The organism is Streptomyces subrutilus (assembly GCF_008704535.1).
In the GTDB taxonomy this organism is placed as follows: Bacteria; Actinomycetota; Actinomycetes; order Streptomycetales; family Streptomycetaceae; genus Streptomyces; species Streptomyces subrutilus.
On the sequence record NZ_CP023701.1, the window covers coordinates 6,904,023 to 6,960,007 of the forward strand.

Sequence of the window (55,985 nt, forward strand, 5' to 3'; positions counted from 1 at the left end):
GGCGCCGGACGTGGCCCGGGACGTCGAGCTCGCCGAGAGCGTCTCGATGGCGGTCATGCTCGTCCTGGAGACGCTGTCACCGAACGAACGCGTCGTGTTCGTGCTGCGCGAGGTCTTCGACGTCGGCTACGAGGAGATCGCCGCCGCGATCGACAAGTCGCCCGCGGCCGTGCGCCAGATCGCGCACCGCGCCCGCCGGCACGTCGACGCCCGCCGACCGCGCGAGGTGGTCACCGCGGGCGAGGGCAGGGCGGTGGTGGAATCGTTCCGGCGGGCGCTCGACGGCGGCGGCCTCCAGGGCCTCCTGGACGTGCTCGCGCCCGAGGTGGTCCTGGTGAGCGACGGCGGCGGCATCAGGCAGGCCGCGGTCCGGCCCGTCAGGGGCGCCGACAAGGTGGCCCGGTTCATGGCGGGCGGCCTCGGCAAGAACCGGCTCCCGCTCACCGTCGGCCTCACCGCCGTCAACGGCAGCCCGGCGCTCGTCGTGCACCTGGCCGGCGAGCTGGACGGCGTCATGGCGGTCCGCGTCGAGGGCTCCCGCATCGTGGGCCTCTACTACGTCCGCAACCCGGAGAAGCTCTCCCGCGTCACGTCCGAGACCCCGTTGACCCTGCGCTGAGGCGCGTACCGGGCCGTCCGCCGGCCGTGCAGGAGGAGGGCGGCGCCGCTGCCCATGGGCGGGCGCGGCCCGTCACGCCGGTCGGGAAGGGCGGGCGACCTCCCAGGCCGCCTCGATCATCCGGAAGATCTCGTCCACCGCGGCCTGCGGATCCGCCGCCTCGCGGGCCAGCGCATAGGCGTCGATCACGAACCGGGCGATCGTCCGGCTCGCGGTCGGGGTCTGTGACAGTGCGGGGTCGTCGGTGATGGCCGTTGCGAGCGCCTCCGCGTGGCGCACCAGCATCGACTCCTCGTACGCCCGCAGGGCGGGCGATTCGTCGATCATGCCCCAGACCGGGGCGGCGCTGTCCGCCGTGCAGTGCTGCACCAGGGCCAGGATCTCGTGATGGAGCGCGGGGACGAGCGGGTCGTGCGGGGCACGGCCGGTGACGGCCCGGGTGAGGCGTTGCCCGAAGTCTTCGTCCTGCTCGAACACCAGGGCCTCTTTGGAGGCGAAGTGGGCGAAGAGCGTGGTCACGGCCACGTCGGCCTCGGCGGCCACCTCGCGGATGCCCACCGCGTCGTACCCGCGCTCCAGGAAGAGCCGCAGGGCGGCGTCGGCGATCTTCTGGCGGGTCGCGGCCTTCTTGCGCTCACGGCGTCCGGACGGCACGGTCATGCGCTGACACTAGCAGCTGCGAAAGCGAACCTGCTGCGAAAAGCTAACGGTTAGTGTTACGGTCCGGCGCATGAAGAGAATCAGCTTCGCCGAGTTCGGCGGTCCGGACGTCCTGCGCCTCGTCGAGGCCGAGGAACCCCACGCGGGCCCCGGCCGGATACGCATCGCCGTGCGGGCGGCGGGCGTGAACCCCGTCGACTGGCGGGTCCGCGAAGGGCAGGTCCTGACGGCCCACCCGATCGAACTGCCCGCCGGAGTCGGACTGGACGCCGCCGGGGTGGTGGACGAGGTCGGCGAGGGCGTCGAAGGGGTGGAGATCGGCGACCGGGTGTTCGGCGAAGGCTCCGGCACCTACGCCGAATCCGCCGTGCTGTCGGCGTGGGCCCGCATGCCCGACGGCCTGACGTTCGAAGAGGCCGCCGGGTATCCCTCCGTGGTGGAGACCGCGCTGCGCGTCATCCGCGAGGTCGGTGTGCGGCCCGGACAGACGCTGCTGGTCAGCGGTGCGTCGGGGGGAGTCGGATCGGCGGTGCTGCAGATCGCCCGCGACCGCGGCGTCACGGTGATCGCCGTCGCGGGCGCGGCGAACCAGGACTACCTGTGGGGCCTGGGCGCCCTGGCCACGACCTACGGCGAGGGCTGGGTCGAGCGGGTGCGGGGGCTCGGCCCTGTCGACGCGGCCCTCGATCTGGCGGGCTCGGGCGTGATCCGCGAGCTCGTCGAACTGACCGGGGACCCGCAGAAGGTGATCTCCATCGCCGATCTCGATGCGCCGAAGCTCGGCGTCCGGTTCTCCGGAACGGCCGGGAGCGTCCCGGACGCGCTCGCCGAGGCCGTCGGCCTCATCGCCCGGGGGAAGCTCCACATTCCGGTCGAGAAGTCGTACCCGCTCGCCGAGGCCGCGACGGCCCACGCCGACAGCCGGGCCGGTCACGCGCGCGGCCGCCGGGTCATCGTCGTCTGAGCCGTTCCTCCCCGGGCGGGCGGGCCCCCGGGGAGGGGGTGCGGGCGCGGGCGGGTCGTCGGGCGAGGCCGAACCGCCGGGTTCGTGTCATGTCCCGGTCGCGCGTTGAGGGCCCGCAGGTCCCCTGCCGTTCACGTGGCGATGGTCGGCTGTGCCCATCGGCGCCTGATCGTCTGCCGACAGAAACGAGGAACAGTTCATGTCCATCCCCCGTCCGTCCCGCCGTCTCATCGCCGTGTCCGCCGTGGTGGCGGCCGCCACCGCCGTGGCCGTCCCGCTCACCGCGGGTGCCACCGGGGGCAAGGAGCAGGCCCAGCACGCGGTCCAGGGCGGGAAGGCGAAGAACGTCATCCTGCTGATCGGCGACGGCATGGGCGACTCGGAGATCACCCTCGCCCGCGACTACACGGTGGGTGCGGCGGGCCGGCTCAACATGGACCGGTTCCCCCTGACCGGCGCGTACACGACGTACGCGGTGCACGCGGACGGCACCCCGGACTACGTCACCGACTCGGCCGCCAGCGGCTCCGGCTGGGCGACCGGCCGCAAGACGGTCAACGGGCGGATCTCCAAGACCCCGGACACCGACAAGGCGCTGCCGACGATCCTTGAGCTGGCCCAGAAGAACGGGTACGCGACGGGCAGCGTGACCACCGCGGAGCTCACCGACGCCACCCCGGCCGTTCTCGCCTCGCACGTGACCGACCGCGGCTGCCAGGGGCCCGCCGACATGGCCAACTGCCCCACCGACACGATCGCCAAGGGCGGCCCGGGCTCCATCGCCGAGCAGAGCGTCAACCACAAGGTCGACGTGCTCCTGGGCGGCGGCAAGCAGCGCTTCGACCAGAAGATCACCCAGGGGCCGTACGCGGGGCTGACCGTGACCGAGCAGGCCAAGAAGCTCGGCTACCAGGTCGTCACGGACGAGAAGTCGCTGAACACCGTCCGGGCCGGGGCCCCGGTGCTCGGCCTCTTCGCGCCGGGCAACGTGGCGACCGAGTGGACCGGCCAGGCCGCGGCCGTGGGCGGAACCGCCCCGCAGCGCTGCGTCACCGGCAACCCGGCCCGCCCCGCCGGCACCCCGGCCCTGGACGCGCAGGCCGCCAAGGCGATCGCGCTGCTGGAGGCCAAGAAGCCGAGGAAGAGCGACAAGGGCTTCTTCCTCCAGATCGAGGGCGCTTCCATCGACAAGCGCGACCACGCGGCCGACCCGTGCGGCCAGATCGGCGAGACCGCCGCCTTCGACCGTGCGGTGAAGGTGGCCCGCGACTACGCCGCCAAGCACCCCGACACCCTGGTCGTCACCACCGCCGACCACGGCCACACCAGCCAGATCGTCCCGCTGGAAGCCACCCCGCCCGGCATGACCTCCACCCTCGTCACCAACGAGGGCCAGCAGCTGAAGGTCAACTACTCCAGCAACACGCCCGGCCAGTCCCAGGAGCACACCGGTACCGAGGTCCGCATCGCGGCCCAGGGCCCGCAGGCCTACCGGGTCCTGGGCGTCACCGACCAGACCGACCTGTTCACCACGATCCGCGAGGCACTGCGCCTGCGCTGACCCTCCCCGCGCGAACCGACGCCACCCCCGGGCCTGCGGCCCGGGGGTGGCGTCGTGTTCTCCGGTCTGAGACGCGGCCGGCGGAAGGGCTCGCCTCGGGAGAGGGAGCCCTTCCGCCGGCCCGCCGGAATCAGTGCTTGTCGTGCTTGCCGCGCAGGGAGTCCTTGGCGTCGGCCACGGACTCCTTCGCCTTGCCCTTGGCCTGGTCCATCTTCCCCTCGGCCTTCATCCGGTCGTTTCCGGTGGCCTTGCCGGCCGCCTCCTTCGCCTTGCCCTTGACCTTGTCCATGCCGCCCTTGTCAGCCATGTCCTGCTCCTTGCCTGAGAAAATCGGTGACGAGGACAAACTAGGACGGATGTGACCATCCCGCTCGGCGAGAGCGGAGCGCGGGGGAGCTGCCGCGCTCGCGCCGGGCCCGGCGCGCACCGGTTCATTGCCGCCGGTAGTAGTCCGGCAGCGCCTTCAGATAGGCCGGGAGGTTGGGGTTGGCCACCAACCGGTTCATCCATTCGGGGTCCTCGTAGGTGGTCAGGGCGCTCAGGCGGGTCTCCTCGAAGGGCAGGCCGAGGCGGCAGCTCAGGACGCGTTGGATGTCCGGCGGCGTCAGCTCGCCCGGCGGCTCGCCGCCCGGGCAGCGGGCCAGTTCGGCACGGATGCGCCGCACGGACTCCGGTTTCGGGCCGACCCGGTCCAGCAGGAACCGCGGATCCATCGCCAGGGCGCGTTGCAGGCGGTCCCGGGTCTCGGTGAGGGGCATCGGCGGCAGGTCCGTCCCGGGGCAGTCGCCCGCCATGACCTTGACACGGTCACCGGGGAAGCGGGCCGCCGGTTCGACGTCCGGTGTGGCGCGGGCCCGCGCCATGACCGGCTCGTCGCCGTAGAGCATGTCTCCGGCCACGGAGACCAGCCGGACGTTCTCCTCGGTGGCCTCGATCAGGTTGCGGTACGGATCGGCGTTCCGGTCGTCCAGCACCACGAGGTCGGGCACGTAGCCCGCCGCGAGCCGGCCCGCGCGGCGGTCCCAGCCCAGCGCCCGGGCCGGGTTCCGCGTCACCGCCTGTGCCAGCTCCCGGTCGGTGAACAGCCCGTTCAGCCGGTGCTTGTTGACCAGGTCGGCGACCTTCAGCTCGCCCAGGACCGACTTGCTGCCCGAGGGCGCCCAGTCCGGGGCCAGGCTGACGTCGAGTCCGGCCGCCTTCGCGGCGGCCACGTCGGTGGTCGTTCCGTAGAGGAGGAAGTTCGACAGCGGTGACCAGACCAGCCCCGCGCCCCGCGCCGCCATGTCCCCGAGCTGGTCCGCGGTGAGACCGACGCCGTGCACGGCGACCAGCCGCGGACCCACCAGGCCGCTGCGCTCCACGGCCCGGTACTCGTCCGCCATGCGCTCTCCGGTGCCCTCGGCCAGGTGCAGGACCAGCACGCCGTCCTTCTGCGCCCGCGCCAGGTCCGCCCATTCACGGGCGTCGCGGCCCAGGTCCACCCGGCTCACGGCACGGCGCGGGCCGACGTCCGCCGTCTCGACGTTGCGGACCAGGCAACCGCGCGCACTGCTCGGCAGGCCGTCGTCCGCGCCCTGGAGGGAGGTGGTGCCCCCGGCCAGCGCCTTGTACTCGCCGTACCGGCCCAACTCCGCGGCGAGGTCGTAGTAGTCGGGACTGGCGAGGACGAACTCGGAGTAGGTGATGCGGCGGTCGTACGCGTCGTCGTAGAACCGCCACTCGTAGCGGTCCTCGTACGCCTTGCCCACCGGCATGAGGGGGTAGGCGGCGTGCGCGGGATGATTGTGCAGATCGATCAGCCCGGGATAGATGACCCCACCGCTCTCCACGACCCGCGCCGACCGCGCGCCCGCCGGCAGCGGGCTGCCCGCCCTGACGACGGCCTCGATCCGGCCGGACCTGATCCACAGGCCGGCGTCCGGCCAGACGTCCCCCGCGTCGTTCATCGTCACCACCTTGCCCCTGAGCAGCACACCGGGGTCCCGCGCGGCGGGCGGGGACGCGGCGGGGCCGAGCGTCAGCGAGGCGCTCACGGCGAGAGCGGCGAGCAGGGGCACGGCCTTGCTCCCACGGCTCCCGCCGGACCGGCCCGTGCTCACCACGGGCGGACCGGCGGCCGGAAGCCCGCGGGCGGGGGAGGGACGCGAGTGGGGTTCATCCGGTCACGGTCCCAGACGGGGCGCGGTCGGGTGCGCCGACGGGACACATTGCCTTCGGGCAAGACGAGTTGTCGCCGGAAAGAGGCGGTCCGAAAGTCGATGCCGCTGCGGAGCGAGGCGTGCGGCCGCGGCGATGACCGCCGGCCCCGAGGTGCCGACCGGCCGGTCGCCGGTCCCCGGTCGTCGGTAGTCGTCACCTGTCGTCGTCACCCGCGGTCAGCGGTGGTCACCTGCCGTGTCGTCCGCCGGCCCGGCGGGAGGGTGTCGCCGACGCATGGATTTATTCGGATTCAACCGTGAAGGAGCACTATGGGAGACAGGTGAGGACTGGAGGCATCGATGAGCCGGACCCGTTCCCGTTACGCCCCCGACCGCGGGCTGACCACGCGCATGGTGACCACCATGTTCCTGATCGGTCTGCTGTACGTGGTCCTGGTCGGCGTGCTGCTCGCAGTGCTGCGCGGCGCCTGGCCGATCGTTCTGATCTTCACCGGCGGCCTGTTCATCGCCCAGTTCTGGTTCAGCGACCGCATCGCGGCCTTCAGCATGGGCGCACGGGAGGTCACCCCGGAAGAGGCGCCGGAACTGCACGGCACCGTCGACCGGATCTGCGCCCTGGCCGACATGCCCAAGCCCCGGGTGGCGATCGCCCAGAGCGATGTCCCGAACGCCTTCGCCACCGGCCGGAGCGAGAAGACCGCCCTGGTCTGCGCCACCACCGGACTGCTCCGCAGACTGGAACCGGAGGAGCTGGAGGGCGTGCTCGCCCACGAGATGTCGCACGTCGCGCACCGTGATGTCGCCGTCATGACGATCGCCTCCTTCCTCGGCGTGCTCGCCGGCATCATCACCCGCGTCGCTCTGTGGGGAGGTCTCTCCCGCAACAGCAGGGGCAATGACCCGGTCGGCATCGCGATCATGCTGATCCCCGTGGTCAGCGCCGTCGTGTACGCCCTGAGCTTCCTGCTCACCCGGCTGCTCTCGCGCTACCGCGAGCTCTCCGCCGACCGCACCGCGGCCCTGCTCACCGGCCGCCCCTCCGCGCTCGCCTCCGCCCTCACGAAGGTGAGCGGCCAGATGGCCCGCATCCCGACCGAGGACCTGCGGAAGGCCGAGCCGTACAACGCCTTCTACTTCGTTCCCGCGTTCTCCTCCAAGGAGAGCCTCGGCCGACTGCTCTCCTCCCACCCGACCCTCGAACAGCGCCTGGACCAGCTGGCCAGGATCTCCGCCGACCTCGCCCGCCCGTAAGGATCGTCCATGGGTCTTCTCGACACCATCCTGGGCCGCACCAAACCGGTCCGCCCCGACCTCGACCAGCTCTTCGCCGTGCCCTCCGCCGCCCTCACCCTCCAGGCCGGCGCGGGCTTCGCACCCACCGGGCTCGGCTCGGTCTGTTTCGCGGGCGTCGAGGGCGGCGCCTTCGCCCGCATCCGGCAGGACGTACGCGAACTGCTCGACGCCGACACCGACCGGGGCGGCATTCCGGTGGAGTTCAGCCAGGACGCGTACGGCTACACCTGGCTGCTCGCCCGCCGGCCGACCGAGGACACGGCCACCCTGGTCAACGACCTGCACGCGGTCAACACCCTGCTGCAGGAAGGGGGCTTCGGGGCGCAGCTGCTCTGCTCCCTGATCGGCTTCCGGGACGAACGGGACCGTCCGCTGGCCCTGGTCTACCTCTACAAGCGCGGAACGTTCTATCCCTTCGCGCCGGTGCCGGGCAGTGCCGAGAAGCGGGACAACCAGCTGGAGTTGCAGGTCCGGGCGGTGCTCGGCGACGACCTCCGGATGGAACAGGACCTGGCCCGGTGGTTCCCGGTGTGGGGGGCGCCGGGGCTGTAACGGGTCGGACGGCGGGCCGTGACGTCCGGTCGTCGACCCGGCGGCGCGGCTGCTCCGTGCGGTGGCCGGATGTCGGTGTGCGGGTTGGGCTTGGTGGATCATCGAGCGCTAAGGTCCGAGTAGTTGCTCAAGTCAACCAATAGGGATCGGAATGCACGCCAACACCGAACACTTCCACAGCCACGTGGAAGGGATCCTCGACGCCCTGGACAAGGATCCGGGCCATGAGGCACTGGTGCACGGGGACCGGCGGCTGAGCGCCGGCGACCTGCGCGGCCTCGTCTACGCCACGGCCCGGGCGCTGCGCTCCCAAGGGGTGGAGCGCGGTCAGACGATCACCCTGCTCTCCGGCAACCTCCCCGAGACGATCGCGGCCCGCTACGCCGCCGGGCTGCTCGGCTGCCCGGTGAACCACCTCTACGCCGGACTTTCGGCCGACGTGCACGCCGACATCCTCCGGGACGTCGAGACCCGCGTGCTGCTCGTCGACCCGGCCCACCGCGAGCGGGCCGTCGACCTCGCCCGGCGCGCACCGCTGGACCGGGTCCTCTTCCTGGGAGGTGCCGCGGACGCGGCGGGCCCGGGCGCGGACACCGGCCCGGACCTGTCGGCGCTCGCCGCCCGGGAGTCCCGGGCTGCCATGGCGGGTGCGGCGCGCCCGCAGGACGTCTGCACCATCCGCCACACCGGCGGGACCACCGGCCACCCCAAGGCCATCTGCACGACCTTCGAGCAGCTGGCGTCGAGCCGGGCGGACCGGTACGAGGAGGGCGGGACCAGGGCCCTGGTGTGCACCACCCTCGCGCATGCGGCGGGCCTCATGGCGGACGCCGTGCTGCACGGCGGCGGCACCGTCGTCCTGCTGGACGGATTCGAGCCCGGCGCCGTGCTCGCCGCCGTCGAGCGCGAGCGCATCACCCACATGTTCCTGCTGCCGCCGCTCCTCTACCAGTTGATGGACCACCCGGCGGTCGACCGCACCGACACCTCCAGCCTGCGCCTGCTCACCTACGGCGGCTGCGCCTCCTCCCCGACCCGCCTCGCGGCGGCGGTCCGCCGCTTCGGCCCCGTCCTCTACCAGTTCTACGGCCAGAACGAAGCGGGCGGGATCAGCGTGCTGACGCCCGAGGACCACGACCCCCGTCGCCCGGAGCTGCTGCGGACCGCAGGCAGGGCCATGGAAGGCGTCGAGGTCTCCGTCCGCGACCCCGACGGACACCACCTGGCCCCCGGCGCGCACGGGGAGATCTGCGTACGGTCCCCCCACGTGATGAAGGGCTACTGGAAGCAGCCCGAGCTCACCGCGGAGGTCCTGCGGGACGGCTGGCTGCACACCGGAGACATCGGGTTCGTCGACGCGGACGGATACGTGACCATCGTGGACCGCCTCAAGGACATGATCGTCGTGGTCGGGGGCCACGTGTACACGGTGGAACTGGAAGACGTGCTGAACTCCCATCCGCAGGTCGCGCAGAGCGCGGTGTTCGCCGTCCCCGACGCCAACCTCGTGGAGCGGGTCCACGCGGTCGTCGTCCGCGCACCGGGCGGTGACGTCGGCGAGGAGGAACTGCGCGCCGTGGTGCGGGAGAGGAAGGGTGCCATGTACGAGCCCGCGGGCATCGACTTCGTCGACGCCCTGCCGCTGACCGACGCGGGCAAGCCCGACAAGAAGCTGCTGCGGAGCCGACTCCGTCGGTGACGCTCCGCTCCACCCGTGCGGGCACCCGTACGGACACGCGTCGGGCATTCTGACCGGTACCGCGCACCGGCCACGTCGCAGTCGGCCGCCCAGAGCCGGGCCGCGGTCGTGGTGTCGACGGCGTGGTTCCAGAGGGGCTCGATCCCGGGCGTGCCGCGCAGCCCGAACCGTCGCGGGCCCCCTGTCCGGCCGCCGCGCCCGCCGGCCGGGCCGCGCGACACCGGCCGACGGGTGGGAGGCGCCGTCGGCGGCGGGTGCGGCCGAGCCGGCTTCGCTCGGGGTGCGGGCATGGCTTCCATTCGGCACGTCTGGACGGGAATTTTGCGTTTCTCTCCGCGTGGCGGACCGTCTTCCGACATTCGCGAATGCCCGGCCTGATGTCCCATAAACGGCTCATTACGCAGCGTGGTGATCGTAAAGGGATGTTGGCCGTAATTTCTGGTTTGGTGGCTGAAAGGTCGACCGTCCGGGCCCCATTTGTTGATCGTTTTCTGCGATCGCGTGCGCAGAGTAGTCGGCCCCCTTCGCTTGACATCGGCAGCCCACCCCTCCCTACAGTGGTGCTGGCCGAGAATGAGAGCACCGCGAATCATCAAGGAACAGTGCGCCCTAAATTCACGTATCCCTTGCGGTGGTGCGTTCCATCGAGGGAGTTTCTTCATGTGGAGGGGAAATGGCTCATTCGCCCATCAGTATTCTGTCCCGGGTCGACTTCAATGGTCACCCGCTGACGGAAGAACTCCTGTCGAGAACGTTCCAGCAGCTCATGGACGAACACGGTTATGTACTTCTGTGCAATGTTCCCGAGGAATTCGACCCGGTCCGGTTCTGCCGGGCGCTCGGCACCTTCGTGCCGAACTACACGGGTGCCGTCGTCGGTGACGTCCGGCCGGAGCCGGGCATGGACGACGTCTACCACGCGGGCAACACCCGCCCCCTGACGCCGCATTCCGAGGGCTACGACTTCGCGTTCACCCCGCCGCGCTACATCGCGCTGTGGTGCATCACCCCGGCGTCCGGACCCGGCGGCGAGACGACCCTGATGGACACCCGGCCGCTGGTGGGCGCACTCACCGACGTCGAGCGCAAGCAGCTGCTGGAGACCGACTACGCCTGGAAGACGACGGAGGGCGTCCAGCGGCTGGGCCTGGACCTGAAGACCCGCCACCCGATCCTCGAAGACCGCGACGGCCGCGACATCGTCCGGTTCAGCTGCAACAACCTGATCCGCGACGACGACGACTTCGCGGCCGAGCTCCAGAGCCGCTGGCACGCCGCTTTCGACCGCGACCACGTCGCCGTGGAGTACCACGAACGGGACATGCTCGTCTGGGACAACTGGCGGCTGCTGCACGCCCGCAACGCGTTCAGCGACCGCAGCCGGCACCTGCGCCGCATCCAGATCGCCGGCTGACCGGCCTCACGAGGAGTCACGCATGCAACGCACCATGCTGCACAGCAAGATCCATCGAGCCACGGTCACGCAGGCGGAACTGCACTACGTCGGGTCGGTCACCATCGACCGCACCCTGATGGACGCCGCCGACCTCCTGCCCGGTGAGCAGGTCGACATCGTCGACATCGACAACGGCCGGCGCCTCACCACCTACGTCATCGAAGGCGAACGCGACAGCGGGGTGATCGGCATCAACGGGGCGGCCGCGCGGCTGATCTCCCCCGGGGACCTGGTCATCATCATCGGCTACCAGGTGGTGGCCGACGAGGAGGCCCGTACGGCCTGCCAGCACGTGGTGTTCGTCGACGAACGCAACCGCCCCCTCTCGATCGGGTCCGACCCGGCCGAGGTCCCCGACTACGCGGCCGCCGCCACGCTCGTGCGCGGGGACGTGGTGCAAGGAGCACGCCGATGACCACCACCCTGCCCCAGCCGTCCTCACGGCCGGTCTCCGACCTCCCGTGCCCGCAGGCGCTGAGCCACTACGACACGGAGTTGCGCGCCGTCCTCGCCGCCGCGGCGGACACGCCCGCACCCGCGGACGCGGCCGGCTTCGCCCCCGCCTGGGAGCTGCCCGCCCCCGGGGCCGATCTCGAACGGTTCTTCGGCCCCTCCGGCATCAGCGCCCACACGGTGGACGAGCACGGCGGCCGGAGCATCGGCCTCCTCCACCTGATGCACAACCCCCGCACCCGGACGACGAAGACCTTCGCCTCCCTGGTGATCGTGGCCCGCGCGGTGGCGCACATCAGGCGCACCGGCGAACCCGTCATGATCATCACCCCGTCCAGCGCCAACAAGGCCACCGCACTGCGCGACGCGGTGCTCCGCGCCCACGAATCCGGCCTCGCCACCCCCGAGCAGCTGCGCATCGTCTGCGTGGTCCCGTCGGCCTCCACCGACAAGCTCTGGCACTGCGGCCTGGCCGACGACGACGCGTCGCGGACGGCCCACCCGCTGGCCGTCCTGCGCACCGACGAGCCGGGCGAGGTCAAACAGCTCGCCCGGGCCGTGGTCGACCAGGAGACCGGCGCCCTGTTCGCGGACACCGGCTTCCGCCTGTGGCACTCCCTCGACCTGCGCAACTACCAGGTGGCCGATGCCGTGCGCGCCCTGTTCGAACGCGACTTCCTCCCGCCGGGAGAACGCACGCACGCGCACTCCGTCTCCAGCGCCTTCGGCCTCCTCGGCCACTTCCACGGCCAGCAGTGGCACACCGGAAAGGAGTGGCCCGAGCTGGGCGGCCAGTACTTCCTGGTGCAGCACCTGGGCACGCCGGACATGGTGGCCAGCCTCCACCACGGCCGTTTCGACCACCGCCCGGCATGGGAGTCGCGCGACGGCCTGTTCCACCAGGACCGGGACCCGCACTTCCCGCGGATCGCCCACGCCCCCGACGAGCAGCTCGACTCCACCTTCTACACGCGCTCACCGGTCACCTCGCCGCGGATGAACGAGATCATCGACCGGCAGGGCGGCGGGGGAGTGGTCGTCTCCCTCGCCGAGTGCCTTGAGCGCTATCCGCGCATCCGCCACGTACTGGCCCCGCACGGCGTACACCTGCCGGCCGACCCCCGCGAGCTGCGGGAATGGTCCCTGGTGATGGCCCTCACCGGCGTGCTCAACGGCATCGACCGCGGCCTGATCGCGACCCGGGAGGTCCTCGTCCACGGCTCCGGCTCCTACGGCACCGGAGACTTCCGCACCGCCGACGCGCGCCACCTGCGGCACGTCTCCTCCCTGGACGACCTGCGCCGGGTCGTCCGCGCGGCCGCGGCCTGAGACCGCGCGCCAGCAGCGGCATCCGTCACCACCTGCCCGGGAGTCACCTGTGTCGACCGTCCCCGCCCCGCCCCCACCGCCCGGTGCCGCCGCCCTCCCGCTCCCGCCCCGCGGGCCCGGGAGGGCGGCGGCGCCCGCGGCCGGTCCCGCCGCCGTCCGCGCCCGCCTGGCCTACGCCTGGAACAACAGCCCCGGCCCGGGCTGGCGCACCCTGCGGCGCCTGCACGACGAGGTCCCGCGCGGGGTTCCCGTCACCGTGTCCCGGGCGGAGCCGGGCCCGAGCATCGCCTACCTGGGGCTGCCCCAGGGCGAGGCGAACATCCTGCAACTCCTGGAGCACCAGCGCTCCCGGACGGGCGCAGGACCGGCCCACCGCACCCGCGGCCGGACCAGCCTGCGGCACCTCGCCGCCGGCCGCTGGCCGGACGCGGACCTCGTGGTCGTCGGCGCCCAGAGCCGGCAACTGGAACGCCTGCCGACCGCGGCCTCGCTGACCGCGCCGTTCCGCGTCCACCTCGTGGTCGACGTCCCGTCCTCCGCGGAAGCCCTCGACCGGCAGATATCGCGCCGCGAGCGCTGGGAGTTCCGGCGCAACCAGCGCGCACACCACTGGGCGCTGGAGGAGGACGCCTCGCCGGAGGCCTTCGACTTCTTCTACCGGACCATGCACGCCCCCACGATGCGCCGCCGGCACGGCGACCGCAGCCGTACGGAGAACCGGGCCACGGCCCGGCACGCCATCCTGCGCCACGGAACGCTGATGTTCGTCACGGCCGCCGGCGTCCGCGTCGCCGGAGTCCTGTGCCACTGGTCCCGCGACCGGCGCACCCTGACCACCCGTCTGCTCGGCGTCCGCGACGGCGACCAGCGGCACTACGACGAGGGCGCGTTCAAGGCCGTCTACCACCTGCTGCTGCGATGGGCCCGCGAGAACGGCGTCGAGCACGTCGACTTCTTCGGCACCGAAGCCTTCCTCGGCAAGGGCATCTTCCAGTGGAAGCGGAAGTTCGGGCCGCGCGTGGTCCTTCCCCCCAACCACTTCTCCGACAAGCGCATCCGGCTCTACGTCCGCCGCGACACGCCGCGAACCCGCGACTTCCTCGTCGCCAACCCCCTCCTCGGTCTGGACCCCGGCCCCCACGGGCCGGTCCTGGTCCCCACCTACTTCACCGACCCCACGCGGCCGCCCCGATCGGACATCAGCGCCCGCTGCCCCGGCCTCCCCGAGCCCCGCCTCGTCGACCTCGACGCCTTCCTCGCCGGAGCCGCCCCCCGCACCGGGAGCCGGACGTGAGCCCGCCCCTCGTCGCCGTCGTCGGCACCGGCGCGTTCGCTTCGGCCCTGGTCCGCGCCCTGGCCCGCCACGCCCACCCGCTACGGCTCCACGTACTGGGCCGCGACGCCGACCGGGCCCGGCACCTCGCCGACCTGGCGGGCGACCACGCCTTCCTGGCCGGCGCCCGCACCACCTGCGCCGCCGGCCCGCTCGACCCCCACGACCCGGACCGGGCCCGCCACCTGCTCGGCGCCCTGCGCCCCGACGTCCTGGTGATCGCAGGCTCGGAGCAGTCACCGGCCGAAGCGCGGACCACGCCCTCCGCCTGGACCGAGCTGCTGGCCCGGGCCGGCTTCGGCCTCACCCTGGCCCTGCAGAGCTCCGCGGCCGTGCGCCTGGCCACCGCCTGCGCCGAGGCGAGCCCCGGCACCGGCATCGTCAACGCCTGCTTCCCCGACGCCGTCAACCCCCTCCTCCACGCCCGCGGACTGCCCGTCGCCTGCGGCCTCGGCAACGTCGCCACCCTGGCCTCCGCCCTCGCCGCCCGGCTGGCCCTCCCCGACGAGCGGACCCTGCACCTGCTCGCCCACCACGCCCACCTCCACGCCCCGCCCCGGCCGGACGACGACGCCCGCGGCTGGCTCGACGGCGCCCCCCTGACGGACCTGCGCGGCCTCCTGGCCCCGGTACGCTCCCGGCCGCGCCACCACCTCAACGAGGTCGGCGCCGCCGCGGGCGCGGCCGCCGTCGCCGCACTCGCCGGAGCGGGCCCCGCCCACACCGGACACCTCCCCGGCCCCCGAGGGCTCCCCGGCGGCTACCCGGTGACGGTCGACCACCGCTCCGTGGCACTGCGCCTGCCCGAAGGCGTATCCCCGGACCGGGCCGTGGAGTGGAACCTGCGCCGCGCCGAACTCGACGGGGTGGTCGTCGGCACCGACGGCACCGTCCGCACGACACCGCGGGCCCTGGCCGCCCTGCGCGGCCACTGGCCCGACGCGCCGAGCACCTACGGGCCCCGCGACCTGGAACCCGTACGGGACCACCTGCTGCACCTGCGCGACCGCCTGCGGCGCCAACCCGCTCCGCCCCCGCCGGAAAGCGCCGCCCACCATGATCACGCGTGACCCGGCCCGCGCCCCCGCGACACCGGCGCCCCGCGCCCTTCCCGCCCGTCACCTCCGCCGAGGGCGCGACAGCGGGAGCGAGCCGACCGCACGGCGACCGCCCGCGCAGCGCACCGCCCCCGACCGCGCCGGTCGGGGCCGCGCCGCGCCGACCCGCGGCCGGGTCCGGCCGTCCCGTCGCACACGACCCCGAAGGAGCCCCGCATGACCATGGCCGAGCAGTACCTCATGGGCGCCGCCACCAGCGAGCTGGACCGGATGCTCTACCAGGGCGAGATGTTCCGGCCGGAAGCCGAACGCCTCCTCGACCGCTGCGGACCCGGCCCCGGGGCGCGCGCCGCCGACGTCGGCTGCGGCCCGCTCGGCATTCTGGACCTGCTCTCGGAACGCGTGGGACCCGGTGGCGAGGTGGTCGGCCTGGACGTACAGCCCGAGATGCTCCGGCTCGCCCGCAGCCTCGTCGCCGAGCGCCGACTGGACAACGTCCGGCTGGTCGAGGGCGACGCCGCCGACACCGCGGAGGACAAGGGCGGCTTCGACTTCGTCCACACCCGGTTGGTCCTGATGAACGTGCCGCACTCCGGCGCCGTGCTGTCGGCCATGGTCGCCCTGGCCCGTCCCGGCGGCACGATCGCCGTCCAGGACGTCGACTGGGTCACCCGCGTGTGCGACCCCCCGCACCCCGCGTGGACGGCGCTCGTCGACCTCGTCACCGAGCTGTGGCGCCTCAACGGCATGGACGTCCACCTCGGCCGCCGCCTGCCGGGCCTGCTCCGCGCGGCCGGGCTCGTCGACATCGGCGTGGACGCCGGCATCCGCGTCTTCCAACAGGGCCACCCCTACCACACCCTCCTCGCGGACCGGGCCGAACTGTGCCGCGCGGCCCTCGTCGAACGCGGGCTGACCGGACACGCCGAACTGGACCGGCTGACCGGCGAGCTGCGCGCCCACCTCGCGCAGCCCGACACCGTCGTCGTCCACCCCGTCCTCTTCCAGGCGTGGGGCCGCCTGCCCGGCGACCGGGGACGGGCGGCCCACCGGCCGGGGCACTGATTCCGCCGACGCCGGGCGGGATACGCATGACGGAGCGGCCGTGACCCGCCCGGCGACGGGGCCGGCCGCGGGGGCGCAGCGATCGGACAGAGGACACGGCATGGACAAGCGACACATCGTGCGACGGCTCCTGACCGGCCAGGGGGTGAACGGCTTCGGAGACGGCCTGTGGTTCAGCATCTGGGCGATCTACCTCACCCAGATCCGGCACATCCCGGCCGGGAACATGGGGCTGGCCATGGGCATCGGCGGACTCGTCGGGCTGCTCGCCGCCGTCCCCATCGGAGTGATGGCCGAACGCCGCGGCCCGCGCGAAGTCCTGTGCACGGTCATCGTCCTGCGCGGCCTGGCGATGGTCGCCTACGTCTTCGTCGGCGGATTCTGGTCCCTGCTCCTGGTGACCACGTTGTTCTCCGCCGTGCAGAGCTCCGGCGTCGGCGTGCGCGTCACCCTGGTCTACGGGCTCATGCCACCGGACGACCGGGTCAAGGTGCTGGCGCAGGGCCGCGTCGTCCAGCACATCGCCTACGCCGCCGGCGCGGGCGGCGCCATCCTGGTCCTGGCCAGCAAGGACCCGGCGGTCTTCGTCGCCGCCGTCCTGGTCGACGCCCTCGCCCTCCTCGTGACCGCGGCCCTGACGCTGCTCGTCCCCTCCGTCCCGCCGGTACCGAGGGAACGGCAGCGCTCGGGCACCCAGGCACTGCGCGACCTGCCCTACGTGGCGATCATGGGCACCACCGCACTGCTCTCCCTGTGCTGGGCGCTGCTCGCCACCGGGCTCCCGTTGTGGATCGCGCAGGACACCCGCGCGCCGCTGTGGACGGCCGGGCTGGCGGTGGTGGTGAGCTCCGTGGCCATCGCCGTGTTCCAAGTACGCGTCAGTCAGCGGTCGGTGGGCGTCCGGCAGGCCGTCCGGGCGAGCAGGGTCTCGGCGCTGGCGCTGGCGGTCTGCTGCCTGGTCTTCGCCTCCGTCGCATGGGCCGGCTCCCCGCTCCTGGCGACCTGCGTGATCATGCTGGGCATGGGCGCGCACGTGGTGGGCGAGCTCTACTACGTGTCGGCCCGGTGGGGGCTGTCCCTCGGGCTCATGGCCAAGCACGCGGAGGGGCAGTACCAGGGCGTCACGGCCAGTACCGAGGCGGCCGTCGTCGCCATGGGCCCCGCCCTGGTCACCGCGTTGGTCACCGGCCTGAGCCAGGCCGGCTGGGCGGTCCTGGCGGGCCTGTTCCTCCTGTCCGCGGCCCCGGCGGGCGTCCTCGCCCGCCGGGCGTCCCGCGACGGCTTCCGCGCCGGAGCCGCCGACCACCCCTCCGCGCTGAACGTCGGGACGTGACGCGGACGCGGTACCGGACCGCAACGGCGGCCGCAGGACGACGAGGGGGTGTCGCGGGCCGGGGAGGGGGGCCGGGCGGGCCGGTGTCAGGCCAGCAGGGCGGCGGCCTCCGCCCGGGCGCGCGCCAGCCAGCCGGCGCGTTGCCCGGTGTCCGAGTCGGTGACGGTGCGGAAGACGGTCCGCCGTACGTCCGATATGCCGACGTACGGCAGCACGCATGCCGCCCAGATGCGCTGCAGCGGGTCCCCGAACTCGTTCTCCTCGCGGTCGAGCGGCGTGTCGGAGGTGTTCAGGACGAGGGCCCGGCCCGCCGTGAGCAACCCCGCCGGCTCGCCCTCCGGGCTCCCGAGTTTGTAGGCGACACCGGGCGCCAGTACGCGCTGTACCCAGCCCGTCAGGACGGCGGGCGGCATGCCCCACCAGTTCGGGTGGACGAACACCAGGACGTCGAGTGCGGCCAGCTCCGCGCGGTACAGCTCCACCTGCGCGTCGTGCGCCGGAGCAGCCGACTCGACCGTTCCCGTCTCCGCCGCCGCCAGCATCGGATCGAACCCCTCGGCGTAGAGGTCGTGTGCCGACACCTCGGCCCCCCGCGACCGCAGTTCGTCCACGACGGCCTCGAACACCGCGTGGTTGAAACTGCCCGGCCGCGGATGGGCGAGGTACACCCCTGCACGCATGCTTCCTCCAGTTGATTCGCAGGTCCCCTGCCTACCATCCGTCGTACGGGACGGCCCCACCTTTTTCCGGGTCACGCTCCCGCCCCGCCGCGGTCCGCGAGGGCACCGCCGGCGCCCGCGGGGCGCGTCGGAGGAGGTGGCCCGGCGGCGGCGGCGTGGGCGTGGGCGTGGGCGTGGGCCAGAATGGCCGTCCGATCGTCCACGTGGGAGAGGGGGCCGGATGAAGCAGCAGGTGGGGGTAGTGCCGGACCAAGGCGATGGCGTGCGGGTGATCGTGTGCGTCGGGGAGTTCGACCAGGACACCCTGGGCCCCCTGCGCGAGGCCGGGGCCGCGGCAGTCGCAGACCCGTCCATCCGGCGGACCGTCCTCGACGTCAGCCGCGCCGCCTTCGCGGACTCCGCCATGCTCAACCAGATGCTCCGCCTGCTGCGCCACGGCCGCCTGGTCCTGGCCGGCCCGCTGCCCGGCAGCCTCGCCCGCACCTGGGAAGTGACCGAGGCGGACCGGCTGTTCCCGACGGCCGACGGCGTCGACGCCGCCCGCGCCCTGTGATCACGCAGGCGGCACCCGGACCGGTCACTTCGGCAGGCCGCGCGCTGGTGGGCAGGGCCCGGTAGTGGGAGAACGCGCAGCGCAGGGCCTCGCTCCCGGTGTACGCGTGAACGAAGGCCGCACGGATGTCGTCGGGCACGCCTCGCCCGAGCGTCCCCGCGTCGGGGAACCAGCCGAGGTACGGGGCCTCGTTGCCGGCCGGGCCGTGGGGTGCGCGGCGATCTGTTGGATCCCCGGTGCCCGACGCGGCAGTGGCCGGACAGCATCGGTACGAAGGGGACGTCCATGGCGGTCAAGACGCTCGCCGATGCCGCACCGGACGAGGTGCGCTTCGCGGAGCCGAGACGCCGGATGCCCGGCGTCTCGCAGAAGAAGCTGTCCGTGACGTTGCGAGGCCTGACCCGCGACGGTACCTACCCGGCGGACGGCGTCACCGCCGTGCGGGACACCAGGACCGCCGCGGTGTCGTCGTCCGGGCCGTGGGCGCTGTAACGGTGCAGGTCTTCGCCGAGCAGGACCAGGAGATCGCCGTCCGCGACGTCTGCCCACTCCGTCATGCGGTCGGCGAGGGGGTAGAACTCACCGCTCGCGTTGCGCGTCTCGCTGACCCCGTCGGTGTACATGAGCACCCGGTCGCCCACGCGGAAGGGGACCTCCTCCACCACGTGCTCCTCCTCGACCGGCACCGGAAGGTGGACGGGCGGCGACGGCCGGCGGAAGGCGAGGCAGCGGGTGGCGGCCCGGTCCTGGTGGACCGGCGGGGGGTGACCGCAGCTCAGCAGCCGCATCACCGGCAGGCCGTCGGGGACCTCGGCCAGCAGGACGGTGGCGAACCGGTCCGCGTCGTCGATGCCGACCCGCAGGGCGTGGTGCCGCATGCTCGTCTCCAACTTGCGCGCGATGGAGGGCAGGTCGGGTTCGACGTACGCGGACTCCCGGAACGAGCCCAGGAGCACGGCCGCGCACTCGACCGCCCCCAGCCCCTTGCCCTGCACGTCCCCGATCATCAGGCGTACGCCGCCGGCCACGTGGAGCGCCTTGTAGAAGTCTCCCCCCATGTGGGCGCCGGCCACCGACGTCTCGTAGAGCAGGTGCAGGTCGACGCAGCCCAGGTGTTCCGGCAGGGGGTGCTGCAGGGCGCGCTGCGCCACGTCGGCGACCTCCTGTACGTGCTGCAGCTCGCGCTCGCGGTCCAGGCGGACGCTGCTGGTCCACGCGGCCACCAGGGAGATCGCCCCCACCAGCACCGCGCCCGCCACGGCGGCCGTACCGAGCGGCACGCCGCGATGGACCTCCAGCGCCGTCAGGGCGAGGACCGCCACCGCTCCGAAGCCCAGGGTCCCCCATACGCCCCACGACACGGCGGCGAGCCCCGGGACCACGTAGAGCAGTGCCCCGTAACGGTCCTGACGCGGGGTGAGGAAGTCGGCGGTGGCCGCCGCCAGCATCACGATGCCGGGGAGCGCCCGCACGAGGCGGTAGCGGGCGCCCGTCGGCAGAAGCATCTCCATCCGGAAGATCATCCGGGATGGCGTTCCATCCGCGGGATCGGCTCGCCGCCCGGGCAGGCCCGGATCCGGGCCGGGCCCCGGTCGCGCCGGCCCCGCTCCGTCGTGTCAGCCGGGACTACGTGACCGTTCGGCCGTCGTGGTCCGGCTCGTGGACGGCGATAGCCCGGGAGGGGCAGACACCGGCGGCCATCCGCGCGGCCGCACGCCGGGTGGGGTGCGGTTCGGCGTGCAGCAGGACCACCAGGCCGTCGTCGGGATCCTGGTCGAAGACGTCGGGAGCGGTCATGACGCACATGCCGGCGCCTATGCAGCGCCCGCGGTCGGCTCTCACGTACGCCGTGCTCACCTCTCGTCCCAGGTGACCGGGAGGCGCTTCACGCCGAAGATGTCCGCGGTCTCCGGGCGCAGTTCGACCTCCTCGGCCGGCACGGCCAGGCGCAGGGTGGGGAAGCGGTCGACCAGTGCGCGGAACGCGACCCGCATCTCGACCCGGGCCAGCTGCTGTCCCAGGCACTGGTGGATGCCGTGGCTGAAGGCCAGGTGTCCGGCGGCCTGCCTGCGGAGGTCGAGCGCGTGCGGGTCGGCGAACCGGTCGGGGTCGCGGTTGGCGGTGTGGTACGAGAGGAGGACGGTCGTACCCGCCGTGACGATCCGGCCACCCAGCTCGACGTCTTCCAGCGCCGTCCGGTGGAACGTCTTGGCGACGCTCAGGTACCGCAGCAGCTCTTCCACGGCCCCGTCGGTGAGTGCGGGATCGCCGCGCAGCGCCGCGAGCTGCTCCGGATTGCGCAACAGCGCGAAGGTGCCGAGGGACAGCATGTTCGCGGTGGTGTCGAATCCGGCCGCCAGGAGGATCAGGCTGATCCCCTTCAGCTCCTCGTCCGTCAGATCGCTGTCGGTGAGTTCGCTCAGGACGTCGTCGGTGGGCCTGGCGCGCTTCGCGGCCACCAGCTGTGCGAGGTATTCCTGGGTCGCGGTGTAGGCCGCGATCAGCTCCTCGTCACTGACCTCCCCGCCCATGAACGCGTCGATCTGCTCCTGGAAGGACGCCCGGTCCTCGTACGGCACGCCCAGGATCTCGCAGATCACGATGGTGGGGATGGGCTTGGCGAACGCGGTCACCAGGTCCGTCGGCGGACCGGCCTCTTCCATGGCGTCCAGACAGCCGGCGGTGATCTGCTCGATCCGCTCGGTGAGCATCCGCATCCGCCGCACGGTGAACTTGCCCACCAGGGGCCTCCGGTAGCGGCTGTGCTCCGGCTCGTCCATGAGGAGGAACTCGCCGGGCGGCGCCGGGGGAAGCTCGAAGTCGACGACGTTCAAGAGGTCCTTGCGCGAGCTGAACCGGGGATCCGCGAGGACGGACCGCACCATCTCGTATCCGGTGATCACCCACCCCGGCTTTCCGCCGGGGTGGGTGTAGCTGCTGATGGGCCCGTGCCGACGGGCGTCGATCAGTTCGACCGGCGGGTCGAAGGGGCAGCCGCCCCCGCGCTTCGCCGGCCACGTCGTGACGGTGTGTACGGACTCGCTCATGACGGCCCCTCCCCATTTCGCGATATGACGCGTTCGTCAGAGCTCGAACGCTACGTTGCATTCACCATTTCGTCAATTAGTTGAGCTTCTCATGCTCGCCGAAAAACAGGGCAATTGATGCAATGATTGAGAGTGAATGCAATGGAGCGTTGCAATGGTTGGATGCGAAGGCAATACTGACGGCATGCCAGGAGGACGGTTGACCCAGCAGGAACGACGACGCATCGCGGCCGGACTCGCCGACGGGCTCTCCTACGCCGAGATCGGCCGCCGGCTCGAACGTCCGACGTCGACGATCAGCCGGGAGGTGACGCGCAACGGCGGCCCCGGCGGCTACCGGTCCCGGTCGGCGCACGAGGCGACGGTCCGGCGGGCGCGGCGGGGTGCGGCGGCGCCCTCCCGCGCGGACGACCGGTCGCCGGGCGGCGTGGCGCAGGAGACGATCATCGATCTGGCGGTCAGGTCGGGGATGCCGAGGATGATGGCGCGCGTGCACGTCGACCTGTTGCTGTCCGAGGACGGAAGGCGCACCGCGGCCGAGCTCGTGGGCAGGTTGAAGGTCAGCCCGGCGTCCGTATCCGTGGCCGTGAACGCCCTGGTCGAGCACGGATACGTCCGGCGCGAGCGCGATCCGCAGCGACGGCGCGACGTCTACGTCGTCGACGACCAGGCCTGGTACCACTCGGTCGCGATCAGCGCGCGGCAGACGCGCGAATCGGCGCGGGCCGCGATGGCGGCGGCCGAGGTGCTCGGCCCCGACTCGCCGGTGGGGGAGCGGCTCCTGCGGGCGGGTACGTTCCTGGAGCGGGTCGTCGACGACATGAGGGAATCGGCCGACCGCTGGCGCACCCTGCTGATGTGAAGGGCCCGGAATCACCGTCCGCCCCTCCCGCGCACCGGCCGCGGGCGGGCCGACGCCCCGGGGCCCGGACGGGAGTCGTTCCGAAGGTCGGGGCCGGGGCCGGGGTCCGGTGCTCTCGGCTGGCGGCGCGCCTGGGGAAACGCTTATGCCCGGGTCGGCCCCGGGGCGCTGGTGGAGTGGGGCTCCGTGCCGTGGGGGCGTGTGACGCGGCCCCGCGGGCCGCCGCTGCCGCAGCCGACCTCCGAAGGACGTGCCCCGATGGCCATCCCCGCCCTGGACCACTCCACGACCCGCTACTCCCTCCCGCACGCCTACTGGATGGCGCGCGCGGCCGGCCTGGCCGCGCTCGACCGCGCAGGCATCGAAGAGCAGGCCCGTGCCTGGGGGTTCACGAACGTCCGCTGCGTCGAGTCGACGCACGCGATGCCGTTCCCCATCGAGGACACGCAGGCCTACGTGATGGCCAGTGACCGCATGATCGTCACCGGTTTCCGGGGCACCGAGGTGGCGAAGATCTACGACTGGCTGACCGACGTCGACACCCCACCCGTCCCCGGCCCGGCGAACAAGGGCTTCGTCCACTACGGCTTCCACCGGGCCCTGCAGTCCGTCTATCCGCAGATCCGCGACACCATCCTGGAATACCGCACCGACGGACAGAGCGTGTGGTTCACCGGCCACAGCCTGGGCGGCGCCCTCGCGATGCTGGCCGGCGCCCGCTTCCACTTCGAGGAGCCCCGCCTGCTGCCCGACGGCGTCTACACCTTCGGCCAGCCGCGCACCTGCGAACGGCTCCTCGCCGGCGCGCACAACAAGGCCTTCCGCAACCGGTGCCACCGCTTCGTCAACAACAACGACATCGTCCCGCACCTCCCGCCCGAGCCCGTCTACACCCACGTCGACACGAGCCGCTACTTCGACGCCGACGGCCGCCTCCACGACGCCATGCCGCTCGCGGCCCGGCTCCAGGACCGGGTCAAGGGGGTGCGCGCCGACCTGTTCGCTCCGGAGACCGACGCGGTCAAGGACCACCACCTCCCCAACTACCTGGCGGCCTTCGAGAAGAACCTCGCGCCCGCCGGCTGACGGCGAACGGGCGGCCCGGACGTGACCGGCGTCGTCCGGGCCGCCGGCGACGGCGCCGCGCGGGCCGGGCGGAGCGGGCGGCCGCCCGTCCTGCCCCCCGTTGGGCAACCACGCGACGTGGCAGGGCGGTTGAGGGCGGCGTGAAGCTTCTCGCCCCGACTCCTTGCCCCTTCGCGCGGACGGCCCCACACTCATCGAGTTGACAGTCGTCAACTCGGGAGGGGGTGGGTTCGTCGTGCCCGAGAACCATGACGGGGTGGGCCGGGTCCCGCACTGGGTGCGCCGCGCCGCAGCCGTGGCGGACCACCTGGCGGACGAGCTGGTGGAGGAGATGCGGACCGGGGGAACGCAGGCCCGTCACGACCTGCACCGCGGTCTCGCCCGGGGCGTACGGGCCCTGTCCCGCCCCGCACCGGCCCTGGCCGCCTTCCTCCACGACCTGGAGCATCCGCCCGCACACCTCGACCCGGACATCCTCGACCGCGGGTCCGACGCATGGTTCACCCACCCCGGCTGGGTCCACGCGATCGCGCTGTCGGCGGGCTCGCTGGTCGAGGTCTACCGCTGCCCCTCGATCGCAGCGGCTCTGGCAGCCACCGGACCGCTCCTGAACACCGCCGGCACGCGCCTGGACGCGACGGGACAGTGGGTCAACTCCGCCCTGCTCCCCGGCGCGCTGCGCCCGGGGCGGGAGGGGTACGTCGCCACCGCCCACGTGCGCCTCGTGCACGCCCGGGCCCGTACGGCCGCCCTGAACGGCGGGTACGACCCCGCCGTACACGGCCTGCCCGTCAACCAGGCCGACCTCCTGCGCACGTGGCTGGCCTTCACCCACACCTCGTTCCGGGCCGAGGCGATGCTGGGCTACACCTGGTCCGAGGCCGAGCTGGGAGGGCTGTACCGGTACTGGCAGCACATCGCCCACCTGCTGGGCATCGAACCCCACCTCGTCGCGCACCTGTCGGGGCCGGCGGCGGCCGCCGAGGCCGGCCGTCAGCTCGCCGCGCAGCGTCAGGACCCGGTCGCCGTCGAGGCCGACGCCCTCACCCGCCACACGATCGAAGCCGTCGCCGGCACCCTTCAGGCGCAGCTGGGACTCTCCGCCACCGTCGGCCGCCCGCTCCTGCGGGCCCTGGTCACCCTCTTCCACACCGACGCCCGCGACCGGCGCTCGCCCGCCCGCCTGCTCCATCCCGCTCTGACCGCGCTGCGCCCCGCCGTCGGCCTCGGATACCGCTGGCAGAGCCGGCCCGCGCGCAGAGCCGCTCTCATCGCCCAGAACCTCGACCTCACCCGCGCCTACGTCCACTCCCTCGACGGCCGGCACCGCGCCCGCTGAATCCGGGGGCACCCCGTCCACGACGAAGCGCCCCCACTCCCGCGGCCCGGCTCCGCCCCCGTGGCCCGGTACGGACGAACCCGCGTCCGGGGTCCGAGGACTCCGGGGCGCGAAGGCACCGGATAGCCTGACCGCATGACGTACGCCCGTGCCGACGGTGATCACAAGACCCGGCGCCTGGTCCCCGAGGACGAAGTCCTCCGCGCCGCGCTCACGGCCTTCTCCCGTCATGGATTCGAGGGCGTCTCCCTGCGCTCCCTCAACGCCGACCTGAACGTCAGCCACAACATGCTCACCAAGCGGTACGGCTCCAAAGACGCCCTGTGGACGGCAGCCGTCGACCATGCCTGCGCCCGCCTGACCGAGGCGCTCGACCGTGCCGAGGACCCGGCCGGCACTCCGTTCGACCGGCTGCACGGCATGATCACCACCTTCGTCGAGGCCGCCGCGCACCAGCCGGCCCTGCTCCGGCTGGTCAACTCCGAGGCCGCCCACGACTCCGAGCGCGTCACCCACCTGTGGACCCGTCACATCGAGCCGACCATCACGCGCTTCGCGCCCCTGTACGCGCAGCTCGTCGCCGACGGCACCCTCAAGGACGTCCCCCTGCCCACCGTCTACTTCATGATCACCGCAGGCGGTACCGCGCCGTGGGCCAATCCCGCGCTCAGTACCCGCCTCGGCCACCCGCCGGACTCCCTCCGCGCGATCCGCCTCCATGCCCACCACGTCGCCGACCTCATCCTCAACGGACTGCGCACCCTTCGATGAGCCCCGGGCGGTCCCCGTCGGCGCGGGTATCCGCGTCGGCCCGGGCACGGGGGAGTCCGGCCGTGCCGGGCTCGGCGCCCGATGCTGCGCACGGCGTTCCCGCGGGTGCCCGCAGCGTGCGGGCCGACGCACGTCATCCCTGCCAGACGTCGCCCACCGACGGGGCCAGCGCCCTTGCCTGGGCGCGGCCCGCGCGGGCGGCGGCCGGCCGGCGGCCGTCGTCCGCCATGTCGCGGCCCATCTCGCGGCGTGCGGCGCGGTCCGGGGTCAGCAGGACGACGCGCGTTCCCTCGGCGGTGAGGTCCGCGGCCTGCCGTGCGGCGCTCGGATGCGGGCCGACCGCGCGGGGGATCGGCGCGATCGCCAGGACCCGGCGGTGGCCGCGTGCGAGCTGGAGGTTGGCGGTCGAGCGGCTGCCCCCGTCCATCCAGCGCCGGCCCGCCACGGTGACCGGCGGCCATACGACGGGTACGGCGCAACTCGCCGCGACGGCTTCGAGCAGGGTCACGCCGGAGCGTGGGCCGAACACCCCGAGTCGTCCGGTCCGCGCATCGACCGCGGTGACGCGCAACTCCCGTGCGGGCCAGTCGCGCACGTCGCCCAAGAGCGCGCCGACCGTGTCGAGGACGTCCGATTCCGTGCCGGTCCCGGCGCGGAGCGCTGCCCGGGCGAGGCGTTCGACGGACCGCTGGGGATCGCGGGAACCGAGGGCCGCCCAGAGGAACGTCGCGGTCTGACGTGCCGTCAACGGCAGCCGGACGGCGTCCGCTCCGGAGAGCTGGCGCTCGTACAGGTCGGCGGCGGTGACGCCGGACCGGAGCCGGGATCCGAAGACGGCGCCGGCGGAGGTGCCGATCACGACGTCGGCGCTGCCGAGATCGATCCCGGCCTCGGTGAGTCCGGCGAGCACCCCGGTCAACCAGGCCCCGCCCACCGGTCCGCCGCCGCCGAGCACGAGTGCGGTGCCGCGCATGCTTCCCCCTTCTCGTGAAGGACCGCGGACGGCCCGCCCGCGGCTGAAATGGGGACTGGTCCCTGTTTCGCCCTGTCGACGATAGCACCGGCCGCCACGAGCGCACCCGCGCGCTTCGGCCCGCGGACGGACCGCACGGGCCTCGCGGGTCAGCGGGCGAGGGAGACGGCGAAGGGCCGGAAGCCGTTGCGGCGCAGGACGTGCGGCACCAGGAGGATCAGGGCCTCGGTGGCGCGGGCCGTGGTGATGCCGCCGAGGTCCTCGATCCATGCGGGCTGCCAGCCCAGATCGGCGAGCAGACCGGCGATCGTGTTCTTCGCGGATTCGTCGTCGCCCGAGAGGTAGGCGGTCGGCGGGACGGCCAGGGTCTCGGGAGCGGTCATGACCATGAACAGCATGGTGTTGAGGGTCTTGACCACGCGGGTGTCGGGGAGCGCGGCCTGGAGCTTCTCGGCGAGGCTGCCGCCGGGATGGCACAGGTCTCCGGGCAGGCCGTCCTCGGCGTCGCGGGTGGCGTTGGAGACATCGACGAGGATCTTTCCGGAGAGCTCGGCGCGCAGGTCGGCGAGGCGCTCCAGGGAGCTGTCGCCGGGCGTCGCGTTGATCACGATGTCCGTGGTGCGGGCAGTGGTGCGCTGGTCGGCGAAGGTGATCCGCGGTACGGACCCGACGGGGTGGGCGGCGGTGTCCTGCGGGTTGCGGACGCCGAGGGTGACGTGGTGTCCGGCTGCGGCGAGCCTGCGGGCGAGGGCGGTGCCGACGCGGCCGGCGCCCAGGATGCCGATGCTGGTCATGCGGTGGTGCTCCTTGCTGTGGCGGGGCGGGGAAGGGGCGGCGAGATCGGGTCAGGTCAGGCGATCGGCGAAAGGACCTTGAGGGCGGCGGTGTGGATGCCGGGGGCGGCGGCCAGGAAGTCGCGGCTGCCGGTGTTCCAGGGTTCGCCCGACAGGTCGGTGACGGTGCCTCCGGCCTCGGAGACCAGCAGGGCGCCGGCGACCAGACCGGAGCGTACGTCGGAGAACTGCCAGAAGGCGTCGGTGCGCCCGGCGGCGACGTGGATGAGCTGCATCGTGGCGGGAACGGACACGCGCACGACCAGGCCGCCCACGAGCATGGCGGTGACGGAGTCGCCGATCCGACGGAAGGTGCGCTCGTCCTCGCCGGGCCGGGCCTGACCGGTGCCGACGAGTGCGCCGCCCAGCTCGGTCTTGGCGGACACCTGCAGAGGCCGGTCGCCCAGGCGCGCTCCGCCGCCGGCGACGGCGGTGTACGTGTCGCCGGTCAGCGGCAGGTGGACGACGGTGAGCACCGGCTGGTTGTCGCGGACCAGGGTCGCGGTCACGGCCCACTCGTCCATGCCGTGAACGTGGTTGATGTTGCCCTCGGCGGGGTCGACGACCCACCACTCCCCTGACGGGAGCGCTCCGCCGGCCAGCTCGTCCTCGGCCCACCGCGATCCCCGGCGGGCCTCCAGCAGCGGCTGACGCAGCACGTCCAGCACGGCGTCGTCGTTGGCGTGGATCTCGGCGACGATCTGGTCCAGGCTCACACCCCGGGCGTGCGGGGTGTGGCGCTCGCGCAGCGTGACGCCGGCAGCCTTCACCACTGAGGTCACCCGGGACAGGAGCGTCGCGTCGGCGTCGAACGGCATGACGGTGTTCATGGTGGGCTCCATGGGAGAGGGGGTCGGGAGGGGCGGGGCCGGTCGATCTCGCCCCGCACGTCGAAGGTAGGCCGCCCGACCGTTAACAACAAGTGCATGCTGTTCACTTGTAGAGTTACCCTCATGCAACTGGATCTGAATCTGCTCACCGCCCTCGACGCGCTGCTGGAAGAGGGCAGCGTCGCCGGCGCGGCAGCCCGCCTCCACGTCACCGCACCGGCGATGAGCCGCTCCCTGGGCCGCATCCGCAAGGCCACCGGCGACCAGATCCTGGTCCGCACCGGCCGCAGCATGGTCCCCACCACCCGCGCGCTGGCCATGCGCGCCCAGGTCCACGCCCTCGTGCAGCAGGCCCACCAACTCCTCTCCGCGCAGCAGGAGCTGGACCTGACGGCCCTGGACCGGGTGTTCACCGTGCGCTGGCACGACGCCCTGACCGTCGCCTGCGGCACCGCCTTGACCACGGCCGTCCGCCGGCAGGCCCCCGGTGTCCGGCTGCGCCTGTCCGCGGAGCCCGGGGCCGACGACGCCGAGCTGCGCCGGGGCGAGGTCGACCTCGAATCGAGCTCCAGCCCTCCGACGCTCCCGGACATCCGCCACCGCCTCGTCGGCAGGGACCGGCTGATCGTCGCCGTCCGTCCGGGCCACCCGCTCACCGAAGGCGGGCCGAGCCCCGAGCGCTACGCGGCCGCCGAACACCTCACCGTCTCGCGGCGCGGAAGCCTGCGCGACCCGATCGACGACGCCCTGACCTCGCGCGGCCTCGAACGACGCGTCGTCGCCGCCGGCCCCACCGCCGCCTTCGCCCTCCAACTCGCCCACGACACCGACCTGGTCGTCACCCTCCCCGACGCGGTGACCCGTACGGCCCGGGAGCAACTCGGCCTGGCCACGCTGCCGCCGCCCTTCCCGCTGCCCGAGGTCCCCCTGTACCTGCTGTGGCACCAGCGCTACGACGACGACCGCGCCCACGCCTGGCTGCGGGACCTGGCCACCGAAACCGTGCGGGCCGTGTTCGCGCCACCGGCCGCCTCCCGACCGTCCCCCGACCCGTCGTGGTCAGTCCGGCAGCAGGTGTGACACGAGGGTCCGTTCCCATGCGGGGATGAGGGGCTCGTCGGTGAAGACGGCCCGGTAGGAGAGGGGGGCGAGCACGGCGTCCGTGGTGCGTTCCAGGAGCGGGGGCGCATCGCCCTCAGCCGCAGCGACCTGGACTGGCTGATCCACCGACCGTCCCTGCTCACCGACGATCCCGGCACGGGCACCGTCTCCCTCGGCCCGGCCGAGTTCCACGGCCGGATCCCCCGCGCCGATGTCACGGCGACCCTCGCCGAACTGCTGCACGAGCCCCGCATCCACCGCCAGATCCTCGAACTCAACACGGGCTCCACGCCGATCCGGGAGGCCGTCACGGCCGCCAACCGCCCGTGGACCGTCTCGTGGGGACGGTGCCGGCCGAGCTCGCCGAGGGCCTCGAACGACACCGTGACGGTACCCGGCCGGCGTTCCGCGATGACCCCGGCGACCGGGCGAGCGCCGGCGCGACCGTCACGGTGACGGGTACGGCGGTGGCTCGGGAGGCCGTACCCGAGCAGCCGCCGCCCGGACCGCCGCCGTCACCCGGTCCAGGGGCACGCCGGTGGGGACGGTCACGCCCAGCGCGGCGAGCGTCCCCGCCGGGCCCCGCACCGGAGCGGCCACCGACACTTCGCCCAGCCTGAACTCCTCGGCGCAGACGGCCAGACCCGCCGTCCGGATCCCGGCGAGCTGGCGGGCGAGGACGCCGGGGGAGCCGACCGTGTGCCGGGTGTGCCGGGGCAGCACGGCCGGCGGGACGGCGAGCAGCACCTTCCCGTACGCCGTCGCGTGCGGCGGCAGCCGATCCCCGCTGACCAGGCACAGGATCCCGTCGGCCGAAGGGGCGGTGCGCACCGCCAGGTCCGCGTGACCGCCGGTGCGGGCGGCCAGGGCCCGCAGCTCCGGGAGCGCCGCGTCGAGGAGCCCGCGCGGGCAGGGCGCCGCCGCGCCGAGCATCCGGAGGCGCAGCCCCAGCCGGTACCTGCCGTCCGCGCCGCGCTCCAGACCGCCCCACGCCACCAGCTCCCGCACCAGACGCAGTGCCGTCGGCGCCGGAAGTCCCGTGCGGGCCGCGATGTCGGTGAGCCGCAACGCCGCCGGGCCGCCGTCCTCGAACGCGTCCAGTACCGAGAAGAGCCGACCCGCCACGCTCTCGCCCAACGTCCCGCCCCGTCTCTCCTTCGGGTTCCACTCAGTGGAAGCCCGGACTTCCCGCCCCGTCCGGGCCTTAGCAGGCTCAACGCATGAACCTCGGTCTTGCTTCCGACACCCTGCTGTCCACCACCCGGGCCGTGCGCCACCGGCTCGACCTCACCCGGCCGGTGCCCCGCGCCCTCCTGGAGGAGTGCGTCGACCTCGCCGTCCAGGCGCCCACCGGTCGCAACCGGCAGCGCTGGCACTTCGTGATCGTCACCGACCCGGCCCGGCGGGCCGTCCTCGCCGACCTGTGGCGGGCGAGCCTGGGCGTCCCGGAGGCCCACCAGCCGCTGCCCGCCCGGGACGTGAGCCGGGCCGAGGTCGCGCCGGGCGTGATGGAGCGGGTGTACACGGGCGTCGAGCACCTGTACCGGCATCTGCACGAGGTGCCGGCCTTCGTCATCCCCTGCGTCGAGGGACGCACCGAGGGCCTGTCCGTCACGCACCAGGCCGGCACCTGGGGGTCGATCCTGCCCGCCGCGTGGAGCTTCATGCTGGCCGCCCGCGAACGCGGCCTCGGCACCGTGTGGACGACCGGGAACCTGCCGCTGGAGCGGGAGTTCGCGCAGGCGCTCGGCATCCCGTACGCCCAGGTCATGCAGGCCGCGTTCATCCCGGTCGCGTACACCGTCGGCACCGACTTCCGGGCCGCCCGGCGGATCCCGCGCGAGCAGGTCCTGCACTGGGACGGCTGGTGAGCACTCCGCGAGGCCGCGCACCCCGGCGGAGCCGACCGCCGGGCGTGCCGGGGCGCGATCCCCTCCCCGTGCGCTGCCACGCCGCGGCGGCGGTGCGTCAGCCCTGTGCGCCGTCGTCACCCGACTGCCCGGCGCCCTCGCCGGCCCCTGACTTCTCGCGCATCTTGCGCACCAGCTCGGCCTTCTGGTCGGCTGCGCCCTGGCGGTCCAGGTTGCGGTGCGGACCGTTGTTCTGCCGTTCGGCGCGGGACTGCCGCTTGCGCTGGCCGCCGCCCATGCCCACGGGGTTGTTGATGTTCTTGCTGACGGTCACGGGTTCTCCCGGTGGTGAGGTGAAGTGATCTGCGGATTCATCGGTGGGGGGACGGCAGCGACGTCGAGGACGTCAGCGGGGCCCGTCACGCTCTCCCTCGTGAATCGACGTCTGGAAGAACATGACAAAGACGTTACCCGGTTCCGTCGGCCCCGCAGACCAACCGTTTCGCCGCCCCCGCACCGGCCGCGCCGCCGCGCACCTCACCCCCGGGCCAGGTGCCTCCTGAGGGCACCGAGGTACTCCCTGACCTCCGGGAGCTTGGGGTGGTCGGGGCCGCCGACCCGCAGCAGGGCGGCGGCGAGGCGTTCGGTCGCCGCGATCGCTTCCGGGATCCGGCCCGCCTGGTCGTAGCCGGAGATCAGGGTGACCAGGGATTCCAGGGCCGGTACGGCGTCGGCGCCGAAGCTGTGCTCGCGCGCGGCGAGGGCCGCCCGCAGGTAGGGCACCGCCCGGTCCGGGCGGCCGGCGTCGAGGTGGGCGATGGCGAGGTTGTGGTAGCGGTAGGCGATCTCGGCGCTGTCGGGGCCGTGGATCTCCTCGAACCCCGCCACGGCCCGCTCGTAGCACGCGATCGCCGCGTCGAGGTCCTGGCCGTCGTGGTGGAGGTGCGCGAGGTTGTCCACCCAGATGTACGTCTGCAGGTGGTGCGGCCCGTAGAACCGCTCCCGGTCCCCGACGATCTCCTGGCACAGCACGAGGGCCTCCGGCCGCCGCTCCGCCTTGTGGTAGGCCGCGAACAACTTCTCCTTGCGGCCCTCCAGATCCTTCCCGCCCGCCGGGAGCACGCGCCGGCTGCCCGCCACCGCCTCCTCCAGCAGGGTGATCGCCCGCTCGCCGAGGCCGGCCGCAGCGTAGGCGTCCGAGAGCTTCTCGCGCGCGGTCAGCGTCTGCGGGTCGTCGGGGCCGGCGGTGCGCTCGTGCCCCTCCAGCGCGTGCACCAGATAGGGCAGCGCCCGCTCGGGACGACCCGCCGACAGGTGGAAGGTGCCGATGCCCTGGCAGGTCAGGACCGTGTCCCGGTGATAGGGGCCCCACACCGGTTCCTGGTAGCCCAGGTTCACCTCCAGCAGGGCGATCGCACGGTCGTGCATCCGGGTGTCACCGGGCGGGGCCGCGGCGGACCAGACGCCCAGCAGGAACGCGTGGTTGTGGCGCAGCCGCAGCACGTCTTCGTGCCCCGGGCCCAGCCGGGCCTCCGCCTCGGCCAGTTCCGTCTGCCGCGCCATGGTGTGGTCCGGCGTCAGGTGGAAGGGCGCGTCACCGGGCTCGGTCAGCCGGAGGTCGAGGGGCTCGGCGGGCCCGCCGGGCCCCTCGGGCCCGGGCGGTTCCTGCGGGCTCTGCGGGCTCTGCGGTTCCTGCGGGCTCTGCCGGTCGCGCTTCCTGCGGAACAACGCGGTCAACTCCCCTCGCCCCGGCCGTCGGCCGGTGCCGGTCAGACGGCGGACCCGAGGTCCCTTACCAGTTCGAGCAGTTCACGGACACCGCCGCCCGGGACGGAGCCCGCCCCGAGGTACCCGCTCAGCTCCGTCAGCTCGGCCGGGGTCAGCGAGGCCACCGGCCGCCCGATGAACGAGAGGGGGTGGCCCAGATCGTGCACCGCGTCACCGACGACGAGGAAGCGGCCCCCGGGCGAGGCCGTGACCGCGCGTCCGGCACCGGCGAGCGGGCCGGGCAGCGGTACCGGCGCCAGGTCCACGCAGTCGAAGGCGTACGCGCTGCGGCCGACCGCCGCCCGGCCCCCGACCAGGCGCCATCCCGGCACCGCGAAGAGGTGGTCCAGCTCGGGCCCCCCGGGCCTCGACGCCGTGATCAGCGGATTCCCCGACTCCTCCTCGAAGAGGTGGACGCCGCCGGTGGACGCGGCGGTGACGACCTCGCCGGCCGGCAGGAAGACGGCGGCTTCCACCGTGCCGTGTTCGCCGGGGACCCGCCGCCAGCCCTCGGACCACAGCGGGACCAGCTCCGCGTCGGTCAGCACGAAGCGGTCGCGGGAGGCCAGCAGCAGACGGTTCCCGGTGGGGTCCACGGAGCATGCCGTCACACCCCGCTCCATGCCCAGGTCCGCCAGCCGGACCTCCCGCACCGGCCGGCCCCGGTCGACGACCAGCGCCAGGGGTACCTGCCACGACAGCGCGACGAAGCCGCCCGCCGTGGCCAGCAGCTCGGCCGAGGCGAGGCCCGCTCCGCGCGCCAGCACCTCCGTCCGGCCCGGCCGGTACAGGACGAGCTCGGGCACGGACCCGCGGGCGCCGCGCACCGCGGCGACCGCATCGGGTGCCAGGCACGCCACCGGGGCGGTGCCGACCCGCAGGTGATCGGCCGACCAGAGCGGGCGGCGGGCGGCCGGGTCGTACACCTCGATGCGCGTGGCATGCCCGCCGGGGCCGCCCACGCCGCTCGCGAGGTACGTCTCCCACGCCATCACCGGCCGTTGCGCGGGCCCGAAGGAGACCCGCTCCGGGGCCGCGAGCCCACCCGTGTGCGCGAGCCGCCACACCGACCGCTCCGCCGCGGCCCGGGCGGCCCGCTCGGCGGCCCGCGGCCGCCGCGCGGCGAGCCGGGCCGCGGCGGCCCGGCCCGGACCGCCCTCGGGCGGGACCCAGTGGCGGGGCCGGTGGCGGTGGGCGAGGCGGACGGCGTCGACGACGGGAACCGAGCGCATCAGGTCCCACAGCCCGGCGCGGTCGCCCGCCCGCACCAGCCGTTCGCCCGCCGCGTCGACCTCCTCCGGCGCACCCCAGGCCGCCCGGTCGGCGCCGCGCCGCTGCCGCAGGTAGGACAGGGCCTCACCGATGGCGTGGCGTTCGGTGTCGGAGGACGCCCCGGGCTCCGGGTCCGCGGCGAGCCGCGCGCGGTGCAGGGCGAGGCCCTCCTCGACGAGCGCGACGGCCTCGGTGTGCCGCCCCAGCGCCACGAGCCGGGCGGTCGCGTCCCGGAGCCGGGCCGCCAGCGTCTCGCGGAGGCCGGGCCGGGCCTCGGCCAGCTGCCGGTACAGGTGCACGGCCTCCATGAGCGCGTCGACGGATCGCGTACGGTGTCCCGCCGCCCACAGGTGGTGGCTCTGGAAGACGAGGCCGGCGGCCAGGTCGGCCCCGTGGACCGCCGGGTTGAGATCGGCCATCGAGCGGGCGTTGGCCACCACCGTCGCCGCGCCCTCGGCCGCCTCCCCGGGGCGGCCGGACAGGGTCAGGAAGAAGTCCTTGAGCGTCTCCAGCCGGCCCGCCTCGGGGACCATCGCCCACCAGCGGAACACGGAGCGGTCCAGTACGCCGCCGAACGCCCGCTCGCCCTCCGCGACGGCCTCGTGCGCCCGCGCCCGCTCCCCGGCCTCCCAGAGCCCGGCGGCCAGCCGGGTGTACGCCCGGCCCAGCGCACCCAGGACGTCCGCGACCTCCTCGTCGCGCGCCGACACCTCGGCGCCCTCGTCGCCCCCCGTCCCGTCGCCGTCCCCGACCGCCTCCCGCCCGCTCCCCGGGGGGAGCGGCTCGTACCCGGCTGCCTCGGCCTGCTCCCACAGCAGGCCGATCGCCTCACGCAGCAGGGCGGTCCGCCGCCCGACGGGCAGTTGTTCCACGAAGTACCCGCCCAGGCCGAGGAGGGCGTCCGCGTGGGCGCGCCGGTGCGCCGGGTCCTGCCGGGCACTCTCCCGGGTGAGGCGTACGGCCTCCTCCATGTACGGCAGCGCCCGGGCGTCGCGGCCCGCCTCGCGGTGGGCACAGGACAGCCGCACGGCGAGCCGGGCCCGCTCGGCCGGGTCCGCCGCCCGGTCCAGGCGGTGGGCGGCGAGCCGTACGGCCAGCTCGGCCGCTCCGGACTCCAGCCGTACGTCGCCCGGGGGCAGCCGGGGTTCGATGGCCTCCAGGACGTCGAGGTCCACGGACCCGAGGGTGGCGATCGCGGTCAGCACGGCGTCGCCGCCCCGTACGGCGAGGTCCGGATCGCGGCGCAGCAGCGGGAAGAGGACGGCGGGGCCGACGTGCGGCCAGCGTTCGGCGGCGGCCAGCAGGAAGGTGAGGGCGCGGGGGGTCCAGGCGGGCGCGGCGCCGCCGTCGCGCCGCAGGATCAGGGTGGTCGCGGTCACGGACCACACGTCGGTCGGATGGCCGGTGACGGGGCTGCCGGGAAGGGTGAGGGCCAGGTAGTCCTCGGCGAGGCGGTCGGGCAGCAGCGGTTCGAGGAACCGGGCGGCCGCCGGGTCGGTGGGCGGGTAGTGCGCGGCGTGGGCGCCGAGGGCGTGGTCCGCCGGCGTGCGCAGCAGGAGCCGCTCCAGGAGCGGTCGGGCGGCGTCACGGCGCAACGGGCCGGTGAGGACCGCCGTGTAGACGGTCCGCGCGAGGACGGCCGCGTGCCGGTCGCCCTCCCCGCCTCCCGGCGGCACCCCGCTCCCCGGGTGCGCGGCGACGCCGGCCGGGGGCCGGCGCCAGTTGTCGTGCTCGCGGTCGAGGAGGTAGGCGGTCATGCCCGTGAGCCCGGTGGGCGGCTCGCGGCCGGCGGCGCGGGCGTCGACCCCGACCAGGGCCGCCATGTGGACGGCGAGGGTGAGCCCGAAGTCGGGGCGGGCGAGGTCCTCGTACGGCGGACGCAGTCCGCTGAGCGCGTCCGGATCCGGGTAGTGGGCGGCGAAGCCGCGCACGGCCGCCTCGAACATCCGGATGCGCTCGCCCTGTTCTCCGCGGAGCGGGCCCAGCGGCTGGTCGGAGAGGTCGGTCGGCTGCCGCCGGCGGCCCAGCTGGGCCCGCAGGGCGGGCCAGGGACGGACGGAGCGGGCGATGAGCAGGACCCTGGCGGGGACCGCGTCGCCGAGCACCAGCCGGTTGTGGAACAGCCACCGCAGGTGGGCGTCGGGCCAGCGGTCGGCGTAGTCGACGAGCAGCAGCACCCCGGACCGGCGGTCCGTGCGCAGGTCCTGGCTGCCCTCGGCGGGCGGGTAGGTGTCGGTGCCGTGCACGGCGTCGACGACGAGCCAGCCCGCGTCGGCGCATTCGGCGGCGAAACGGGCGGCGAGGCGGGACTTGCCCGCGCCGCCCGGCCCGTGCAGCCAGCGCACCGCCGACCGGACGGGCTGGTCGCGCCACTGCCGCAGGGCGTCCAGCTCCGCGGTGCGGCCGGTGAACCCGACGGTCTCGCCGCGGGCGTCGAGCATCCGGCTGGGCTGGGCGCGCAGCCACACCGAGTCCCGGCGCAGGACGTCGGCCGCGCCGTGCGCGTCGCGTGCGTACAGCAGGTAGACGGCGGTGCCGTCGCCGAAGACGTGGATGTCGGCGCCGACCGCGCCGTAGGCGAAGCCGGCGACGGCGCTGACGTCCTGCCGGACCTCGTCGGGCAGGTCCACGGTCAGCGGGCCCGGCCCGGGCCGTCCTCGTCGTCGGGCGCCGGCAGCTCTCCCGGCGCCGTCCGGTGGTAGTGGAGGCTGCCGCCCTGGACGGCGAAGAGGGTGCCGTGGTCGCGGGCGGTGTTGTGCTGCGTCCACACCTGCCGTTCTGCGGGCAGCCCGCCCCGGACCTGCGCGACCAGCTCGCGCAACCCGCCCTCGGAGCCGGGGTCTTCCTCCAACAGCAGGAGCAGGCGCCGGCGCCATACCGGCAGCAGCTCGGCCCGGACCTCGTCCGCGGCGTCCGGATCGGTCCGGCCGACCAGGACGGCGTCCTCGTCGAGCTGGGCCCCGATCGTGCTCGCCCGTTCCTCGCCGCCCCGCCCGAAGAGCCGGACGACCCCGCCCCGTGCCCCCTGCCACACGTCGGTGGCCATGGCGCCGATCAGCGCGGTCGCGCCGGCCCCGGCGAGGGCGGCCAACGGCTCGGCCAGCATCCGTCCTCCTGCGTTCGACGTCACGGGCGGTTCGGCACGCCGAACCGCCCCTGCCCGCCTCCAGGTTAGCGCCGAGGGCCACGCGTGCGCAGGGCAAGCGCGGCGGCCACGGCGAGTGCGCCCGATGCGACCACCGCGAGCGTGGCCGGAGAACCGATCGCGCGGTAGGGGCCGATGGCCAGCACGGAGCGCCGTGCCTGGATCGACAGGGCACTTCCGGTGCTTTGGACGGACCCCATCGACACCAGCGACAGGGCGGAGCCGATCGAGCCGAAGGACAACGAGGAGCCGATGGACCCGATGGACAGCGCGCTGCCGACCGAGCCGATGGACAGCACGGACCCGACGGAGCCGATGGAGAGGAACGAGTCCTTCGACCACAAGGAGAGCGAGGAACGGCCGACGGGGCGGGAGGGGAAGTTCACCATGGCGGTCATTGTGCCGCGAGCGGCGCCCCGGTCGGGCCCGTCCGGCGCCAACAGCCCCGCGGTGTCCCGCCGGTGACGGGCAGCGTGGTGGACCGCCCGGCCGCGGCCCGCCCCGGCGCAGCCGCTCATGACCGTCCCGGAAGACGGCTCCGTGTACCGGCGCCGCCGGTGAACGGGATGCGGTCGGGGCTTGCTTCGGTCGGGGTGGGCCGTCCGCCGGGACACGGACCGGGCCGCCGGGTCCGTGCCGTACGGCCGGGGGGCGCGGGGCTACAGGCCGATGTCGGCCAGCCACCGGCCCGTGGTCCTGGGGGACAGGCCGAGCAGCTGCTGGGCGGACCGCTCGGGAGCGATCGCGTTGCCCGCGAGAGCGCCGAGGGCCTGGTAGAGGCCCGCCACCCCGGCGGCGGGGCCCTCGCCGAAGAGGGGCGCGATCGACGCGCCGAAGGCCGTGGGCGTGATGGCCTCGTAGGCCACCTCCCGGCCGAGGCGGGCGCCGAACGCGGCGGCCAGGTCCGGGCCGGTGACCGCGGGGTCCTGTCCGACGGCGATCACGCCGGTGATGTCGGGGCGGTCGAACAGCGCGGCGGCGACCTCGGCGACGTCGAGGTGGGAGGCCCAGGAGACGGGGTAATCGGCGCGCAGCGGGTAGCGCAGCACCCCCCGCTCGCGGGCCGCGTCGAGGACCGGCGGCAGGAGGAGGTTCTCCAGGAACAGCCGGGGCTGGACGACCGCGAAGGAGACCTCGCCGGCCTCCAGCCCGCTGGTCAGCGTCGAGACCGCGCTGTCGGCCGGTTCGTCGAGCGCGCCGCCGCCGGAACCGCTGGTCGAGAAGACCACGCGGGAGGGCCGCGCTTCGCGGATCGCGGCGAGGACGGTGCGCGCGTACCGGACGCGGTCCGCCTCGGCGCCGAGGGGCAGGTGGACGAACACGCCCGCGGCACCCCGGTAGGCCGCCGTCAACTGCTCCGCGGACGAGTAGTCCGCGCTCACCACCCGCGCGGCGCCCTTCACGACGGCGTCCGCGTTGCGGGTGAGGGCGACCAGCGGCCTGCCCGTGGCGGCGAGAGCGGAGACGACAGGGGCACCTTGGGCGCCGGTGGCGCCGTGGATCACATAGGTCATGGGGCCATTAGTGCATGGGGTGCATCAGTTACATCAACTGCACTAATAGGGCGGAGGGGGGTTAGATTGGAGAACGTGACCACGACACCACTGCCCGAATGCGGCGTCGCCCGGTTCCTCGCGCTGCTGGGCGGCCCCTGGGCCACCCTCATCGTGCGCGAGCTGCTGCACGGCCCTCACCGCTTCACGGAACTGCGCGACGCCCTGCCGGGCATCAGCCCGCACACCCTGACCAGCCGGCTGCGCCAGTTCGAGGCGACGGGCATCGTCACCCGGACCGCCTACGCGGAGATCCCGCCGCGCGTCGAGTACCGGCTCACCCCTCTCGGCGAGGGACTGCGCGACGTGCTCGAAGCGATGGCCTCCTGGGGCCTGTCGGTCCCCGGGCCGGCCCCGACCGCTCCGTGACGCGGATCCATACGGTAGGCCGCGCCCGCTGAGGCGTGTCCGCAGGGCCCGCCCGGCGCCCACCTCCGTACGCCGCTCACGGCGCGGTGGTGGGCGTGGACGGTCGCGTCGGGCGGGTCGGCCGCGGCGGCCCGGGCGCTGTCGAGCTCGGCATGCGGGAGACGGCCGCGACACAGCTGCGTCGCTGCACGGCGAGGGCCCACCGGGGGCGGGGAGGTGCGCGTCGGGCGTGCGCGACCGGGGCCGGACCCCACCGCCCCCGAACGCAGTCGCTCAGCTCGGCTCAGCTCAACTTGGCCTGGGCCTCCATGGCGGACGCCTCCAGCCTGGTCCAGTACTCCCGGTACCAGGCCTCGTCGCCCCCGTCCATGTTGCCGTTGGACTCGCGCAGGCCGGCCTTGCCGTCGATCAACTCGCGGACGATGTCGGCGTGGCCGGCGTGACGGTTGGTCTCGGCCGTCATGTGCAGCATGATCCGCTGAAGGGTCACGTCGCCGTCGTCGCCCCACCACGGCACGTGGCCCACGGCATCGAGCGGCAGCGCCTCGATCGTCGCGTCCGCGTGCGCCCAGGCGCGGTGGTAGAGGCCGAGCACGTCCTCGCGCGACTCGTCGGCGGGTGCCCACATGTCCGCGTTGGGCTCGGAGTCCTCCGCGTCCCAGGGGAGGTGCTCGTGGTGCGGGCGGCCGAAGGTCGGTCCGAAGTAACCGAGCTCGACGCTCGCGAGGTGCTTGACGAGGCCGAGGATGTTGGTGCCGGTCGGCGTCAGCGGACGGCGGCTGTCGTACTCGGACAAGCCGTCCAGCTTCCAGACGACGGCTTCGCGGGCCGCCTTGAGATAGCGGTGCAGGTCGTCCTTGGGATCATGGGGCTTCATGGGACCGAGTCTCGCACCGCCCGCCGACCGCGGTCGCGCGGTTTTCGGGCCGCCCGGACGGCAACGGTCGGCCGGCCGGGCCGGTCAGGCCTCGTCCATGCCCCAGGGGGCCGGCCAGGTGTCCGGGCCGCCGCCCCGCCAGTCGATCAGCGGCGACGCGGCGACCCGTTCCTCGTCCCAGTCCGGGGCGTCGCGGCGGAGGAACTCGGCGACGTCCCGGAGGCCGTGCGCGAGGCCGAGGACCTCCGAGCCGACCTGCACCCGGCGTCCTCCCGACTCGTCGGGGACGTGTACCACGACCGTCTCGTTGCCCATGGGTCCAGCCTGCGCCCGCCCGGCCGTCCGGGCATCCGGTGGTCCGCGGCGCCCGCGGCCGTTCGGTGCTCAGCCCGCGACGGCCAGGGTGCGTGCCGGGCCCCCGATCCGCAGCCAGGTCCCGCCGGTCCACTCCCAGACCGCCGTCCGGTCCGCGTCCAGGCGGTAGACGCGCTCCCCCCGGGCTCCGAATCCGGCTCCCGCGTCGCCGATGCGGCCCCAGGCGCCGGCCCGGAGGCGCCACAGGCCGCGGTCCGCGCCGTTGACCGCGTACAGCTCCGTGGCGCCGGCGTGGAGGGCCGTGGCAGGCCCGCCGACCACGGCCCACACGCCCGCCTCGCCCGTCCACCTGAGCACCGCGCTCCGATCGGGATTGAGCCCGAACAGGTACTGGTCCGTCACCACGAACTCCGCACCGGCGCCGCCGGCGTAGGACCAGGAGGAGCCGGTGCCGCCGTACGCGAAGATGCGGCCGTCCACCGGGTCGGTGGCGAACAGGCCCGCGCCGCCTCCGTACAGGCGCCCCGCCGGGCCGCCGATCCTGGTCCACGTACCGGGCCGGCCGTCCCACCGCTCGACCGCGCTGCGGTCCGGGGCCAGCCGGTACAGGTGCGGGCCGCTCATCGCGAAGCCGGCGGCGGGGCCGCTGACGGTGTGCCAGCGGCCGGGCACCCCGCTGTAGCCGCGCAGCTCCCGGGTCCGCGGGTCGACGGCGAACAGCCCCGCCGCGCCCGCGTAGAGCTCCTCGGCCGGGCCGCCGATGGTCGACCAGCCCGTGCCGGTCCCGCTCCACTGGACTACCGAGGCGCCGTCGTCCGCCACGGCGTAGACCCCGCTGCCGCCGGCAGCCGGCACCCCGGCGGGTCCGGGAAGGGCCGCCCCCGGGGTTTCGGGACGGGGTGCGGCGGCGGAGGGGGGCGACGCGGGTGCGGAGGCGCCGGGGGAGGGGTTCGGGGCGGGTGCCGCGATCCCGGGCGCCGCCGCAGGGGAGGCCGGGGCCGGGGCAGGGGTCGGGGGCGATGGTCGTTCCGGCGGGGCGGTCCGCGCCGCGGGCGCGGCCACGGGCGGAAGGGCGGCGCGCCGCGGGTCGTGCTCCAGGGAGGTGGCCGTCACCCCGAGGGCCACGATCACGGCGGTCAGCAGGACCGTGACGCACAGGCGCCGGGCCGCGGACGCGGATCGCCGGAGGGTGGGGAGCCCGGCAGGGACGGGAAGCCGGTCCTGGGACCGGTGTGCCGGGTGTGCCTCGCGGATCCGGAGCGCCCGGAGCTCCCGTGGCTGCTCGGGCTCCCGGCCTCCGTCGTGCGCGCGGAGCACGGCGAGGCTCCGGCGGTGCCAGGGGTCCGCCCGCTCCAGGGAGGCGCCGGCCGCACCGGCCGCACCGGCCGCTTCGCCGCGGACGGCCGGTGACCGAGGCCGTCGCGGCGCCGGTCCGGCACCGACCCGGGGCGCCGCTCGGTCGGCACCGCCCGGAGCGGTCGGCCCCGGCCGCCACAGCACGAGCTCGCTCCCCGGCGCGTGCGCACCCGGCCCGGCGGGGCGCGGTCGGCCGGCGAACGGCATCCCGGCGGGCCGCTCGTCGCCCGGCCGGCCGGCATCGGGACGGCCCTCGTCGGGCGCGTCGTCCCGGGCCCCGCGCTCCGGGGCCGGGCGCCGGTCCGCCTGCCGGAGGGCCTCTTCCAGTTCCTTCTGGAGCCTCGTCGTCAGCCCGAGCAGGGTCCGCACCGCCTCCTGGGACCGGGCCAGTTCGGCATCGGCCTCCCTCCGGGCCTGGCGCAGCAGTTCCCGGGTCTCCGGTGATGGCGCCCTGCCTCCGGCGGGCGCCACGGTCCTGCCCTCCTCGGCGGCGCCCGCCGCCGCGTGCAGTTCCCGCGCCCGCAGCCACAGTTCGGCCCGGCCCCGATCGTCGCGGGCCCGGCCCGCCACCACCCGCTGCAACAGGTCCAGCGGGATGATCTTCACCCCGGAGCGGTAGTCGCTCCAGCTCGTCTTGCCGGCCCCGTAGGCCCTCGCCAGTTCGCGGACCGTACGGCCCTGCGTCACGGCCCGCAGGAATACCGCCAGCTCATTCGCCTGGACGGTTTCCCCTTTCGGATCCCCTTGTAAGCGCCCCGCCCTGCCCATTCGGAAAACTCCTCGGATGATGCGGGCACCGCCCTTTCGCCCGCCCTGTGTTTTTCGCGATTCCCCAGGAGACCAGGTGCCGCCGCCGCCTTCCAGCGCTTGTCGGACAACATGGCCGGCAGTGGCTCGATCGCGCGGGCGAGATCGGCGGGATCCGGATCGTGTCCGCCGGACAAAGCCCGTTTGTCCGCGGCTGAGCTGCGTCTTTCCGGATTCTTGTGGACGGACAATCGCGCGGCCCGGAAATCTGGCGGCTCCGGCGGAACCGATCGCCGGATACACGGGGGACCGTTCCGAGCAGATACGAGAAGAGAGAAGACATGCAGAAGAGGAAACTGGCCGTGCTCGCCCTCGCGACCGCGGCGGTCACCGTTCTCACCACCGCGACGTCGGCGAGCGCCGAGACCCGGATCATCACCGGCGCGTACGTCTACTTCAACCCGGCCACGAACACGTTCGGCATCGGCGACACCGTGGCCGACGGGCGCACCCCGTACCTCGACGTCCGGATCAACGGCGGCCCGCAGCAGTCGATCCCCAACCACAACGGCAACGGCACCTGGCGCGACTGGGCTCCGAACGAGAGCGGGATCCGAGACGGGAACACCCTCGCCTGGCGCGCCCGGGTCTCCGGCGGTGCGGTCTCCGGCTGGGTGTACGAGCAGGCCTAGGCCGTCGCCGTGAATCCCCCGGCCGCCCGGATGACGAGGCGGGCCGGGGGAGTCCGGGTGGTCGGGGGCGTGCCCGCGGGCGCCCCGGCGGTGGGAGGGCCGGGCGTCACTCGCACGGCCCAACCGGCCGTGACTCAGTCCGGCGGCCAGAGCACCTCGTCCGCGCCGGGCAGGTCGTGGACCGCCGCGGCCGTGCCCGTCAGGGGCAGCAGTCCGGAGAGGGGGCAGAGCGCGGGGACCTCGTGGTCGACCTCCCACTGGCTCGCCGCGTTCCCGCCGGCGCGCTCCGTGGTGCAGACGGCGTACAGGTGGCCGGAGCAGCCGCGGCAGAGCAGCACGTGGTGACGGCTCACGGCCGCACCTCCATCCGGGGCCCCCGTACGCCCGGCCCCCGTACGCCCGGCCCCCGTACGGCCCGACGCGGCTGGTGCGGGCCGCCCGCGCCCGGGCGTGCGGGGCGGCGGCGGGCGGGCGGCGTCGGCGTGCCGGGTGCGTCGTGGGCTTGTAGCGTCGGCGGCGTCAGGAGTCCCGGTGACCCGACGTCAGTCCGCCGGCCGGTCCGCTCGCGCGGAAGCCCCGCCGGCGCACCGGACCACCCGCATGCCGCCCGCACCGGCGCCGAGCAGGTCCGACCTGCGCGCCGCAGCCGGACGCCCGGGCAGCGCCCGTACGAGAGGCCGTGCCGATGCCGCAGGATGCCGCGACCGCACCGATAGCCGTGGACGCCCCGGACCGTACCGAAGCCGTGGAGCCCGCGGCCTCCGCCGCCAGTTGGATCCGGGTGGAGCGGGGCACCGCCGCCCCCGAGGAGCTGGCCGCCATCGCCGTCGTGGTCGCCTGCCTCGCGCGCCGCACCGGGCACGGGCACGGGCACTCCGCGGTCCGGTCGAAGGCGACCGGACCGGGACGCGGCGGCCGGCCGTCGGGCCCGCCGGGGGGCGCCGGCTGCTGGGCAGGTTGCTGGGCCTGCCGCTGAACCCCTTCCGCCGGCCGCGCGCACGGCCGGCGGAAGGGCGGGCGAGGTGCTCACGCCCGGTGCAGCACCGTCGAGAGGACTGCGCGGAGCTCGGCCCGCGGGTCGGCGACCGCCCCCTCGGAGCGCCACGCCACGAACCCGTCCGGGCGCACGAGCACCGCCCCGTCGGCCGGCAGCGCGTGGACCTCGGCCCAGTCGGCGCCGTCCTGTGCGACCAGGTCGGCGTCCGGGCCGGTACCGACCGCGTAGGCGTCGACCCGCACCGAGAGTTCTCCGGCCACGTCCTGCGCGGCCTGCCGCCACGGCGTACCCACCCCGCTGAGCAGGACGAACGACCGCTCGTACAGGTCCAGCGTGGAGACGCGGCCACCCGCCCGGGTCAGCCACATGTGCGGGGCGCGGGTGCCGGTGTCGCCCGTGAGGCGCAGCTCCTCGGGAATGACCGGCCGGGCCGGGTCGGCGCCGACGACCGCACCCTGCGGGTAGGCGTAGCCCATCGCCGTCACGAGCATCCCGCTGCCCGGGCCGCCGCCCATCGTGGGCGGCGGCACGTAGCCCGGGTGGCTGTGCTCCGCCGAACGGGCCGAGGCCCGCAGGCTGGTGGCCTGGGCCACCGGCAGCCGTTCGGCCTCGTAGGTGTCGAGCAGTCCCGCGCCCGCCGATCCGTCCAGGACCGCGGCGATCTTCCAGGCCAGGTTGTGCGCGTCCTGGATGCCGGTGTTGGAGCCGAACGCACCGGTCGGGGACATCTCGTGGGCCGCGTCGCCCGCCAGGAACACCCGGCCGGACGAGTAGTGCCGTGCCACCCGTTCGGCCGCGTGCCAGGGCGCCTTGCCGCCGATCTCCACGTCCAGGTCGGGCACGCCGATCGCGGCGCGGATCTGCTCGGCGCAGCGCTCGTCGGTGAAGTCCTCCAGGGTCTCGCCGCGCTCCGGGTGCCACGGGGCGTGGAAGACCCAGTGGCTGTCGTTGTCCACCGGCAGCAGGGCCCCGTCGGCGCCCGGCCGCATCAGGTAGCAGATGATGAAGCGCAGGTCGCCGAGGGCCTCGATGAGCCGCTCGGAGCGGAAGACGATGCTCACGTTGTGGAACAGTTCGCCGTTGCCCGTCTGCGGGATCCGCAGCTGTTCGCGGACGGGACTGCGGGGGCCGTCCGCCGCGATCAGGAAGTCGGCGCGCACCGTGGTGTGCTCACCGGTCTCCCGGTCCTTCACGAGGGCGCTCACCCCCGTCGCGTCCTGGTCGAAGCTCATGAGCTCGGTGGAGAACCGCACGTCGGCGCCCTGCGCGCGACTCTGTTCGGCCAGCACCGGCTCGATGTTGTTCTGGCTGCACAGGCACCAGCCGGTCGGGCTGAACCGGCTCAGCGCCCCGGACGGATCGATGGCCTTGACCAGCCACTTCCGTTCGCCGTCGATCAGGGAGTCGGTCTGCAGGATGCCCTGGTTGGCCTCCAGGACGGACGCCTCCCGGCGGATCCCGGGCTCGGCGCCCGCGGTACGGAACAGCTCCATCGTCCGGGCGTTGATGCCGCGGCCGCGCGGGTGCTCCGAGGTGCCGGCGTGCTTCTCGACCAGCAGGTGCCTGACTCCGAGGCGGCTCAGGAACAGCGAGGTGGACAGGCCCACCAGCGAGCCGCCCACGACGAGGACCGGTACGCGGACATCGGCTTTCTCTTCCATCGGCTACGGGCTCCTTCTTCTGTGCGGGGGAGTGGAGTCCTTATGCCCCCGATCGACCACCGGGCCCGGTCGATTCGCCGCTTGTCACCCACTTGATCCGGACATGTAGCGGTACGTGCGCACCCGGACGACGATGAGCCACAGCGGCTCCCTCCCGGGACGCGCCGGCCTGCCGCCGCCCCCGCGGCGGACGCCGGCCCGGGAGACCGCCACCGGTGACGGACGAGGGGTCCGTACGCGAGGGATCTCCACCCCCTCATGAAGGAGTGAACAGATGACAACCACCGTGTCCGAGCGGGTGTCGCAGTCCGCCTTCGACGGCTCCATGCTGCGGGTCGTCCTGCTGATGGACCTCCACGAAGGGGCCCAGCAGCGGTTCTTCGAGGCGTACGAGCAGCTCCGCCACGACATCGCGTCGGTTCCGGGACACATCAGCGACCAGCTGTGCCAGTCCTTCGAGAACCCCTCGCAGTGGCTCATCACCAGCGAGTGGGAGAGCGCCCCGCAGTACCTCGCCTGGGTGAACAGCGAGCACCACACCGAGCAGGTGAAGCCGCTCGGTGCCTGCGCCCGCGCGATGCGCCCGCTCAAGTTCACCGTCCTGCGCGAGACCGGCCGCGCCTACGACCAGGCCGCCCGCCCGGTCGCCGCCCGGCTCCAGCCCACCCCCCGGCTCGGCGCCGGCATCGTCCGCCACGCCCTCACCTTCACCGTCAGGCCGGACAGCGTGCGGGAGGTCGCGGCCATCCTGTCGAGCTACGCCTCGCCCGCGGCCCGGGTAGACGAGCACACCCGGCTCTGCCGTACCTCCCTGTTCATGCACGGCAACCGCGTCGTGCGGACGGTCGAGGTCCAGGGCGACCTGATGGCGGCGCTGCGCCACGTCTCCGAACAGCCCGAGGTGCGGGCCGTCGAGGAGGCCATCAACCCCTACCTGGAGCAGGACCGGAACCTGAACGACCCCGAGTCCGCCCGCCTGTTCTTCATGAAGGCGGCCCTGCCCGCGGTCCACCACGTCGCCGCCGAGGAGGGGGACTCCCCGGACGTGACGCGGCACGCGCTGTTCCACCCCGCGAAGCCCGGCCTGGGAGAGGCCCTCGCCCGGTTCCTCGCCGAAGAGGACGAGGCCGCGGCCAACCGCCCGGCCGGACCCGTCCGCAGCAGCAGCATCTTCCAGCGCGACGACATCGTCGTCCGGCTGATCGACGTACGCGGTCCGCTCGACTCCGACGCCGACCTCGACGCGGCCCTCGGCACCCGCGACCCCCGCCGGGCGGAGGAGTTCGCCCGCCTGACGGCCGTACCCGCCGAGCGGACCGGCGCCGGGCCCCGCACGATGAACCTGATCACCGACCGCCGGGCCCCCGCCCGTTCCTGACCCCCTTGCGGTCCCCACCCCGGCCCCGCCCAGGCTTCCCACACGCCAGGAGGAAACCCGCCATGACCAGACAGCGCCCACGCATCGTGGACCTCAGCGAGACGCCGCCCAACCGCAGGCGCGGCGGCGACCTCAGGGCGGTGCTCACCCCGACCTCGGTGGGCTCCACCAGCGGGTTCATGGGCATGGCGATCATGGCCCCCGGTGAGTCGATCGCCGAGCACTACCACCCGTACTCCGAGGAGTTCGTGTACGTCGTCGCCGGCCGGCTGGAGGTGGACCTCGACGGCGAGGCCCACCCGCTCCGCACCGACCAGGGTCTCCTGGTCCCCCTGAACGTGCGCCACCGCTTCCGCAACGTCGGCGACACCGAGGCCCGGATGGTCTTCCACCTCGGTCCGCTCGCCCCGCGCCCGGAGCTCGGCCACGTCGACACCGAAGAGGCCCCGCATCCGGAGAGCACCGCCTGGGAGCAGCCCCCGGACCGTACCGGGGTGGTCTCGTGACCCGCCGCCGGGTGGCCGTGACCGGGGTCGGCGTCGTCGCCCCCGGCGGCATCGGCGTCTCGGCCTTCTGGGACCTGCTGTCCCACGGCCGGACCGCGACCCGCGGCATCACCCTCTTCGACCCGACCGGGTTCCGCTCCCGGATAGCCGCGGAGGTCGACTTCGACCCCGCCGAGAACGGCCTCACCGAGGAGGAGGCGGCCCGCGCGGACCGGTACATCCAGTTCGCCCTGGTCGCCGCCCGCGAGGCGCTGCGCGACTCCGGCCTCGACCTCACCACCGACACGGCCTGGCGCACCGGCGTCTCCCTCGGCACCGCCGTCGGCGGCACCACCCGGCTGGAGCACGACTACGTGGCCGTGAGCCAGTCCGGCTCCTGGTGGGACGTCGACCACAAGCTGGCCGGCCCCTTCCTGCACCGGGCGTTCACCCCCGCCACCCTCGCCTCCGCCGTCGCGGAGCAGACGGGTGCGCGCGGACCGGTGCAGACCGTCTCCACCGGCTGCACCTCGGGGCTCGACGCGATCGGGTACGCCGTCCACTCCATCGAGGAGGGCCGGATGGACGTGTGCATCGCCGGCGCCTCCGACTCGCCCGTCTCGCCCATCACCGTGGCCTGCTTCGACGCGATCAAGGCCACCTCGCCGAACAACGACGACCCCGCCCACGCCTCGCGTCCCTTCGACGCGAACCGCGACGGGTTCGTCCTCGGCGAGGGCGGCGCCGTGCTCGTCCTCGAAGAGCTGGAGCACGCCCGCGCCCGCGGTGCGACCGTCTACTGCGAGATCGGCGGCTACGCCACCTTCGGCAACGCCCATCACATGACCGGTCTGACCGCCGACGGCCTGGAGATGGCCCGGGCCATCCGGACGGCCCTCGCCCAGGCCCGCATATCCCCGTCCGACATCGACTACGTCAACGCGCACGGCTCGGGCACCAAGCAGAACGACCGCCACGAGACGGCGGCCGTCAAGCGGGTGCTGGGCGACCACGCGTACAAGACGCCGATGACCTCCATCAAGTCGATGGTGGGCCACTCCCTCGGCGCCATCGGGGCGATCGAACTCGCCGCCTGCGTGCTGGCCATGACCCACCAGGTGGTCCCCCCGACGGCCAACTACGAGACGCCGGACCCCGAGTGCGATCTCGACTACGTGCCCCGCACCGCCCGCAGCCGCACGCTGCGCAGCGTGCTCTCGGTCGGCAGCGGCTTCGGCGGGTTCCAGTCCGCCGTGGTCATGAGCCGGCCGAAGGAGGAGGTCTCGTGAGCAGCCGTACGGTCATCACCGGCATCGGAGTCGTCGCCCCCAACGGCTTGGGCGCCGAGGCCTTCTGGAAGGCCACCCAGTCCGGTACCAGCGTCCTGGACCGCGTCACGCGGCCGGGCTGCGAGCACCTGCCGCTGCGCGTCGCCGGCGAGGTGCGCGGATTCGACCCCGGCACCATGGTCGAGGACCGCTTCCTCGTCCAGACGGACCGGTTCACCCACCAGGCCCTGGCCGCCGCCGACCTCGCCCTGGAGGACGCCCGGCTCGGCCGGGCCGACTACGAGGGCGACCCGTTCTCCGTCGGCGTGGTCACGGCGGCCGGCTCCGGCGGCGGCGAGTTCGGCCAGCGCGAGCTCCAGCACCTGTGGGAGCAGGGGCCGCGCTTCGTCGGCCCGTACCAGTCGATCGCCTGGTTCTACGCCGCGAGCACCGGCCAGATCTCCATCCGGCGCGGTCTGAAGGGCCCCTGCGGGGTCGTCGCCAGCGACGAGGCGGGCGGGCTCGACGCCTTCGCGCACGCCGCCCGCGGCATCCGCCAGGGCAGCCGCGCGATGCTGGCCGGAGCGACCGAGGCGCCGCTGGCGCCGTACTCGATCGTCTGCCAGCTGGAGTACGACGGGCTGAGCACCCTGGACGACCCGGAGCGCGCCTACCGGCCGTTCACCGCCGGTGCCTGCGGGTACGTCCCGGCCGAGGGCGGCGCGATGTTCGTCGTCGAGGACGAGGCGGCCGCCGTCGCGCGCGGAGCCACCGTGCGCGCCGTCCTCGCCGGCCACGGCGCCACCTTCACCGGCACCCGGCGCCACGACCCGTCGGGCGAGGGCCTGGCCCACGCCATCCGCGGTGCGCTGCGGGAGGCGGGCTGCGCCCCCGAGGAGATCGACGTGGTCTTCGCGGACGCCCTCGGCACTCCGGAGGCGGACGCGGCCGAGGCCGCGGCCCTCGCCGACGCCCTCGGCGCGCACGGCCGCAGGGTGCCCGTCACGGCCCCCAAGACGGGCACCGGCAGGGCCTACTGCGCGGCGCCCTCCCTCGACACCGCGGCCGCGGTCCTGGCACTGGAGCACGGCATCGTCCCGCCGACCCCGAACGTCTACGACGTGTGTCACGACCTCGCCGTGGTGACCGGCGCCGCCCGCCCGGCGGAGCTGCGCACCGCGCTGGTCCTCAGCCGCGGCCGGATGGGCTCGAACTCCGCGCTCGTCCTGCGCAAGGGCCCCGCGGCGGGGGTGTGACGGGCCGGAGCAGTCCAGAGCAGTCCCCTCACAGGAAGGCAGACGCCACCATGTCCGACCGACTGACCATGGAAGAACTGGCGGCCTTGATGAAGACCGCCGGCATCACGGTGGACCCGCACGAGATGGCGCGCCGTCCCGATTCCGCCTTCGACTCGTACGGACTCGATTCGCTGGGCCTGCTCGGGATCGTCGGCGAGCTGGAGAACCGGCGCGGCCGGGCGCTGCCCACCGACGCCGACCGCTGCAAGACCCCCGGCGAGTTCCTCGACCTCGTCAACAACAGCCTGATGACAGGAGCATGAGATGGCAGGGCACACCGAGAACGAGATCACCGTCAACGCGCCGCTGGACCTGGTGTGGGACGTGACCAACGACCTCCCCAACTGGCCGCAGTTGTTCAGTGAGTACGCCGCGCTGGAGATCCTGGAGGAGGACGGGGACACCACCCGGTTCCGGCTGACCATGCACCCCGACGAGAACGGCACCGTGTGGAGCTGGGTCTCGGAGCGCACCGCCGACCGCGCGGCCCGCACCGTGCGCGCCCGCCGCGTCGAGACCGGCCCGTTCGCCCACATGGACATCCACTGGCAGTACGACGAGGTGCCCGGCGGCGGCACGCGGATGAAGTGGACCCAGGACTTCGCGATGAAGCCCGAGGCGCCGGTCGACGACGCGTGGATGACCGACAACATCAACCGGAACTCCAAGGTCCAGATGGCCCTCATCCGGGACAAGATCGAGCAGCGCGAGCGCGAGCGCACCGCTCCCGCTGCCAGCCGCGCCTGACACCGGCCCGGGCCGCCAGGCCCCGCTCCTCCCCGCCTCCGCAGCGAAAGGCAGCACCACGGATGCACCGCGCCCTCATCGTCGCCCGCATGGCGCCGGGATCGGCCCCCGACATCGCCGACCTGTTCGCCGGCTCGGACGCCGGCGAGCTCCCGCACCTGGTCGGGGTCTCGCGCCGCAGCCTGTTCCAGTTCGGCGACGTCTACCTGCACCTGATCGAGTCCGAGCGTCCGCCCGGTCCGGCGATCGCCCAGGTGACCGGGCACCCCGAGTTCCGGGACCTCAGTGACCGGCTCACGGCCTACATCAGCCCGCACGACCCGGAGACCTGGCGCAGCCCGAAGGACGCCATGGCCCACGAGTTCTACCGCTGGGAGAACCCCGCCGCGAAGTGACCCGAGCGGCCCGGACGGGACCCGCACACCCCGGTGTGCGGGTCCCGCCGCGTCCGCCCGCGCTCCCCCCGCCCGCCCCCGGACCCTCCCGCCCCCGCCGGGGCGGCTCAGGCGCCCGCGCTCCGTGCTCCGCCTGCTCGTCCGGCGCACCGCCGACCACAGGGCGTGAGCTATGTTTGAACGCGAGTGACATGAGAAGGAGGCCCTCCGGTGTCATCGGGGCAGCAGGCACGCGCGCAGGCGGCCGCGATCAAGCCGAGCGGCCAGTCGCCGGAGCGGGGCAAGCCCCCGGCCGACCGGCTCCTCGCGCTCTTCGACGGCCGCCGCCTCTCACCGGGCCAGCGCCGCATCGCCCAGTACCTGATCGACCACCTCACCGAGGCCGCCTTCCTGTCGATCACGGAGCTCGCGGAGCGGGTCGGGGTCAGCCAGCCCTCCGTGACGCGCTTCGCCTCCTCCCTCGGATTCAGCGGCTACCCCGCCCTGCGGGACGTGCTCCAGCCCATCGCGCTGAGCGCGGTCGCCGGGGCCCCCGACAGCCGCGAGCAGATCCGCCGCAACGAGCTCCAGGCGGCCGTGGACAACGAGATCGAGAACCTGGAGAACGTCCGGCGGCTGCTCGCCGACACCAACCAGGTCCTCGACATCGGACGGGAGCTGGCCGGGTCGGTGCCCCTGACCGTGCTCGGGCTGCGGATCTCGGTCTCCCTCGCGGAGTACTTCGCGTACGCGGCCCGGCGCATCCACCCCGACGTACGGCTGGTGACCCGCGGCGGCAGCGTCGCCTTCGACGCCCTGCTCCAGTCCCGGGCGGCCGGCGGCACCTGGGTGCTGGCCTTCGCGATGCCGCGGCACGCCCGGGAGACCCTGGCGGCCGTCCGGGCCGCCCGGAGCACGGGGCTGCGCGTGGTGCTGATCAGCGATCCGACGCTGGGCCCGCTGGTGGACGAAGCGGACGTGTCACTGACGGCGGGCACCGGGTCGCGCCTCGTGTTCGATTCGTATGCGGCTCCCGGAATGCTCTCCGCCGCCCTTCTTCAAGCCATGGCCGATGCCGATCCGGAGCGGACGCAGGCGCGGCTCGAAAGCTATGAGCAGGTCGCTGACCAGCACGGATTCTTCCTCTAGCCGTGTACGTGCCAGGTGTGTTGCGGGGGTGGTATTCAGCCATCGACGTGTATGAAATTTTTCATACGCTTGCTTACTCGACGGTATATATGTTTACTGGCGGCGGCGCTCCGGATCCTCCAGATGCCAAGGAGGGCGACCCCACGTCCCCCTGAAGAGACGCCCGGCACGACGGCCCCTCCTCACGTCGCGCCGGACGCCGAGTCCAGGCCTACGGATCCCGCTGGGCGCCCCGGCGGCCTCGGTCAACCCCTGGGCCGAGGCCGCCCACCAGCACCTCTCGATCAGAGTTCGACACCCCTCGGAAGTGACGAGAATGCCCCAGACGGCCACCACCACGCGCAGTCCCGACTGGCCCCTCCAGGTCAAGGCCCCCGGGACGCACGACTGGGAGCGCACGGCCGCCCGCTGGCTGCGCGAGCTCCTCCCGGCCCGCTACGGCGGCTACCTGACGCTCAACCGCCACCCCGCGGTCCTCGTCCGGCACGTGCAGCTCCAACTGCAGCACGAGATGCGCGCGGTGCGCGTCGCCCTCCAGACCAGCCGGGCCGAGCTGCCCCGGCTGGGCGTGGCCGAGTCGGTCATCGAGAACACCATCCGGATGTACGCGGTGGAGCTGGAACAGCTCGGCCGGCTCTCCCGCGGGGTGCGCCTCGTCAACGACGCGCTGTGCGCGGCGCGGCGCCGGCGCTGACACCGGCCGAATGGGCTCAGGCCCGGCGCCGCCAGGAGCGGAGCCGGTCGGCCACGTCGAAGACGGTGGCGCGCAGCAGGCGGACGTCGGCGATGAGTTCGCGCCACTGGTCGTAGTCGGCGTCCAGTGCGCAGCCCGACGCCTCGACGTAGGCGACGGCGACCCCGTACGCGAAGTACTCGTTGTGGTCGGGGAGCGGCCGCAGCAGGACGATCGACTCCAGCAGGGCCGCCGCCCGCCAGTAGGCGTCGGGTCCGTCCACGTGCAGGCTGGGCGTGTCCACCCGGTGACGGGCGACGGCGGCGACGAGCGCGGAGTGGTCGGCGACCTCCACGTCCTTGAACAGCGCTTCCTGGCGCTCCAGCAGCCAGCGGTGGTCGATGTGCAGTTCCACGGGTCTCACGCCGCCCGGAAGCCCGCGGCGCGGTGGACGCGGGGCGCGCGCGGGGGGATGGTGGTCTCGGCCATGCACCGAGTATCCATGCCCGCACGCTTCGCCGAAGCCCTTTCCGGCCTTGTGGACCGGCCGGTGCGACGGGCGCCGCGCGCACCGGCCCCGCCCGTCCGCCCGGCCCGCCGGACCCGTGGGCGCCGCGCCGCCCGGCCGGTGGGGGCCGGACGGCGCGGACGGCTCACGGCTTGGGCAGCGCGCAGCCGGCGCGGTTCAGGTCGATCACGTTGCCGGGGCCTATGCACGGGACGAGGGTGTACGTCTCCTGCGCGTAGTTGATCCCCTGGCGGACGGTCACCTTGCCGGCCTCGTCCACCTCGCACGGGTTGTTGTCCGTGCAGCGGCCGCCGTCCTCGTTGCCCGTGTTGTTGACCGCCACGACCTTGCCGGTCGTGGTGTCGATCACCGGCGAGCCGGAGGTGCCGCCGATCGTGTTGCACGACGGGGTGTAGCGGACTGAGTCCTTCCAGGTCCAGGCGCCCTCCTTGAGCCGGTAGGCGAAGCCGTCGACGTTGCAGCTGTACGTCCGCTTCCAGTAGCCGGAGACGACCTTGATCGCCGAACCCTGCGCCGGACGCGCGTCGTTCAGGGTGAGCGCGGAGATCCCGTACTGGCTCTGGATCTGGGCGTACGTCGTGGCCAGCTGGTAGAGCGAGACGTCGGTGTCGGTCATCGTCGCGTACGCGACCTTGCTCGCCCGCAACGTGGCGACCTTCGAGCCCGCCGGGTTGAGCAGGGAGAACGAACGGGTCGACGGCTGGTCCTTGATGACCTGGCCGGCCGCCGGGAAGCCGGTCTCCAGACAGTGCCCGTTGGACAGGACCAGGGCGCGGTCGCCCGGCTGGGAGGACGGGGCGCGGACGACGGAGCCGGAACAGTTGCTGAGCGCCACGGTGCCGGCGTAGGTGACGGCCGCCGCGGCCGGGGCGGAACGGGTCTGCGGACCGGCCGGCGCGGCGACGGCGGGTGCGCCCGCCGCTCCCACCAGGAGCAGGGAGAGCAGGGCGCCGGCGAGAGGCTTCTTCATGTGGGGGTTCCCCTCTGAGGACGATGCGACCGAAGATCCTTCGGTTGTCATGTGCATTGTTAGGACCGCGCCCCGAACCCACAAGAGGGCGTGGGCGGTTGGGGAACCGGGCTCCGGTGGTGCGCGGTTCGGGCGGACCCGGTGGGCGGGTTCGGCCGAAAACTGCCTGATCTGCCCCCCGCAGAGGTGTTCCGTACCGGGCCTTCGCCTCCTACGGTCGGGTCAGCACAGTTCCGGACCAGGAGGCAGCGTGGAGCGCGAGATCGGCATCGAAGAGCTGGTGGCGGCGATGAGAGCCGTCGACGGGGCGGGTCGGCTCTTCGAGGAGGCACTCGCCGTGTACGGGGCGAGCGGCCCCAGGCGGACCGGCGAGGACTTCATGGTGGCGGGTGGCTCGATCCAGACCCTCCAGGGCGCCGAGGAGATGGCCCTCGGCGCCCGCCGGTTCCTCGCCGAGCTCGCCGTGACCGTCGGCTACGCGACGGCCGGCCTGGACGACCGCGCGGGGGCCCGCCTGGAGGCCGCCCGACAGGGGTTCGCCGGCATCTCCGGCGGCGGCTCCCGGATGGGCCGCCCGCTGCTCGACCCGACCCTGCGCGGGCTGCGGCTCCTGTTGGAGGTGGAGCTCTTCGGGGCCGCGTTCACCGCGGAGGTCGAGGCGGTGCTGCGGGCCGAGAAGGCGACGTACCCCGACCCGTCCACCTTCCGCGTCCCCGCCCCCGCGGCCGGCCCCGTCCCGTCCTGACGCGCGTCGTCCCGCCGCACGGCCGCCCCGCGGCCGCCCCGCGGCCGACCGGCGGCCGACCGGCGGGTCCCGGGTGACGGGGCGGCCGGGGGCGGAGCGCTCGGGGCGGCCGTACGAGGCTCGCTCCGCGCCGTCCGGGAGGGAACGTACGCGCGTGCG

Annotated in this window: 57 protein-coding genes and 2 pseudogenes (1 of these 59 only partly in view); 35 read left to right on the plus strand and 24 right to left on the minus strand. The window is 73.9% G+C overall.

Annotated elements, in window-relative coordinates; all coding sequences use genetic code 11:
* A protein-coding gene (locus tag CP968_RS30790) for an RNA polymerase sigma-70 factor (RefSeq protein WP_150521093.1) crosses the window boundary here: on the plus strand, nt 1–619 show its 3' portion. 278 nt of this gene lie to the left of the window's left edge; only the last 619 of its 897 coding nucleotides appear in the window; the start codon falls outside the window, past its left edge; its stop codon occupies nt 617–619.
* A 72-nt stretch (nt 620–691) separates the two neighbouring features.
* Here CP968_RS30790 and CP968_RS30795 read toward each other — a convergent pair whose 3' ends face one another.
* Nucleotides 692–1,279 (minus strand): TetR/AcrR family transcriptional regulator, encoded by a 588-nt coding sequence (locus tag CP968_RS30795; protein ID WP_150521094.1) that lies wholly within the window; start codon nt 1,277–1,279, stop codon nt 692–694.
* A gap of 70 nt (nt 1,280–1,349) precedes the next feature.
* On the opposite strand from CP968_RS30795, the gene CP968_RS30800 reads away from it, so the two are divergent.
* Both CP968_RS30800 and CP968_RS30805 read left to right on the plus strand, forming a co-directional pair.
* Nucleotides 1,350–2,243 carry an NADP-dependent oxidoreductase gene (locus CP968_RS30800; RefSeq protein ID WP_150521095.1) on the plus strand — a complete coding sequence of 298 codons (894 nt, stop codon included), beginning with the start codon at nt 1,350–1,352 and terminating at the stop codon, nt 2,241–2,243.
* Nucleotides 2,244–2,448: 205 nt separating this feature from the next.
* Nucleotides 2,449–3,804, plus strand: coding sequence for an alkaline phosphatase (locus CP968_RS30805; protein WP_150522232.1), 1,356 nt, complete (start codon nt 2,449–2,451; stop codon nt 3,802–3,804).
* 130 nt (nt 3,805–3,934) lie between these two features.
* On the opposite strand, the gene CP968_RS30810 is transcribed toward CP968_RS30805, so the two are convergent.
* Both CP968_RS30810 and CP968_RS30815 read right to left on the minus strand, forming a co-directional pair.
* Entirely contained in the window at nt 3,935–4,111 is a 177-nt protein-coding gene (locus CP968_RS30810) for a CsbD family protein (RefSeq protein ID WP_150521096.1), read from the minus strand.
* Between the two features lie 124 nt (nt 4,112–4,235).
* On the minus strand, nt 4,236–5,861 hold the full coding sequence (locus tag CP968_RS30815) for an amidohydrolase family protein (protein ID WP_150521097.1): 1,626 nt from the start codon (nt 5,859–5,861) through the stop codon (nt 4,236–4,238).
* A 441-nt stretch (nt 5,862–6,302) separates the two neighbouring features.
* Here CP968_RS30815 and htpX point away from each other — a divergent pair, with 441 nt between their 5' ends.
* From htpX to CP968_RS30865, 10 genes are all read left to right on the plus strand, one after another.
* Complete coding sequence (htpX, locus tag CP968_RS30820; protein ID WP_150521098.1) at nt 6,303–7,214, plus strand: zinc metalloprotease HtpX; 912 nt, start codon at nt 6,303–6,305, stop codon at nt 7,212–7,214.
* A gap of 9 nt (nt 7,215–7,223) precedes the next feature.
* Nucleotides 7,224–7,808 (plus strand): PspA-associated protein PspAB, encoded by a 585-nt coding sequence (gene pspAB / locus CP968_RS30825; RefSeq protein ID WP_150521099.1) that lies wholly within the window; start codon nt 7,224–7,226, stop codon nt 7,806–7,808.
* 151 nt (nt 7,809–7,959) lie between these two features.
* On the plus strand, nt 7,960–9,507 hold the full coding sequence (locus CP968_RS30830) for an AMP-binding protein (protein ID WP_150521100.1): 1,548 nt from the start codon (nt 7,960–7,962) through the stop codon (nt 9,505–9,507).
* A 673-nt stretch (nt 9,508–10,180) separates the two neighbouring features.
* Nucleotides 10,181–10,921: a TauD/TfdA dioxygenase family protein gene (locus tag CP968_RS30835; RefSeq protein ID WP_150521101.1), complete on the plus strand. Its 741-nt coding sequence runs from the start codon at nt 10,181–10,183 to the stop codon at nt 10,919–10,921.
* A 22-nt stretch (nt 10,922–10,943) separates the two neighbouring features.
* A complete protein-coding gene (gene panD / locus CP968_RS30840) occupies nt 10,944–11,378 on the plus strand; it encodes an aspartate 1-decarboxylase (protein WP_150521102.1) in 435 nt (144 codons plus the stop codon).
* Nucleotides 11,375–12,745 carry a DUF6002 family protein gene (locus tag CP968_RS30845; protein WP_150521103.1) on the plus strand — a complete coding sequence of 457 codons (1,371 nt, stop codon included), beginning with the start codon at nt 11,375–11,377 and terminating at the stop codon, nt 12,743–12,745. Before panD ends, CP968_RS30845 begins: the two co-directional genes overlap by 4 nt.
* Nucleotides 12,746–12,794: 49 nt before the next feature.
* Nucleotides 12,795–14,039 (plus strand): GNAT family N-acetyltransferase, encoded by a 1,245-nt coding sequence (locus CP968_RS30850; RefSeq protein WP_150521104.1) that lies wholly within the window; start codon nt 12,795–12,797, stop codon nt 14,037–14,039.
* Nucleotides 14,036–15,148, plus strand: a complete 1,113-nt coding sequence (locus CP968_RS35440; RefSeq protein WP_150521105.1) for a glutamyl-tRNA reductase — start codon at nt 14,036–14,038, stop codon at nt 15,146–15,148. The genes CP968_RS30850 and CP968_RS35440 overlap by 4 nt, the downstream gene beginning before the upstream one ends.
* 204 nt (nt 15,149–15,352) lie before the next feature.
* Nucleotides 15,353–16,201, plus strand: a complete 849-nt coding sequence (locus CP968_RS30860) for a methyltransferase domain-containing protein (RefSeq protein ID WP_150521106.1) — start codon at nt 15,353–15,355, stop codon at nt 16,199–16,201.
* A gap of 100 nt (nt 16,202–16,301) precedes the next feature.
* Complete coding sequence (locus CP968_RS30865) at nt 16,302–17,534, plus strand: MFS transporter (RefSeq protein ID WP_150521107.1); 1,233 nt, start codon at nt 16,302–16,304, stop codon at nt 17,532–17,534.
* A gap of 86 nt (nt 17,535–17,620) precedes the next feature.
* On the opposite strand, the gene CP968_RS30870 is transcribed toward CP968_RS30865, so the two are convergent.
* Nucleotides 17,621–18,214: an NAD(P)H-dependent oxidoreductase gene (locus tag CP968_RS30870; RefSeq protein WP_150521108.1), complete on the minus strand. Its 594-nt coding sequence runs from the start codon at nt 18,212–18,214 to the stop codon at nt 17,621–17,623.
* A gap of 262 nt (nt 18,215–18,476) precedes the next feature.
* Here CP968_RS30870 and CP968_RS30875 point away from each other — a divergent pair, with 262 nt between their 5' ends.
* Nucleotides 18,477–18,767, plus strand: a complete 291-nt coding sequence (locus CP968_RS30875; protein WP_150521109.1) for an STAS domain-containing protein — start codon at nt 18,477–18,479, stop codon at nt 18,765–18,767.
* Nucleotides 18,768–18,977: 210 nt separating this feature from the next.
* Nucleotides 18,978–19,178: pseudogene (locus tag CP968_RS35125) on the plus strand (winged helix-turn-helix transcriptional regulator); the annotation flags it as partial.
* A gap of 2 nt (nt 19,179–19,180) precedes the next feature.
* On the opposite strand, the gene CP968_RS30890 reads toward CP968_RS35125, so the two are convergent.
* The 3 genes from CP968_RS30890 to CP968_RS30900 all read right to left on the minus strand — a co-directional run bounded on the left by CP968_RS30890 (nt 19,181) and on the right by CP968_RS30900 (nt 21,814).
* Nucleotides 19,181–20,278, minus strand: a complete 1,098-nt coding sequence (locus CP968_RS30890) for a PP2C family protein-serine/threonine phosphatase (protein WP_167536879.1) — start codon at nt 20,276–20,278, stop codon at nt 19,181–19,183.
* A 115-nt stretch (nt 20,279–20,393) separates the two neighbouring features.
* Nucleotides 20,394–20,624 (minus strand): ferredoxin, encoded by a 231-nt coding sequence (locus tag CP968_RS30895; RefSeq protein WP_150521111.1) that lies wholly within the window; start codon nt 20,622–20,624, stop codon nt 20,394–20,396.
* Nucleotides 20,621–21,814, minus strand: a complete 1,194-nt coding sequence (locus tag CP968_RS30900; RefSeq protein ID WP_150521112.1) for a cytochrome P450 — start codon at nt 21,812–21,814, stop codon at nt 20,621–20,623. The genes CP968_RS30895 and CP968_RS30900 overlap by 4 nt, the downstream gene beginning before the upstream one ends.
* 184 nt (nt 21,815–21,998) lie before the next feature.
* Between CP968_RS30900 and CP968_RS30905 the strand changes: the two genes are divergently transcribed.
* From CP968_RS30905 to CP968_RS30920, 4 genes are all read left to right on the plus strand, one after another.
* Nucleotides 21,999–22,676 (plus strand): GbsR/MarR family transcriptional regulator, encoded by a 678-nt coding sequence (locus CP968_RS30905; RefSeq protein ID WP_150521113.1) that lies wholly within the window; start codon nt 21,999–22,001, stop codon nt 22,674–22,676.
* Nucleotides 22,677–22,934: 258 nt separating this feature from the next.
* Nucleotides 22,935–23,762 carry a lipase family protein gene (locus CP968_RS30910; protein WP_150521114.1) on the plus strand — a complete coding sequence of 276 codons (828 nt, stop codon included), beginning with the start codon at nt 22,935–22,937 and terminating at the stop codon, nt 23,760–23,762.
* A 235-nt stretch (nt 23,763–23,997) separates the two neighbouring features.
* Entirely contained in the window at nt 23,998–25,101 is a 1,104-nt protein-coding gene (locus CP968_RS30915; protein ID WP_150521115.1) for an oxygenase MpaB family protein, read from the plus strand.
* A gap of 135 nt (nt 25,102–25,236) precedes the next feature.
* Entirely contained in the window at nt 25,237–25,872 is a 636-nt protein-coding gene (locus tag CP968_RS30920; RefSeq protein ID WP_150521116.1) for a TetR/AcrR family transcriptional regulator, read from the plus strand.
* Nucleotides 25,873–26,005: 133 nt separating this feature from the next.
* On the opposite strand, the gene CP968_RS30925 is transcribed toward CP968_RS30920, so the two are convergent.
* The 3 genes and pseudogenes from CP968_RS30925 to CP968_RS30935 all read right to left on the minus strand — a co-directional run bounded on the left by CP968_RS30925 (nt 26,006) and on the right by CP968_RS30935 (nt 28,508).
* Entirely contained in the window at nt 26,006–26,845 is an 840-nt protein-coding gene (locus CP968_RS30925) for a patatin-like phospholipase family protein (protein WP_150521117.1), read from the minus strand.
* A 149-nt stretch (nt 26,846–26,994) separates the two neighbouring features.
* Nucleotides 26,995–27,654: pseudogene (locus CP968_RS30930) on the minus strand (NADPH-dependent F420 reductase); the annotation flags it as partial.
* Nucleotides 27,655–27,695: 41 nt separating this feature from the next.
* Nucleotides 27,696–28,508, minus strand: a complete 813-nt coding sequence (locus CP968_RS30935; RefSeq protein ID WP_150521119.1) for an inositol monophosphatase family protein — start codon at nt 28,506–28,508, stop codon at nt 27,696–27,698.
* Between the two features lie 123 nt (nt 28,509–28,631).
* Here CP968_RS30935 and CP968_RS30940 point away from each other — a divergent pair, with 123 nt between their 5' ends.
* Nucleotides 28,632–29,588: a LysR family transcriptional regulator gene (locus CP968_RS30940; protein WP_150521120.1), complete on the plus strand. Its 957-nt coding sequence runs from the start codon at nt 28,632–28,634 to the stop codon at nt 29,586–29,588.
* Nucleotides 29,589–29,744: 156 nt separating this feature from the next.
* Nucleotides 29,745–30,065: an SDR family oxidoreductase gene (locus tag CP968_RS30950; RefSeq protein WP_229886825.1), complete on the plus strand. Its 321-nt coding sequence runs from the start codon at nt 29,745–29,747 to the stop codon at nt 30,063–30,065.
* On the opposite strand, the gene CP968_RS30955 is transcribed toward CP968_RS30950, so the two are convergent.
* Nucleotides 30,057–30,734 carry an IclR family transcriptional regulator gene (locus CP968_RS30955; RefSeq protein ID WP_229886823.1) on the minus strand — a complete coding sequence of 226 codons (678 nt, stop codon included), beginning with the start codon at nt 30,732–30,734 and terminating at the stop codon, nt 30,057–30,059. The two genes, CP968_RS30950 and CP968_RS30955, sit on opposite strands and share 9 nt — an antisense overlap.
* A gap of 95 nt (nt 30,735–30,829) precedes the next feature.
* Here CP968_RS30955 and CP968_RS30960 point away from each other — a divergent pair, with 95 nt between their 5' ends.
* The gene (locus tag CP968_RS30960) at nt 30,830–31,480 is read left to right on the plus strand and encodes a nitroreductase family protein (protein ID WP_150521122.1); all 651 of its coding nucleotides are present in this window, start codon (nt 30,830–30,832) and stop codon (nt 31,478–31,480) included.
* Nucleotides 31,481–31,577: 97 nt separating this feature from the next.
* Here the strand turns inward: CP968_RS30960 and CP968_RS30965 are convergent, their stop codons facing one another.
* The 6 genes from CP968_RS30965 to CP968_RS30990 form a co-directional block, all read right to left on the minus strand.
* Entirely contained in the window at nt 31,578–31,793 is a 216-nt protein-coding gene (locus CP968_RS30965) for a DUF6243 family protein (RefSeq protein ID WP_150521123.1), read from the minus strand.
* A 203-nt stretch (nt 31,794–31,996) separates the two neighbouring features.
* On the minus strand, nt 31,997–33,187 hold the full coding sequence (locus CP968_RS30970) for a tetratricopeptide repeat protein (RefSeq protein ID WP_150521124.1): 1,191 nt from the start codon (nt 33,185–33,187) through the stop codon (nt 31,997–31,999).
* A gap of 41 nt (nt 33,188–33,228) precedes the next feature.
* Complete coding sequence (locus CP968_RS30975; RefSeq protein ID WP_150521125.1) at nt 33,229–37,128, minus strand: hypothetical protein; 3,900 nt, start codon at nt 37,126–37,128, stop codon at nt 33,229–33,231.
* 2 nt (nt 37,129–37,130) lie between these two features.
* Complete coding sequence (locus CP968_RS30980; RefSeq protein WP_189829008.1) at nt 37,131–37,604, minus strand: hypothetical protein; 474 nt, start codon at nt 37,602–37,604, stop codon at nt 37,131–37,133.
* A gap of 65 nt (nt 37,605–37,669) precedes the next feature.
* Nucleotides 37,670–38,032, minus strand: coding sequence for a hypothetical protein (locus tag CP968_RS30985; protein ID WP_150521126.1), 363 nt, complete (start codon nt 38,030–38,032; stop codon nt 37,670–37,672).
* Nucleotides 38,033–38,302: 270 nt separating this feature from the next.
* A complete protein-coding gene (locus tag CP968_RS30990) occupies nt 38,303–39,157 on the minus strand; it encodes an SDR family oxidoreductase (protein ID WP_150521127.1) in 855 nt (284 codons plus the stop codon).
* Nucleotides 39,158–39,232: 75 nt separating this feature from the next.
* Between CP968_RS30990 and CP968_RS30995 the strand changes: the two genes are divergently transcribed.
* Nucleotides 39,233–39,565 (plus strand): winged helix-turn-helix transcriptional regulator, encoded by a 333-nt coding sequence (locus CP968_RS30995; protein ID WP_150521128.1) that lies wholly within the window; start codon nt 39,233–39,235, stop codon nt 39,563–39,565.
* Between the two features lie 283 nt (nt 39,566–39,848).
* On the opposite strand, the gene CP968_RS31000 is transcribed toward CP968_RS30995, so the two are convergent.
* The 3 genes from CP968_RS31000 to CP968_RS31010 form a co-directional block, all read right to left on the minus strand.
* Nucleotides 39,849–40,442 (minus strand): DinB family protein, encoded by a 594-nt coding sequence (locus tag CP968_RS31000; RefSeq protein WP_150521129.1) that lies wholly within the window; start codon nt 40,440–40,442, stop codon nt 39,849–39,851.
* Nucleotides 40,443–40,526: 84 nt separating this feature from the next.
* Complete coding sequence (locus tag CP968_RS31005) at nt 40,527–40,757, minus strand: hypothetical protein (RefSeq protein ID WP_150521130.1); 231 nt, start codon at nt 40,755–40,757, stop codon at nt 40,527–40,529.
* A gap of 69 nt (nt 40,758–40,826) precedes the next feature.
* Nucleotides 40,827–42,800, minus strand: a complete 1,974-nt coding sequence (locus CP968_RS31010; RefSeq protein ID WP_150521131.1) for a hypothetical protein — start codon at nt 42,798–42,800, stop codon at nt 40,827–40,829.
* 401 nt (nt 42,801–43,201) lie between these two features.
* On the opposite strand from CP968_RS31010, the gene CP968_RS31015 reads away from it, so the two are divergent.
* Complete coding sequence (locus CP968_RS31015; RefSeq protein ID WP_150521132.1) at nt 43,202–43,552, plus strand: hypothetical protein; 351 nt, start codon at nt 43,202–43,204, stop codon at nt 43,550–43,552.
* A gap of 134 nt (nt 43,553–43,686) precedes the next feature.
* Here the strand turns inward: CP968_RS31015 and CP968_RS31020 are convergent, their stop codons facing one another.
* Entirely contained in the window at nt 43,687–43,905 is a 219-nt protein-coding gene (locus CP968_RS31020) for a hypothetical protein (protein WP_150521133.1), read from the minus strand.
* Between the two features lie 332 nt (nt 43,906–44,237).
* On the opposite strand from CP968_RS31020, the gene CP968_RS31025 reads away from it, so the two are divergent.
* Complete coding sequence (locus CP968_RS31025; protein WP_150521134.1) at nt 44,238–44,528, plus strand: acyl-CoA carboxylase epsilon subunit; 291 nt, start codon at nt 44,238–44,240, stop codon at nt 44,526–44,528.
* A gap of 50 nt (nt 44,529–44,578) precedes the next feature.
* Here the strand turns inward: CP968_RS31025 and CP968_RS31030 are convergent, their stop codons facing one another.
* Entirely contained in the window at nt 44,579–46,210 is a 1,632-nt protein-coding gene (locus CP968_RS31030; RefSeq protein WP_150521135.1) for an FAD-dependent oxidoreductase, read from the minus strand.
* Between the two features lie 274 nt (nt 46,211–46,484).
* On the opposite strand from CP968_RS31030, the gene CP968_RS31035 reads away from it, so the two are divergent.
* From CP968_RS31035 to CP968_RS31075, 9 genes are all read left to right on the plus strand, one after another.
* A complete protein-coding gene (locus tag CP968_RS31035) occupies nt 46,485–47,588 on the plus strand; it encodes a SchA/CurD-like domain-containing protein (protein WP_150521136.1) in 1,104 nt (367 codons plus the stop codon).
* Between the two features lie 62 nt (nt 47,589–47,650).
* Nucleotides 47,651–48,094, plus strand: a complete 444-nt coding sequence (locus tag CP968_RS31040; protein WP_150521137.1) for a cupin domain-containing protein — start codon at nt 47,651–47,653, stop codon at nt 48,092–48,094.
* Nucleotides 48,091–49,362, plus strand: a complete 1,272-nt coding sequence (locus CP968_RS31045) for a beta-ketoacyl-[acyl-carrier-protein] synthase family protein (protein WP_150521138.1) — start codon at nt 48,091–48,093, stop codon at nt 49,360–49,362. Before CP968_RS31040 ends, CP968_RS31045 begins: the two co-directional genes overlap by 4 nt.
* Nucleotides 49,359–50,597, plus strand: a complete 1,239-nt coding sequence (locus tag CP968_RS31050) for a beta-ketoacyl synthase N-terminal-like domain-containing protein (protein ID WP_150521139.1) — start codon at nt 49,359–49,361, stop codon at nt 50,595–50,597. The genes CP968_RS31045 and CP968_RS31050 overlap by 4 nt, the downstream gene beginning before the upstream one ends.
* Nucleotides 50,598–50,647: 50 nt before the next feature.
* Complete coding sequence (locus CP968_RS31055; RefSeq protein WP_150521140.1) at nt 50,648–50,902, plus strand: acyl carrier protein; 255 nt, start codon at nt 50,648–50,650, stop codon at nt 50,900–50,902.
* Between the two features lies 1 nt (nt 50,903).
* Complete coding sequence (locus tag CP968_RS31060) at nt 50,904–51,386, plus strand: SRPBCC family protein (RefSeq protein ID WP_150521141.1); 483 nt, start codon at nt 50,904–50,906, stop codon at nt 51,384–51,386.
* A 62-nt stretch (nt 51,387–51,448) separates the two neighbouring features.
* A complete protein-coding gene (locus CP968_RS31065; protein WP_150521142.1) occupies nt 51,449–51,781 on the plus strand; it encodes a TcmI family type II polyketide cyclase in 333 nt (110 codons plus the stop codon).
* Between the two features lie 210 nt (nt 51,782–51,991).
* The gene (locus CP968_RS31070; protein ID WP_150521143.1) at nt 51,992–52,909 is read left to right on the plus strand and encodes a MurR/RpiR family transcriptional regulator; all 918 of its coding nucleotides are present in this window, start codon (nt 51,992–51,994) and stop codon (nt 52,907–52,909) included.
* A 316-nt stretch (nt 52,910–53,225) separates the two neighbouring features.
* Entirely contained in the window at nt 53,226–53,603 is a 378-nt protein-coding gene (locus CP968_RS31075) for a hypothetical protein (RefSeq protein WP_150521144.1), read from the plus strand.
* Nucleotides 53,604–53,619: 16 nt separating this feature from the next.
* Here the strand turns inward: CP968_RS31075 and CP968_RS31080 are convergent, their stop codons facing one another.
* Together CP968_RS31080 and CP968_RS31085 are read right to left on the minus strand one after the other, a co-directional pair.
* Nucleotides 53,620–53,997: a toxin Doc gene (locus tag CP968_RS31080; protein WP_150521145.1), complete on the minus strand. Its 378-nt coding sequence runs from the start codon at nt 53,995–53,997 to the stop codon at nt 53,620–53,622.
* A gap of 238 nt (nt 53,998–54,235) precedes the next feature.
* Entirely contained in the window at nt 54,236–55,081 is an 846-nt protein-coding gene (locus tag CP968_RS31085) for a S1 family peptidase (RefSeq protein WP_150521146.1), read from the minus strand.
* A gap of 250 nt (nt 55,082–55,331) precedes the next feature.
* Between CP968_RS31085 and CP968_RS31090 the strand changes: the two genes are divergently transcribed.
* Complete coding sequence (locus CP968_RS31090; protein WP_150521147.1) at nt 55,332–55,826, plus strand: hypothetical protein; 495 nt, start codon at nt 55,332–55,334, stop codon at nt 55,824–55,826.
* Nucleotides 55,827–55,985 lie beyond the last annotated feature (159 nt).

Coding starts and splice junctions, on each gene's coding strand:
- CP968_RS30795 (WP_150521094.1), bottom strand. CDS start 1,279: ATGACCGTGCCGTCCGGACGCCGTGAGCGCAAGAAGGCCGCGACCCGC.
- CP968_RS30800 (WP_150521095.1), top strand. CDS start 1,350: ATGAAGAGAATCAGCTTCGCCGAGTTCGGCGGTCCGGACGTCCTGCGC.
- CP968_RS30810 (WP_150521096.1), bottom strand. CDS start 4,111: ATGGCTGACAAGGGCGGCATGGACAAGGTCAAGGGCAAGGCGAAGGAG.
- htpX (WP_150521098.1), top strand. CDS start 6,303: ATGAGCCGGACCCGTTCCCGTTACGCCCCCGACCGCGGGCTGACCACG.
- pspAB (WP_150521099.1), top strand. CDS start 7,224: ATGGGTCTTCTCGACACCATCCTGGGCCGCACCAAACCGGTCCGCCCC.
- CP968_RS30830 (WP_150521100.1), top strand. CDS start 7,960: ATGCACGCCAACACCGAACACTTCCACAGCCACGTGGAAGGGATCCTC.
- CP968_RS30835 (WP_150521101.1), top strand. CDS start 10,181: ATGGCTCATTCGCCCATCAGTATTCTGTCCCGGGTCGACTTCAATGGT.
- panD (WP_150521102.1), top strand. CDS start 10,944: ATGCAACGCACCATGCTGCACAGCAAGATCCATCGAGCCACGGTCACG.
- CP968_RS30845 (WP_150521103.1), top strand. CDS start 11,375: ATGACCACCACCCTGCCCCAGCCGTCCTCACGGCCGGTCTCCGACCTC.
- CP968_RS30860 (WP_150521106.1), top strand. CDS start 15,353: ATGACCATGGCCGAGCAGTACCTCATGGGCGCCGCCACCAGCGAGCTG.
- CP968_RS30865 (WP_150521107.1), top strand. CDS start 16,302: ATGGACAAGCGACACATCGTGCGACGGCTCCTGACCGGCCAGGGGGTG.
- CP968_RS30870 (WP_150521108.1), bottom strand. CDS start 18,214: ATGCGTGCAGGGGTGTACCTCGCCCATCCGCGGCCGGGCAGTTTCAAC.
- CP968_RS30890 (WP_167536879.1), bottom strand. CDS start 20,278: ATGGAGATGCTTCTGCCGACGGGCGCCCGCTACCGCCTCGTGCGGGCG.
- CP968_RS30900 (WP_150521112.1), bottom strand. CDS start 21,814: ATGAGCGAGTCCGTACACACCGTCACGACGTGGCCGGCGAAGCGCGGG.
- CP968_RS30905 (WP_150521113.1), top strand. CDS start 21,999: ATGCCAGGAGGACGGTTGACCCAGCAGGAACGACGACGCATCGCGGCC.
- CP968_RS30910 (WP_150521114.1), top strand. CDS start 22,935: ATGGCCATCCCCGCCCTGGACCACTCCACGACCCGCTACTCCCTCCCG.
- CP968_RS30920 (WP_150521116.1), top strand. CDS start 25,237: ATGACGTACGCCCGTGCCGACGGTGATCACAAGACCCGGCGCCTGGTC.
- CP968_RS30925 (WP_150521117.1), bottom strand. CDS start 26,845: ATGCGCGGCACCGCACTCGTGCTCGGCGGCGGCGGACCGGTGGGCGGG.
- CP968_RS30935 (WP_150521119.1), bottom strand. CDS start 28,508: ATGAACACCGTCATGCCGTTCGACGCCGACGCGACGCTCCTGTCCCGG.
- CP968_RS30940 (WP_150521120.1), top strand. CDS start 28,632: ATGCAACTGGATCTGAATCTGCTCACCGCCCTCGACGCGCTGCTGGAA.
- CP968_RS30960 (WP_150521122.1), top strand. CDS start 30,830: ATGAACCTCGGTCTTGCTTCCGACACCCTGCTGTCCACCACCCGGGCC.
- CP968_RS30980 (WP_189829008.1), bottom strand. CDS start 37,604: ATGCTGGCCGAGCCGTTGGCCGCCCTCGCCGGGGCCGGCGCGACCGCG.
- CP968_RS30985 (WP_150521126.1), bottom strand. CDS start 38,032: ATGGTGAACTTCCCCTCCCGCCCCGTCGGCCGTTCCTCGCTCTCCTTG.
- CP968_RS30990 (WP_150521127.1), bottom strand. CDS start 39,157: ATGACCTATGTGATCCACGGCGCCACCGGCGCCCAAGGTGCCCCTGTC.
- CP968_RS31000 (WP_150521129.1), bottom strand. CDS start 40,442: ATGAAGCCCCATGATCCCAAGGACGACCTGCACCGCTATCTCAAGGCG.
- CP968_RS31005 (WP_150521130.1), bottom strand. CDS start 40,757: ATGGGCAACGAGACGGTCGTGGTACACGTCCCCGACGAGTCGGGAGGA.
- CP968_RS31015 (WP_150521132.1), top strand. CDS start 43,202: ATGCAGAAGAGGAAACTGGCCGTGCTCGCCCTCGCGACCGCGGCGGTC.
- CP968_RS31025 (WP_150521134.1), top strand. CDS start 44,238: ATGCCGCAGGATGCCGCGACCGCACCGATAGCCGTGGACGCCCCGGAC.
- CP968_RS31030 (WP_150521135.1), bottom strand. CDS start 46,210: ATGGAAGAGAAAGCCGATGTCCGCGTACCGGTCCTCGTCGTGGGCGGC.
- CP968_RS31035 (WP_150521136.1), top strand. CDS start 46,485: ATGACAACCACCGTGTCCGAGCGGGTGTCGCAGTCCGCCTTCGACGGC.
- CP968_RS31040 (WP_150521137.1), top strand. CDS start 47,651: ATGACCAGACAGCGCCCACGCATCGTGGACCTCAGCGAGACGCCGCCC.
- CP968_RS31055 (WP_150521140.1), top strand. CDS start 50,648: ATGTCCGACCGACTGACCATGGAAGAACTGGCGGCCTTGATGAAGACC.
- CP968_RS31060 (WP_150521141.1), top strand. CDS start 50,904: ATGGCAGGGCACACCGAGAACGAGATCACCGTCAACGCGCCGCTGGAC.
- CP968_RS31065 (WP_150521142.1), top strand. CDS start 51,449: ATGCACCGCGCCCTCATCGTCGCCCGCATGGCGCCGGGATCGGCCCCC.
- CP968_RS31075 (WP_150521144.1), top strand. CDS start 53,226: ATGCCCCAGACGGCCACCACCACGCGCAGTCCCGACTGGCCCCTCCAG.
- CP968_RS31085 (WP_150521146.1), bottom strand. CDS start 55,081: ATGAAGAAGCCTCTCGCCGGCGCCCTGCTCTCCCTGCTCCTGGTGGGA.